This is a genomic window from Mesorhizobium sp. WSM3862 (genome assembly GCF_002294985.1).
In the GTDB taxonomy this organism is placed as follows: Bacteria; Pseudomonadota; Alphaproteobacteria; order Rhizobiales; family Rhizobiaceae; genus Mesorhizobium.
In genome coordinates this window covers 57,672-112,873 of record NZ_NSGE01000014.1, presented here as the reverse complement: position 1 = coordinate 112,873, position 55,202 = coordinate 57,672, and the positions used below count along the sequence as shown (strand labels likewise).

The window sequence follows — 55,202 nt, the reverse complement described above, 5'->3', positions numbered from 1 at the left end:
ATCATCACCGCATCGACGAAGCCGCGCAGCAGCATCAGCGCCGCCAGAACGATATACATGACGCCGATGCGCTTGTGGTCGACCGAGGTTATCCATTCGTCCCAGAGATAGGGCCAGTATCCTTTCACCGTGACCCAGATCAGCACCGCGGCGGCCGCCAGGAAGACGACAAGCGCGGCGCCCAGCGGGATGGGCTGCTCGAAGGGAATGGCAGACCAGTCGAGCTTGCCGAGCATCGTCATCCTCCCGCTTTCGGCTGCGGCTGTTGGGCAGGCGCCGGCGTCCCGGCCTTGGGCTGGGCCTTGGGGCTTACCTGCGGCTCGCCGGCGGCGGTTTCGGCGGGACCCGGACCGGGCGGCAACGTCTGGCGCACGATCGCGTCGAACAGGCCGTCCTGCACGACGCCGAACGAGGCCGGCGGCACGTTGATGCTCTGCCGGGCAAGCTCGCCATAGGCGCGCGCGTTGAGCACGCCGCCGGCGCCATGCAGCGAAGAGGCCCAGCGCGCAAACTCGTCGGGCGGGACGGCGCGCACGCGGAAATTCATGTCGGAAAAGCCATCGCCGCTGAAATGCGCCGACAGGCCGAGATAGTCGCCCTCGCGGTCGGCCTGCAGGTTGAGCTCGGTCTGCATGCCGTTCATGACATAGATCATGCTGCCGAGCTGCGGCACGAAGAAGGTGTTCATCACGCTGGCCGAGGTCAGCTTGAAACGTACGGGAACGCCGGCAGGGATGACCAGCTGGTTGACCGTTCCGACGCCCTGGTCGGGGTAGAGGAACAGCCATTTCCAGTCGAGCGCCACCACCTGGATGTCGAGCGGCGGCTGGCTGGAGGCGATCGGCCGGCGCGGGTCGAGATGGTAGGATCCGTAATAGATCAGACCGCCGAGGAAGAGGATGGTGAGCGTCGGGATCGACCAGACGATCAGCTCGATACGCCCCGAATAGGTGAATTCCGGCTCGTAGCGGGCGTTGCGGTTGGAGGCACGGAACATCCAGGCAAACAAAAGCAGTGCCACCAGCGTCGGAATGACGATGACCAGCATGACCGCCAGCGAGTTGAGCAGGATCGTGCGGTTGCCCGCCCCGATCGGGCCCTGCGGGTCGAGCACCCCGCCCGCGCAGCCGGAGAGCGTTGCGATCAGGCCCATCCAGAGCGGCGAGCGGCCTCGCCTTGGTCTAGGGAAGGAAAGCACTGGAACGGATCATGCTTGGCGCGAACGGATCGGCGGGACGTCTTGACTGTGGGCGGCGCGTCGTCGACGCCGCTGGGCCGCGGCGCGGCCGGAACCAGACTTCGCGGCCAGTCCGGCTGGGCCGTGATCCTTCAAAAGCTCGCGCCTGCGAGGGTCGCGTTCTGCGGCAGCTTTCATCTGAAGTCTCCCCGTGTGCAGAGGCACTTCCGCCATATACCGTACGACTGCTGAACACGGCTGCCAACCCAAGCAGTTGCCGCTTGTTCCGCAAAAGGCGGTGTTTTGCCCGATGGCTGGGCGGGCCGCGGAAGACATAGGGCGCGGCTCCTGCCTGACCAGACGCCGTCTGGGCATGCTCGCGCTCGCCGATCGCCCGCCAGGATGGTGACAAGGCGCGCGGCGCGTGCATTGTACTGCGCAGGGAATTGCAGCCGCCTGCGGAGGAAGCCTTGTCCGAGATTGCAACCATCCTTTCCATCCTTGGCGTTTTCCTGCTGGGGGCGATGAGCCCGGGGCCGAGCTTCGTCGTCGTCTCGCGCATCGCGGTGGCTGGCGAGCGCACGGATGGCCTGGCGGCGGCGATCGGCATGGGCATCGGCGGCTTCATCTTCGCCATCATCGCGGTCGCGGGCCTGACCGCGCTGCTCGTCCAGGTCGCCTGGCTGGACATTTTCCTGCGCGTCGCCGGCGGCGCCTATCTGCTGTGGATCGGCATAAAGATCTGGCGCGGCGCTCATCAGCCGATCGAGATCGCGAACGATGCCTCGGCGCGCGCGGGCTCGTTCTGGCGGGCGCTGCGGCGCGCGCTTCTGGTCCAGCTCGCCAATCCGAAGACGGCGATCTTCTACGCCTCGATGTTCGCGGCCATGCTGCCGGCCTCGCCGCCGCTCTGGATGCTCTTGGTCCTGCCGCCGCTGCTTTTCCTCAACGAATTCGTCTGGTACGCGGTCGTCGCCTTCGCCTTTTCCTCCAGCCGGCCGCGCGCCGCCTATCTCGGCACCAAGCACTGGATCGACCGCGCCGCCGGCGCCGTGGTCGGCGCGCTCGGGATCAAGCTGATGTGGGAAGGCATGGCCGCCGCGCGGCGGGGTTTTGCCGGGTGAGGTGAGGTCGAGGCCCGAGCGGGCAGGCAACATCTCTCGCCGGGATCGTGAAACCTTCTGATTTTTGAGCCGTTGTCGGCTGATGTCCGAAGCAAAGCTCAAGCCAAGATCGGCCGACGGCGCCCAGCCGCGCGGTGCCGGGAAGTCGCGCCCCGCAAAGACGGGCGCAGCGAAGGCACCCCCGGGCAAGACGCGGCCGGAAAAGTCGCCGCCGGAAAGCTTGCACCCGGAAAGACCCCGCGAAGAGAGTTCGCACCCGAAGCAATCGCCCGAGCACGAGGAGCCGGCCGAAGCCACGCCAGAGGCCGTCGGCGAACCGGCGCCGCCGCCGCCGGAATCCGTCGAGCCCGGTCCGAAGCTGACGCCCGAGGAGGCCGAGCAGGCGCGTAGGAAGTACCTTTTTAGGCGGTTCTGGATCAGCGGGCGCGGCTACTGGGGCCGGAATGGCGACAAGCTCGCCTGGCCGTTTACGATTGGGCTGCTGGTGCTGATCTGCGTCAATGTCGGCTTCCAGTATGGCATCAATGTCTGGAACCGCGCCTTCTTCGACGCCATCGAGCAGCGCAATGTCCACACCGTCTATATGCTGAGCGCCGTCTTCGTGCCGCTGGTTGCCGGAAGCGCCAGCCTCGTCGTCGTTCAGGTCTATCTGCGTATGACGATCCAGCGCCGCTGGCGCTCCTGGCTCACCACATCTGTCATCGCGCGCTGGCTGGCCAGCGGCCGCTACTATCAGCTCAACCTCGTCGCCGGCGACCACTCGAACCCCGAAGCCCGTCTCACCGAAGATCTGCGCATCGCCACCGAGTCCCCCGTCGATTTCATCTCCGGCGTCCTCAACGCCTTTCTGGCGGCCTCGACCTTTATCGTCGTGCTGTGGACCATCGGCGGCGCGCTCACCTTGCCGCTCGGCCGCGAGAGCATCACCATCCCCGGCTTCCTCGTCGTCACCGCGGTCATCTATGCCGCCATCACCTCGACCTCGATGGTGGTCATCGGCCGCCATTTCGTGCAGCTTTCGGAGCGGAAGAACCAGGCGGAAGCCGAATTCCGCTATACGCTGACGCGCGTCCGCGAAAACGGCGAAAGCATCGCGCTGCTCGGCGGCGAGGCGGAGGAGCGCAGCGGAATCGACCGGAATTTCGGCCATGTGCTGAGGCAATGGGCGCTGCTGACCGGACAGCACATGCGCACCGCGATTGTCTCGCAAGGGTCGATGCTGTTCGCGCCGGTGGTGCCGGTGCTGCTCTGCGCGCCGAAATTCCTCGAAGGCTCGATGTCGCTCGGCCAGGTCATGCAGGCGGCCTCCGCCTTTGCCATCGTGCAAGGCGCGTTCGGCTGGCTGGTCGACAATTATCCGCGCCTGGCCGATTGGAACGCCTCGGCGCGCCGCGTCGCTTCGCTGATGATGTCGCTCGACGGGCTGGAGCGCGCCGAAGAGAGCGAGGCCTTCGGGCGCATCCGGCGCGGCGAGACGCAAAACGGCGCGATGCTCAGCCTGGACGATCTCTCCGTCACCCTCAACGACGGCACCGGCGTGGTCAAGGAGACGAAGGTCGAGATCAACCCGGGCGAGCGGGTGCTGGTCGCCGGCGAATCCGGCACCGGCAAGTCGACGCTGGTGCGGGCCGTCGCGGGCCTGTGGCCCTGGGGCGGCGGCAGCGTCAATTTCCATGCCGGCAAGCGGCTGTTCATGTTGCCGCAACGCCCCTACATCCCGACCGGCACGCTGCGGCGCGCGGTCGCCTATCCGGCCGCCGCCGACAAATGGACGGTGGACGAGATCGACGCCGCCCTCGACAAGGTCGGCCTCGGCTACCTGCGGGACAGGATCGAGGAAGAGGCGCCGTGGGACCAGACGCTCTCCGGCGGCGAAAAGCAGCGCCTCGCCTTCGCGCGCCTGCTGCTGCACGAGCCAGACATCGTCGTGCTGGACGAGGCGACCTCGGCGCTCGACGAGAAGAGCCAGGACAAGATGATGCAGACGGTGATCCAGGCTTTGCCGAACGTCACCGTCATCAGCGTCGCCCACCGCGCCGAGCTGGAAGCCTTCCACAGCCGCAAGATCACGCTGGAGCGGCGCGAGGGCGGCGCGAAGCTGGTCAGCGATGTGGAGCTGGCGCCGCGCAGGGGCAAGCGCAACGTGTTCGCGCGGGCGCTGTGGGGGAGCGGGGCGAGAGGCGGCCAGGCGCGCTGAGGGCGGCATTAAGGGCAGGGCGGCAAGAGCGTCCGTTGTGGCGACCGACCGCTAGGTAGCGCTTCGGCCAGGCGGCAACCTTGACGCCACCAGAGGCCCAGGTCTGTAATCGCCGCAGGCCAGGGAGAGGCGACCCCCATGGAAAAGATCATCCTCGACTGCGATCCGGGGCACGACGATGCCATCGCCATCCTGCTTGCGGCCGGCAACCCGAACATCGACCTTCTCGGCATCACCACGGTTTCGGGCAACCACAATGTCGAGAACACCACGCGCAATGCGCTCTCCGTATGCACGGCCTACGGCATAAAGGTGCCGGTGGCGAAAGGCTCTCCCGGCCCGCTGATCATCGACCAGGTGCTGGCCGTCGAGATCCACGGCGAGACCGGGCTCGATGGCCCGGAGCTGCCGCCCGCCTCGTTCGAGCTCGACAAGCGCCATGCCGTCGACTTCATCATCGAGACGGTGATGGCGCATGAGCCGAAAACCGTCACGCTGGTGCCGGTCGGGCCCTACACCAACATCGCTCTAGCCGTGCGCAAGGAGCCACGCATCGTCGAGCGGGTGAAGCGGGTCGTCGCGATGGGCGGAAGTTTCACGCGCGGCAACATCACGCCGGCGGCCGAGTTCAACGTCTATGCCGACCCGGAGGCCGCAGACGTGGTGTTCCGCGCCGCTTGGGACGTCGCCATGGTGGGGCTTGACCTCACGCACCAGGCCTTGGCCACCCCCGACCTGCAGGACAGGGTGCGCGCCGTCGGCGGGCCGCTCGCCAAATTCATCCTCGACATCTGGGAATTCATTGCGACCACGCATGGCGGCCTGCTGCAGATAGCCTATCCCGCCGTCCATGACGCCTGCTGCGTGGCGGCGATGATCGACGCAGGCGTCTTCACCACCGAGAAGGCCGATATCCGCGTCGAGCTTGCCGGACGGTGGACCAAGGGCATGACGGTCTGCAATTTCGAGAAGCTGGGCGGCATGCGCCATTTCGGCGGCACGGCGAGCGAGCAGGTCGATTTCCGCCATACCGTGGCGATGAAGCTCGACCATGCGAAATTCTGCGACCTGATCGTCGATGCGCTCGAGCGCCTCACCAGTCAAAAGGCGTGAGGCGCTCCAGGGCAAGGCCTAGCCGGCCCTCACAGCAGGAACGATTTGCCTGTCGCGCAATGTGGCGCTGATGGCGGCGATGCCGGTCTCGATCTCGCGCTTGTTGGCCAGGATCGCATCGCCGGCCGCACCCTCGACCATCGATCGCAACAGGTCGGCCTGGCCGACCAGCACCGCGTCCTTGTCGGCCAGCGCGACGAGCGTTGCGGCTTCGAGCCGGTAGCGCGGGCGCCTTGCCGCCCTGGGCGACTCTCAAGCCTCCAGGCCGGCGCACGCCAGTGGGGGAGAATTGGCCCGGCGAAGCCGAGACGGCCATTTCGACGAGAGCCCGGCGTCGGCATCAGCAACCGGCGCTGGCACGGTGGTGTCCTTGTTCTGTTGCATTTTAGTTGAAACTAATTTGAAAGTTACCCGTTAGCAGCGCGTAGGCGAGCTCAAACTTGCCCTGCTGTCGACAGCTAAGTTGAAAGGAGAAGTCCTAAGCCTTTTTCAGTGCTTGGCGTTGCCGAGACCGCTTTTCTATCATCCGTCTTTCGAGCGGCCTCCAGCCGCGCCGGTCACCGCCGAGGCCGATGCCTGGCAGGGCGAGAAGTCGCCATCGCTCGGCACGCATTCGCGCGACGAAGGCTTCGCAGACCGCTGTCGAGCGGACGCTCGATGAGGAGCCACACAGGGTTGGCCTTGGAACAAAGGTCTGGCCATGAAAAAATACCTAGCAGCCGCACTGGCGATCGCCATCCCGATCGGGCCTGCCTCGGCGCTTGACGTCGGCGTGGGCGGCAAGGTCGGCGGCATCGGCGTGGGCGCCGGGTTGGGCGCCGGTTCGCAAGGCGTGTCGGCGGGCGTGGGCGCCAGTGCCGACGGTGTCGGCGGCGCAAACGTCGGCGCATCGACCGGCGGCGGATCGCTCGGCGTCAATGCCGGCGGCAATCTGGGCAGCACCAGCACAGGCGTGTCGACAAGCGTGGGCGCCGCCGCCGCGGGCGACGATCCTTCCGCCGTCAGCGGATCGGCTGCCTCTGCGCAGAACCCGGCCCCGGTGCCGACAGCCCCTGCTTTGGCCAAGAGCGCGACGCAGACCATTGTGCTGCCTCCAGTGCTGAGGCCCTCCAGATCCGCCGGCGGCGACCTCCGGCGGGGCACCAAAGGCTATCGCATCGCGCCGCTGTCACCTCCGAAGGCGATACGGGGCACGCCGGCCGCCGTGGTGCGCGCCTGTCGCGCCGCGATCACGGCGGCCGCCAAGCCCCTCGGCGCCGTGCGTGTTTACACGGTCAGCGCCGGCCCCTTGCGTCAACGCCGAAGCGGGCTCAACGCGCCGATCGAGGTGCGCATAGACTATGACAGGCGAGGCGGCATCGAAGTGAGGCAGGCGAAAGTCGGCTGCCGCCTAAATGCGAAGGGCACGGTCACCGCGGTGATTTAGGGCAAAGGCAGAACGGCTGTTGCCATCCTTCCTGCCGGTTGCAACCTCGGCGGTTTGGCAATTCCTCGCCCCCACAAGGTGGCGAAGAGATGGCCCGGCAAAGCCGAGCAAGGGAGCGCCATATCCGACAACCCTGCCGACCGCAGGCGCAGACCGCGGCCGGCTGCAGACAAGGCGCCCGCGCTTCGGCTAGAGTTCCGCCGGGCGCAAAAAATCATCGAAGGGAAGCATCGCGATGAACGAAGTCAGGCCGATCGCCGAGATCGCCAGCTATCACGCCCATATCTACTACGGCGGAGAGGCCGAGCGGCGGCATGCCGAATGGCTGCGCCAGCGCATCGCAGAGCGCTTTCGCGTGCGCCTCGGCAACTGGCGCGACGAGCCGGTCGGCCCGCACCAGCAGGCCATGTACCAGGTCTCCTTCGCCACCGAGATCTTTGCCACGCTGGTTCCCTGGCTGATGCTGAACCATGGCGGCCTAAGCATCCTCATCCATCCCAACACCACCAACCCCAAGCGTGACCACCTTATCGACCCGATCTGGATCGGCCAGGCGCTGCCGGTGAAGGGCGACGTGCTTGACGAAGAGGACGAGGCCGAAGAGGCGCTGGAGGTGAATACCGAGCCGACGCTGGGGGTGTGAGGGGGGCAGCCCTCTCGTCACGATGGCGTGAGGGGCCTCTGGCCGTCGGAGTTGTCGATTGACTGGCCAACCGCGGTGTGGCGAATTCGCGCTGATGGTTCCCTTCGGGGATCAAAAGGGAACGCGGTGCGGAGAAATCCAAAGCCGTGGCTGCCCCCGCAACTGTAAGCGGCATGCCGTTTTCACGATGCCACTGGCTGCATGGGCCGGGAAGGCGAAAGCGGCGGCAATCCGCGAGCCAGGAGACCTGCCATCATGGACGTCAAAGCAGAACATCGGACGGGGTGATCCGGTGTGCGCGCCTGGCCGGACGGCGGGGCGAGTTCCCTGCGATGACAGGCAACGTCAAAGGCAGAACCATGCTGATCCAACTATCGAAAATGCTGAACAAAAGCGCGCCCGACCTGAAGGCCAGACTGATAACAATCTACGGCGCGCTCGCCATTCTCAACGTCGGGGCGTGGCTGTGGGCTTTCGTCGCCTTCCACGACAAGCCGACATTGCTTGGCGTCGCTCTCGTCATTTATGGCCTCGGCTTGCGCCATGCCGTCGATGCCGACCACATAGCGGCCATCGACAATGTCACGCGCAAGCTGATGCAGAACGGCAAACGGCCGGTCTCCGTCGGTTTCTTTTTCGCACTCGGCCATTCGACGATCGTCGTCATCGTCGCTGCGGCTATCGCGGCGGCAACGTCCCTGCTCGGCCGTTTCCAAAGCCTTCAGGAGATTGGCGGCACGATCAGTACCGGCGTTTCCGCACTCTTCCTGCTCGCCATCGCGGCGATGAACATCGTCATCTTCTTCTCGATCTACAGAAGCTATCGGCGGGTGCGGGCCGGTGGGGCGTTTGTCGAGGAGGATCTGGACCTGCTGCTCAACAATCGCGGCTTCCTGGCCCGCGTCTTCCGCCCGATGTTCCGGCTGGTGTCGCGCAGCTGGCACATGTTCCCACTTGGTTTCCTCTTCGGCCTTGGTTTCGACACCGCGACCGAAGTCGCCATGTTCGGCGTGTCCGCGGCACAAGCGGCCAAGGGCGTGCCGTTCGAAGCCATTCTGGTCTTCCCGGTGCTTTTCGCGGCCGGCATGTCACTGGTCGACACGACCGATGGTGTGATGATGCTCGGCGCCTATGAGTGGGCCTTCGTCAAGCCGATCCGCAAACTGTACTACAACATGACGATCACCCTGGTGTCGGTCCTTGTCGCAGTGCTGATCGGCGGCATCGAGGCGCTCGGCCTAATCGGTGACAAGCTCGGTCTGTCGGGCGGCTTCTGGAACGGCGTCGGCACGCTCAACGACAATTTCAACAATCTGGGCTTCGCCATTATCGGCATCTTCATCGCCGCCTGGGCGATCTCCTATGTCGTCTACAAGGCCAAGGGGCTGGATGATGTGGAGAGCGGATCCGCAGCAAAGAGTTCATAAGCCGCCGGCGGCGGCTGGCTGCAGCAGGCCAGCCGCATCTCTCTGCCATCAGACCCCGGCGGCTGCCAGCCTGCCTCCTTGAAGCGCCTCGGCATCGGGAAGCCGACGGCGGCAAAGGCGACGATCGCCGCCCCGTCAGCGGTGCCCGGCTTGACATTTTTGTTCCTATTTTGTTCACTGTTGGCAGACAGCAACAGGAGATCGCCGGCCCGTGCGCACGCGCTTCAAAGGCATGCTGAGGACCCGTAGCCCAAGCCTTTGGAAGTTTGATGGAATTCTGCGCTTGGATAAGCCAGGGGGTAAGGCCTGGGATAAGCCCCATAATCCATAAGCCAGAATCCAGAGTCCAAATATCCAGCGTCCAGAACAGAAAAGCTGGCGCTTTTCTGTTCTAAAAAAGCGGGGAAGGGGAAAGCAAAAATGGGAGCAGCGCAGGCCAGCGACGTGCGGCGATACGGCAGGCTCGGCGGCGCAGCGGGTCCCGAGGCGTTGCGGCCGGCCGTCCGGAGGATGCAGCCGCCCTCACGTCAGCCCGGCGATCTGCTCATCGCCGTCCAGCTCCGCCCCGCGGGCGACAACCACGTTGGCGAGCGGCGCCGAGAGCGTCCAGCGAACGAGGCCGGGCAGCCGTTCCATGGAGGCGCTGCCGGAGAGGCTGGTGGGGACGACGCGTTGGAGAACGACGCTGCCGAAGCCTTTGTGCGGCTTGGCATCGGCGGCCGCGGCAGGTTCGGAAAAATGTTCCTCCCAGACCAGCTCGAAGTCGCTGCCTTCGGGGGCCGGGGCTACCCGCCAGTCCATTCGCACGGTTCCGGCGTCGCCGGCCAGGGCGCCGTATTTCGTCGCGTTGGTGCCCAGCTCATGCAGCGCCATGCCGATGTTCTGCACCGCGTTCAGCCGCAGCGTCACGTCCGGCCCGCATGGCGAGATGCGCTCTTCGTGTCCGAACGGCCGCAAATGTTCGCGCACAAGGTCGGCCATGCCTGCGCCGCGCCAGTCGTTGAGCACCAAGAGGTCGTGCGAGCGCGACAGCGCCATGATGCGTTCGCGGATCTGGTGTTCGAACGCGCGCGGGTCCGTCGCGCGTTTGCTCGTCTCGCGGATCATGGAAAGGATCACGGCGTACTGGTTTTTGACGCGGTGGTTCACCTCGCGCATCAAGAGTTGGATCTGCTGTTCGCTCGCCCGTTTTTCGGTGATGTCGGCGGCCATGCCGAACCATTCCAGGATGCTGCCAATGTCATCGACGATCGGGATTGCCCGTGAGGTGGTCCAGCCGGCGGACCCGTCGGCGCGCCGCACCCTGTGCTCGAGCTCGAACACGCCGCGCTCCATGATGGCGCGCTCGATCGCCGCCTGGATGCTCGCCTGGTCTTCCGGGAACAGGTATTCGTCGCGCCAGCGGATCGCCGGCCCCTGGGCGCTCGACAGGAAGCCGCGGCCGTCCAGCTCATGCATTTCCTGCCAGTCCGGGCTCATCCGGTAAACCACGTCGGAGCTGGCATTGACCAGCGCGCGAAACCGCTGCTCGCTTTCGCGCACCTTTGCTGCCGCCAGCACCCGGGCCGTGGTCTCCGAAACGATGCAGAGCACGGCTTCGACCGTGCCGTCCTGTGCCCGCACCGCGGAATAGGAGATGTCGAAATAGACCGTCTCGCCGACCAGGCCGGATCGTTCGATGTAGAAAGGCCGGTCCCTGGCCGAGAAGGTTTCGCCGGTTTCGAGAACGCCGCGCAGCAGCGGCTCGAGGTCGGTCCAGAGCTCGGACCAGTTTTCCTCGGCGGGACGGCCGAGCGCGCGCGGATGCTTGTCGCCAATAGTCGGCGCGTACGCGTCATTGTAGAGCGCGACAAACTCCGGCCCGCAGAAAAGCACGATCTGGGCTTCGGCGGCGAGCATCAGGTCGACCGTCGTCCTCAGGCTGAGCGTCCATGTCTCGATCGGCCCGAGCGGGCTTTCCGACCAGGGATATTCACGAATGAATCGCGCCATCTCGCCGTTTCCGCGAGGCCACGATTCACGGAAAAGCCCGTCAGCCATAGGCGCATTAACGCGCGACGCCGTTTATGTATCCGTCTCCGTCACGCAAAATTTTAGCCATCGTGAATAGACCCCTGGCTGCCGGTCCGCCTGAGGAATATTTCGGGCGCAGTTTCGTTAGTTCCTCATACGATGCCGTTTGAGGCAAAGTGCATATGTCCCGCAATCACGCATTGAAGCCGCCAGAGCGGCCGGCTCTGGCCCAACGGAGGTACCAGAGATGAAAACGGCTGTTTCGACCTCTCTTTCGAGACGAAGCGTCGTCGCCGTGCTGGCGGCGGCGGCCGCGTCGACCGCCATGTTGCCCGCCGGCGATGCGCTGGCGCAGACCAAGCAGACCGCGCCGGACAAGAGTCTATACGATCGGTTGGGAGGCGTGTTCGCCATCGCAGCCGTGGTCGATCACTTCAGCGACGCCGTCGTGAAAAACCCCATCGTCGGCAAGAAGTCCAAGAACCCGCAACTGCGCAAATGGCACACCAAGAACCTCGAACGGCTGCCAGGCCTCAAGTTCATGCGTACGCTGTGGGTGTGCGATGTTTCCGGCGGCCCCTTCAAGTTCGTGGCCACCGAGCCGGGCGCGACGCCGCTCGGCCTCGAGGAGGCCCACAAGGACCTGAAGATTTCTCCCGCCGAATTCGACGAGGTCGCAGCGGAACTGGGGCGGACGCTCGACCGCTTCAAGGTTCCGAAGGCCGAAAAGACCGAGGTCCTGGAAGCCTTTGCCGCGCACAAGGATGAGGTCACTGCCGGCTCTGTCAAAAAGGGGTGAGGCTCAGCGCGAAGTCCGGCGAACAGGCAAGGGCGGTCCGCCGCTCCGCCTATCCCCCCGCCAGCCGCGGCAGCAAAAAAATCTCCGCCCCCGGCGGCAGTTCCTTCGACCACGTGTCGCGATAGATCGTCCCGTCGATCGCGACCGCGATGCCGCGATCGAGCAGGGGTTCGAAGGCGGGATGCTGTTCCGCAAGCTTGCGGAACAGTTCCCTTATGTCCTTGGCCTCGATGTCGAGCTTGTCCTTGCCTCCGGCGGCGGCGCTGAGCGAGCCCCAGAGCGTGACTTGGACCATTATCGCCTGATCCTCATTGGACCCTGACGTGAGCTGAAAACCGCTTCGCGCTTTTCAGCATGCTAGCCTTCCCGTTCGGCCTCGAGCGCGGCAAGAATCCGCGGCGGCGACATCGGGATGTGGCTCATGCGCACGCCCACCGCGTTCGACACCGCATTGGCGATCGCCGCCAGCGGCGGCACGATCGAGGTCTCGCCGACGCCGCGCACCCCGTAGGGGTGGTTGGGGTTGGGGATTTCCAGGATCTGCGTGTCGATCATCGGCAGGTCGGAGCACACCGGGATGCGGTAGTCGAGGAAGCCTGGGTTCTGCAGCCGCCCGTCCTTGCCGTAGATATACTCCTCGTTGAGCGCCCAGCCGATGCCTTGCGCGGCACCGCCTTGGTACTGGCCCTCGACATAGGTCGGGTGCACCGCTTTGCCTGCATCCTGCACCACCGTGTAGCGGATCACCCTGGTCGAGCCGGTCTCGGGATCGACCTCGACGTCGCAGATATGGGTGGCGAAGGAGACGCCCGCGCCGTCGGCGACGAGCTCGCTATGGCCGGCGATCGGCCCGCCGGTCTTGCCGGACTGTGCGGCGATCTCCTTCAGCGACAGCTTGCCGAGATTGCCGTGCTTCTCGCCCTTGGCGACCGCATGGCCTTTTTCCCAGGCAACGTCGTCGACCGAGATGTCCCACATCTGCGCGGCGCGCTCGCGCAGCACCTTGATGGCGTTGCGGGCGGCCGAGATGGTCGCCATCGAGGAGGAGAAGGTGCCGCGGCTGCCGTCGGTCATGTCGTTGTAACCTAGGCTGGAAGTGTCGGCGACGATCGCCTTGACCTGGCTGTAGTCGATGCCGAGCTCCTCCGCCGCCACCAGCGACAGCGACGCGCGGGAACCGCCCACATCCACCGTGCCGACGGCGAGCGACACCGTGCCGTCCATGCCGATGTTCAAGTCGGTGCAGGTCTGGCCGCCGAAGTTGAACCAGAAGCCGCAGGCCATGCCGCGGCCCTGGTTCTGAGCCAGCGGCGCGCGCATATGCGGGTGCTCCTTGACCGCCTCGAGCGTCGGTCCGATGCCGATCGGGCCGTAGACCGGGCCGTAGGAGGCGCGGGTGCCTTCCTGCGCCGCGTTCTTGATGCGGAACTCGACCGGATCGATGCCGATCTCCTTGGCGAGCTCGTCGACAGCGCTTTCCACCGCGAACGCCGCCATCGGCGCCGAGGGCGCGCGATAGGCCGCGGTCTTCGGCCGGTTGACCAGCACCTCATAGCCGACGGTCTTGACGTTCTCCAGCTTGTAGCAGGCGAATGCCGTCATGGCGCCGATCTCCGCCCACATGCCGGCATAGGGGCCGCAGGTGTAGCGCAGCGTCGCTTCGGCGGCGGTGATCGTGCCGTCCTTCCTCGCGCCGATCTTGACGTCGATCGAGGTGGCGCTGGTTGGCCCCGAGGCGCGGAACACCTCGTCCCGGGTCATCACCAGCTTCACCGGGCGGCCTGCCTTGCGCGACAGGGCCAGCGCCACCGGCTCGGCCCAGACATGGGTCTTGCCGCCGAAGCCGCCGCCGATCTCGGAAGAGGTGACGCGCAGCTTCGAAACTTCGAGGCCAAGCAGCTGGGCGCAATGCTGCCGGTAGACGAAATGGCCTTGCGTGCAGACCCAGAGATCGGCCGTGCCGTCGGGATTGACGCTCGCCACGCAGGCATGCGGCTCGATATAGCCCTGATGCGTCTGCTCGGTCTTGAAGGAGCGCTCGACGACGAAATCGGCCTGGGCAAAACCCTGGTGGACGTCGCCATGGCCGTATTGCGTGCGCTTGGAGACGTTGGACGGCTTGACCGGCTTTTCCTCCAGCCCCTCGGTGAAGATGGCGTCGTTGATGAGCGGGGCGTGGTGCTGCATCGCCTCGTCGACGTCGGTCACATGCGGCAGCACCTCATAGTCGACCTCGATCAGCTTCAGCGCCTGCCTGGCGGTGCGGGCGTCGATCGCCGCCACCGCGGCCACGGCATGGCCGTCATAGAGCGCCTTCTTGCGCGCCATGCAATTGTCGAGGGTGTCGAACATGCCGGCATCGCCATCGGTCAGGTCCGGCAGGTCTTTCGCCGTGATCACCGCCTTCACGCCGGCGAGCTTTTCGGCTTTCGAGGTGTCGATCTTCTTGATGATCGCGTGGGCGTGCGGGCTGCGAAGCACACGGCCGACCAGCTGCCCGGCCATGTTGAAGTCGGCGCCGTAGCGGGCGCGTCCCGTCACCTTGTCGACGCCGTCGGGGCGGAGGGGGCGCGTGCCGACAGATGAGAAGCTGCGTCCCGAGTAGCGCGGATCGAAATTCATCTCAGGCTCCCTTCATCACGTTTGCCGCGTCCTGGACGGCGCGCACGATCTTGTCATAGCCGGTGCAGCGGCAGAGATTGCCGGCGAGCCCGAAGCGGATTTCCTCCTCGGTCGGGGAGGGGTTCTTCTCGAGCAGATCCTTCGCCGCAATCAAAAAACCTGGCGTGCAGATGCCGCATTGCAAGGCGGCGTGCTCGAGGAATTTCTGCTGCAGCGGATGCAGCTGGTCGCCATGCGCCATGCCTTCGATGGTCTCGATCTGGCGGCCTTCCGCCTCGGCGCCGAGCACCAGGCAGGAGCACACCAGCCGGTTGTCGACGATGACGCTGCAGGCGCCGCAGTCGCCGGTCCCGCAGCCTTCCTTGGCGCCGGTCAGTCCCAGCCGGTCGCGCAGCACGTCGAGCAGCGTCTCGTCCGGCTGGCAAAGATATTCGACGTGATCGCCGTTGATTGTCGTTGAAACCGCTACACCGGCCATCATTTGCCTCCTGCACGCTCATAAGCGGTGGTGGCGACACGCTTCGCCAGCACACCCGCAACTTTCCGTCTGAATTCGATGGTGCCGCGCTTGTCGTCGATCGGGCGGCAGGCGCCCGCGCAGATCTTGGCGAGCCGCTCCAGCGTCGCCTCATCCAGCTTCGAGCCGACGAGCACCTCGGCCGCCTCCTCGACCAGCAGCACCGTGGGCGCCGCGGCGCCCAGCGCCACGCGGGCCGACTTGATCGCGCCCGCCTCGCCGAGCGTCAGGTTCACGCCAGCGCTGACCACGGCGATGTCCATCTCGGTGCGCGGAATGAAGCGCTGATAGGCGTCGCCCGCATTTGGCGCGCGCTTGTCGAGCAGGATCGCCTCGATGATCTCCCCCTTGGCCAGCGAGGTACGGCCCGGTCCGGTCGGCACGGCTTCCACGGGAATCGTGCGCCTGCCGTTCGGCCCGGCAACAACAGCCTTGGCGCCGGCAGCCACCAACGCCGGCACGCTGTCGGCGGCGGGCGAGGCGTTGCAGAGATTGCCGACGATTGTGCAGCGTCCCTGCACCTGCTTCGAGCCGATCAGCTTGGCCGCCTCGACGACGCCTGGCCAGGCCTTCTTCAGCGCCGCGTTCTCGCCGAGCACCGCGCAGGGCACCGCGGCGCCGATGCTGAAGCCGTCTGCCGTTTCCTTGATTTCGCTAAGGCCCGCTATCGCCTTGATGTCGACGATCAGCTCGGGCTCGATGAAGCCGCCCTTCATCCTCACCAGAAGGTCGCTGCCTCCGGCAAGGATCGCGGCCGGGCCGGCCGCGCTGGCCAACAGGCCGGCGGCCTCTTCTATTGATTGCGGACGTATGTAGCGCATCGTCTCCCCTTGGTGGTCATGATCAGATCGACCGTTATAAAGACTCTCCTTATAATGACCATCCGCTTCCTGCATTGCACCACCTAAGTCAGGCGCATTGCCCTAATTCCTACCCCTAAATTTTCTAAGCCTAGCCGCTAGAACTACTCGTTTGCGCCCGGCCGGCCAAGCCTCCACCATGCCCTGACGAGCCGGACATCGCATCCGGCAACAGGGAGGCTTCGATGACCGCTCTTGCCCGCAGGCCCTGGGTTCCCGCCCATTGCGAGGATTTTATCCAGGCGCTGGCGACCGCCACAAGCGGGCAGGGGAACGACGCCGTGCTCGCCGCGATAGAGGACGGCATCGCGCTCAACCGGCAAATCCACGAGGCCGACTGCATCAACCTCAATCCGGCGACCAATGTGATGAACCCGAAGGCGGAGGCCGCGCTTGCCGCCCGGCTCGGCTCGCGTCCGTCGCTCGGCTATCCCGGCGACAAATACGAGATGGGGCTGGAGGGCGTCGAACGCATCGAGGTCATCGCCGCCGAGCTTGCGGCGCAAGTCTTCGGCGCGAAATATGCCGAAATCCGCGTCCCTTCCGGCGCCATCGCCAACCTCTACGCTTTCATGGTCGCGGCGCGGCCAGGCGACGCCATCATCGCTCCGCCGCCCGCCATCGGCGGCCATGTCACGCATCATGTGGCGGGCTGCGCCGGTCTGTACGGGCTGGAGATCCATGCCGCGCCCGTCGATGCCGGCGGCTACACGGTCGATGTCGAGAGGCTCCGCGCGCTTGCCCTTAAGATCGGGCCGAAGATGATCACTATCGGCAGCAGCCTCAATCTGCTGCCGCATCCCATCCAGGAAATCAGGGCGATCGCCGACGAGGTCGGTGCGCTGGTGCTGTTCGATGCCGCGCATCTTTGCGGCATGATTGCCGGACAGGCCTGGCAGCAGCCGCTGGAGGAGGGCGCCCACCTGATGACGATGAGCACCTATAAGAGCCTCGGCGGGCCGCCTTCGGGGCTGATCGTCACCAACGACGCCGAGATCGCCGAAAAGCTCGACCGCATCGCCTTTCCCGGCATGACCGCCAATTTCGATGCCGCCAAGGCCGCCGCCCTGGCCATCACCATGCTCGACTGGAAGGCGCATGGCCGCGCCTATGCCGCCGCCATGGCCGGCACCGCCAAGGCGCTGGCGAGCGCGCTGGCTGAGCGCGGCCTGCCGGTGTTCTCGACCGCGAAGGGGCACACCGCCTCGCACCAGTTCGCCATCGAAGCGGTGGAGTTCGGCGGCGGCCAGGCGGCGGCGAAGCGGCTGAGGCGTGCAAACATCCTCACCTGCGGCATCGGCCTGCCGGTCACGGCGGTCGATGGCGACATGAACGGCCTGCGCTTCGGCACGCCGGAGATCGTGCGCTGGGGCATGACGGAGAAGGACATGCCCGAGCTTGCCGCCCTCATCGCCAGGGGACTGCGTGGCAACGATGCCGTGGAGGATGTCGCGGCGGATGTGAGTGCATTCCGGCGCCGGTTCACGAAGCTGCATTTCGTCAGCTGAGCGCCTGAACCCGCGGGCAGGGAGCCCGCTTCGTCAAAAGCAAGGGCCGCGGGCGAGAAGCCCGCCTTCTTCAACAAAGGGGAATGACCATGCGCATGATTCTGCGATTGATGACTGCTGCCCTGATGGCCGCCGCCGCCGGCGTCGCCAAGGCGGATATCGTGCTCGGCGTCGCCGGCCCGATGTCGGGGCCGAACGCCGCCTATGGCGAGCAGTACCGCGTCGGCGTCGAGACGGCGATCCAGCGCATAAACGCCAATGGCGGCGTGCTCGGTCAGAAGCTCAGCGTCTCGGTCGGCGACGATGTCTCCGACCCCAAGCAGGGCGTGTCGGTCGCCAACAAGTTCGTCGCCGACGGCGTGCACTATGTCGTCGGCCACTACAATTCCGGTGTCACCATTCCGGCCTCGGAGATTTATGCAGAAAACGGCGTGCTCTTCGTCACGCCCACGGCCACCAACCCGATGGTGACTGAGCGAGGCCTATGGGACGCGTTCCGGGCCTGCGGCCGCGACGACCAGCAGGGCATCATCGCCGCGAAATTCGTGCTCGAGCGTTTTGCCGGCAAGAAGGTCGCGATCGTCGACGACAAGTCGACGGCCGGCATGGGCCTCGCCGACGAGATGGCCAAGGCCTACAATTCCGGCGGCGGCAAGGAGGTGCTGCGCGAGGAGATCAACCCGGGCGAGAAGGACTACAGCGCGCTTGTCGCCAAGATCAAGGAGTCGGGCGCCGACCTTGTCTATTACGGCGGCCAGCACACAGAGGCCGGCCTGATCGTGCGCCAGATGCACGACCAGGGCGTCAAGACGGTCCTGATGGGCGGCGACGGCATATCCAACAGCGAGTTCGGCGCCATCGGCGGCGATGGCGCGGCCGGCACGCTGATGACGTCCTTCCCCGATCCGGCGAGCTTTCCCGAAGCAAAAGACGCGGTCGCCGACCTGAAGGCGAAGAACGTGCCCACTGAAGCCGTCACGCTCTATGCCTATGCCGCCACCCAGATCCTCGCCGAGGCGATCGCCAAGGCCAAGGTCGACGACCCGAAGGCGGCGTCCGACTATCTCCATTCGGGAGCGGCCATCCCGACCGTGCTTGGCACCATCTCCTATGACGACAAAGGGGATATCAAGCAGCCGGGCTTCGTCGTATTTGAGTGGCGGAAGGTCGACGGCAAGCTCGTTCCGGTGGCCCTCAAATAGACTTGAGGTCCTGGAGGCGAGCGCAGGCGGTCGCCGTTCTTTCGCTCGAAGCATTGCCGCGCCGTCATGGCAGGCGGCGCGGCATTGGGAAAGCTGCAGATGGCCGTCAATCCGCCGCGACCGCGCATGCCGCCGCTCAACGCCCTCAGGGCCTTCGAGGCGGCGGCACGCCATGAAAGCTTTGCCAAGGCGGCGGACGAACTCGGCGTGACCCCCGCCGCCGTCTCGCATCAGGTGAAGGCGCTGGAGGCTTGGCTAGGCTCTCCGCTTTTCGTGCGTCACGCGCAAGGCCTGCATCTCACCGATGCTGGGCGTTCGGCGCTACCCTCGTTTTCCACCGCTTTCGACGCCTTGGGGCTCGCCGTTCAGGAATTGCGTATCTCGGCGCCCCGGCCGCAGGTCAGCGTCGCGGCATTGCCTTCGATCGCGCAGCTCTGGCTGGCGCCGCGGCTGCCGGCCCTACGCGCGGCGCATCCGGCGCTGCGCCCCTCCATCCATGCGCTGGAAGAGCCGCCGGACTTCCGGCGCGAGCCTTTCGACCTCGCTATTTTCCTCACCAGATCGGGCGCCGGCCGATCCTTCAAGCTCTGCGACGACGTCATCTTTCCTGTCTGCGCGCCGGCGCTGGCCAGACAATTGAAGACGCCGGCCGAACTTTCCTCGCAGTTGCTGCTCTGGGACACCACCTGGACGGAGGATTGGAGTCTTTGGTTCGAAGTCGCCGGCGTGAAAGGCCCGTCGATCGAAACAGGTTCCGAATTCTCGCTCTACAGCATGGCTGTGCAGGCCGCCGTCGACGGTGCCGGCGTTTTGATGGGCCATGAGGCGCTGGTGTCGCGCGCTCTTGCCGCCGGCTCGCTGGTGGCGCCGTTTCCCGAATTGCGCGTGCCGACCGGCCGCGCTCTCTCGATTCTCGCACCGGACCGTCCGCCCGCGCCCGCCGCCACCATGATCGACTGGCTGCTGGCAGAGGAGGGGGCAGCGCGCGGCTGAGGCTGCCGGAATTGCCCGTCGCGGTCCACGGGGTCAGGACGCCAGGCGAGGTCTACGCCGCTGCCATCCGCGCCCGCACCAGCGTCGCGGCGGCGTGGCCGGCGGCCGTGATGTAGTCGGGATTGTGGTGGATCAGCATGCTGGAAAAGGCGCCGTCCATCAGAAGCACGATCTCGCGCGCCAGCATCTTCGGCTCGCGCACGCCATGGCTAGAAAGCTCGCCCGCCAGCCATTTCTCGAAATTGCTCTTATGGCGCGAGCCCGCCTTCACCGCCGGATGGCCGGGCATCGCGGCGAGTTCGGCGGCCGTGCGCAGGAAGCCGCAGCCCTTCCATTTGACGTGCCGCGCCACGCGCGCCAGATGGGTGAAGATCGCCGCGACCTTCTTGTCCGCGCCGCCTTGCGCCGCCTCGAACCAGCCGGCCATCTGCTTGAGGTTCGGCTGGTCGCGGCTGTCGAGATAGGCCGTGATCAGCTCGTCCTTGCTCTTGAAGTGGTAGTAGAGCGTGCGCTTGGTCAGCCCCGCCTTTTCCGCCACGGCATCGACGCTGACGCGGCCGATGCCTTCGGCATAGAAGAGTTTTGCCGCCGCATCGACGAGGCGTTTCCTGGTTGGATTGGGCTTCTCGGTCATCCGTCAAGTATACCGACTAGTGAATATACAAACAAGCCGGAAGCTGATCCCTTGCAGCCGTTCCACAGAGCAATTCCAGGAAAATGCGCAGCGGTTTCCGTTCGGAATTGCGGAGAAAACGAACGGCTAAGGAGAAAACTATGACCGAGCCCGTGCTTTGCGACATCCGCGACCGCGTCGCGGTGCTGACGCTCAACCGCCCCGAAAAGCTCAATGCCCTGAATTACGGCCTTATCGACCGCCTGCTGGCGATCCTCGACAGGATAGAGACCGACGATGCCGTGCGTGCCGTGATCCTCACCGGGGCAGGGGAGCGCGCCTTCTCGGCCGGCGGCGACATCCACGAATTCGCGTTGAGCGTGGCCGAAGGCACGGATGTCGCGCTGCGCGATTTCGTCATGCGCGGCCAGCGACTGACGGCGCGGCTGGAAGCGTTCCGCAAGCCGGTCATCGCCGCCGTCAACGGCCTTGCCTTCGGCGGTGGCTGCGAGATCACCGAGGCGGTGCCGCTGGCGGTCGCCAGCGACCGCGCCCTGTTCGCCAAGCCGGAAATAAAACTCGCCATGCCGCCGACCTTCGGCGGCACGCAGCGCCTGCCGAGGCTTGCCGGGCGCAAACGCGCGCTCGAACTGCTGCTTACCGGCGAGCCTTTCTCGCCCGCGCGGGCGCTGGAACTCGGGCTGGTCAACAAAGTCGTGCCGCATGAGGAGCTGATGCCGGCCGCGCTCGATCTTGCGAACCGCATCATCCGCCATTCGCAGGCGGCGGTGGCTGGCATTCTCACCGCGGTGGCGCGCGGCATCAACCTTAGCATCGCCGAGGGCCTGCTGGTCGAGGCCGAGCAGTTCGCCCGCATGGCCCCGACCGCCGACCTCGGCGAAGGGCTCAGCGCCTGGATCGAGCGGCGCCAGCCCATCTATGACGGCTCATGGACGCACGTCACCCGGCTCAGCGAGGCACGGCGCGGCTCGCTTCGGCGCGATCCCGCGGCGGACTAGGGCGCCACGTTGAGGTGACCTTTCATGTTGGGGTGGAAGCGGCAGAAATAGTCGACCGCTCCCGCTTGCTTGAGCGTGATCCTGCCTTTCGATTTCGGCGGGATCATCACCTCCCAGCCGCCCTTCACTGTCGCGGTGTGGGCGATGACGTCCTTGTTCACCCACTCGATCGTGTCGCCGACCTTGGCCTCGACGCTCGCCGGCGAGTAGACCAGCCTGTCGATGGTCACCTCGATGGTGGCGGCGAGCGCCGGCGGCGCGACAAGCGCCAGCGTCAGCGAGCCGAGCACCGATAACGCGCCCGCCCTCATTTCAACGTGCCGGCGACATGCTCGGCATGCTGCTCATGTCCCTGGAAGATTTTCAGCCCGGTCTCCAGCAGGCTCTTCAACTCGGCATTGTTGGCCGAAGGAATGAGCAGGGTTTCGAGCGCGCCGTTGACCTGCTTGTGATACGCGACCTCGTTCTCGATATAGGCCTTGTCGAAGGCAGTGCCCTCGAGCTTCGCCAGCTTGGCGCGCTCTTCCTTCGCCGCCTTGGTCAGCGCCTGGCTGGTGGCATTGTCTTCCGGCTTCACCTTCAGCTTCTTCACCAGGTCGAGAGCCTGCTTGTTCACCGCCTCGTGGTCGCGCTCCATATCCTTGGCAAAGTCGACGACCTCCTTGGTTTTCGACTTCTGGATCGCCAGCTTCGCCGCCTCGATGTCGAGCACGCCGGCTGTATAGGCGATATGGCGATCTGCGGGTCGGTCGGCTTCTCGGCGGCCTCAGCCAGCGGCGCTGCGCTGAGGAGGAGGAAGGCTGCGAGCGCTGCGGTCGGTCGGATAAACATGGCATCTCCTTCGCCCGGCACAGAGGCACCGGGCTCCATTCTGGGTTGACGGCCATTGGATGGGGGAGAAGGCGAAACGTTCCCGGGAAAAGTCGCGGGACACACATGTTGGACATTGCATGTTGGAGATTGGCCGAAAAGCTCATCCGCGATGCCTCTCCTCAACGCGGGCTTCGCGAAATCTGAACGCGCCTCAGCCCTCGAAGCCGAGCCTCTTCATCACCGCCCGCGTCAGCCGTTCGCAGCGCCGGCCGGCGAAAGGAAACGCGTCGAGCAGCACCGGGCCGATCTCGTCGTCCAGCGCCTTGCGCACCAAGGCACGCGCCCGATGCAGCCTTGTCTTCACCGTTTCCGGCCTGATGCCGAGCAGGTCGGCGGTTTCCTCGATACTCAATCCCTCGATGACGCGGGCGACGAAGACCGTGCGATAGACATCGGGAAGGCTGTCGGTCGCCCGCTCGACAAGCCCGAGGATCTGCCGCTGCGCCATTGTCCGCTCCGGATCGTCGCCAGGGTTCAAGTCATTTGAATTCAACGGAAACCGGATGATCTGCGCCTCAGGGTTTTCAGGCATCGACACGATGCGTTTTCTCTTGCGCAGCCGGCCGAGCGCCTCGTTGATGACGATGCGCGACAGCCAGGTCGAGAGCGAGGCATCGCCGCGGAAGCTGTCGAGGCTGGCGAAGGCGCGCATATAGGCTTCCTGCACGATGTCCTCGGCCTCGGCGTCGTTGCGCACCACGCCGCGCGCGATGCGGTAGAGCCGCTGGTTGTGCGTCTTGATGATCAAGCGGAAGGCGCCCGGGTCCCGTGCCAGGGCCCGGTGCACCAACGCCATCTCGCCGGCCTCCGCCGCCGAAACCGCGGCGGCCTGACTTGCTGACTTCATCATCGCGCCCCGATCTCCCAACAGGCGTTGCATCCGGGCAATTGGACGCGCCTGCCGGCAAAAGGTTCCCGGATTTTCCCGATCCAGTCGCGCGCTATGCTACAGCTTTCAGCGGCGGCCTGTCTGCAGCCTGCGCGCGGGCGGCGGCGGCAAGCAGATCGGTCTGGGTGATGAGTCCGAGAATATGCCGTCCGGCGTCGACGATCACCACCGCATGGCTGCGCCCGTCGGTCAGCAGCGGCAGCAGGCTCATAGCCGGCGTCTCGGGCGAGGCCGTGCCGGCCTTCGACATCACGCCCTTCACGGTGTCGGTCGCTTGCGTCAGTTCGCGCAGGCCGACGGCGCCGACCAGCCTCGCCTCGGCGTCGACCACCGGCAGGGTGCGGATATTGTGGTCGAGAAGCTGCTTGCGCGCCTCGTCGGCGGTGGCGTTCTCCGACATCGAGATCACGTCGCGGGACATGATGTCCCGGCAGAGCAGCGTCCGATGCGCGCGCACCATCGCCTGCAGCTCGACCTGGCGCAGCAGCCTTTCGATGTCGTCACGGTCGATGTCGAAGGTCTCGTCGAGTGCCGCCAGGGCGGCATCGACATCCTCGGGCCGGAAGCCGACGCGCTCCGCCGGCGGCCGGTCGGCTGTGCCGTGGCTGTTGGCGGCAGGCTGAGGCACATGCGGATAGTTGCGCCGCGACAGCTTGTGGAACAGGAAACCGAGCGTCACCAATATGATCGAGTTAAGCGCTACCGGCACGAAGGGAAACAGGAAGCCGGCGCTGATCACGGCCGGCCCGCCAAGCACGCCGGTGAGGGCTGCCGCACCGCCCGGCGGATGCAGCGAGCGCGTGAAAGACATGGCGGCGATCGCCAGCGCCACCGCCAGCCCGGAGGCGATCACCGGGTTGTGCACGAAATGCGCCACCGTCACGCCGACCAGCGCGGAGATCGTGTTGCCGCCGATGATCGACCAGGGCTGCGCCAACGGGCTCGACGGAACGGCAAAGAGCAGCACGGCGGACGCGCCCATCGGCGCCACCAGCATCGCCACATGCGGTCCGTTGCCCATGGCGAGCCCGCTGATCACGCCGGTCAGCGCGATGCCGATGGTCGCGCCGATGCAGGCAAGCAGCCGCTCGCGCAGCGTCGCGCCGGCAAGGATCGGAACGAAGAGGCGGAACGCCATGGCAGCCCCAGGTCGAATGGCTTGAACTGTCGAATGGTGGAATTTGCGCTGCCCGAAATGCCGCCGGAGCCACGGATTTGGAAGCCAAACCAATCCGTATATTCGCGGCTGGAGAGAATATTATTGCAGCGCGGATCGCCTGCGACATGCTGCCAGCGGCCTCGGCTTTCTCAATCGCGCCAAGGTCTTACGGCCGTCCGCGGATTCAGTTTGGCAACGGCTCTAGCCCGTCGCTCAGGCCTCGGCCGCGGCGGCGAGGCCGCGCTGAAGGTCGGCCTTGAGGTCCTCGACGTCTTCCAGCCCGATCTGCAGGCGGATCAGCGGCCCGGCATAGGAGCCCTTGGCGATGGTGCGGTCCCCCAGAAAGACCGGCACGGCAAGGCTCTCATAGCCGCCCCAGGAGTAGCCGAGGCCGAAGATGGTCAGCGCGTCGAGGAAGGCGTGCTGCGCCTTCTGTCCGCCGCCATTCAGAACGATCGAAAAGACGCCGCTCGAGCCGCAGAAATCGCGCTTCCAGAGCGCATGGTCGGGATGGCTCGGCAGCGCCGGATGCAGCACCTGCGCCACGCCCGGTTGCTCATCCAGCCAGCGCGCGATTTCGAGCGCGCTCTTCTGGTGCTGCTCCAGCCTCACCCCCATGGTGCGCAGGCCGCGCAGCGTCTGATAGATGTCGTCCGGGCCCGAACAGCAGCCCAGCGTGCAGAACCCTTCATAGAGCTGCTTCCAGCAAGCCTCATTGGCCGAGACCAGGCCGAGCAGCACGTCCGAATGGCCGGCCGGGTATTTGGTCGCCGCATGGATCGAGATGTCGACGCCGTGGTCGAGCGGCTTGAAGTAGAGCGGCGTCGCCCAGGTGTTGTCCATCATGACGATGGCATTTGCTGCATGCGCCGCCTTGGCGATCGCCGGAATGTCCTGCACCTCATAGGTGTTCGATCCCGGCGACTCGGTGAACACCACCTTGGTGTTGGGCTTGATCAGCGAAGCAATCCCGGCGCCGATGCGCGGATCGTAATATTCGACTTCGATACCGAGCCGCTTCAGCATGGTATCGGCGAAATTCCGCGTCGGGTGATAGACCGAATCGACGATCAAAACATGGTCGCCGGCCGAGACGAAGGTGAGCAGGGGAATCGTCACCGCAGCCAGTCCCGACGGCACGGCGATCGTGCCGGCCGAGCCTTCCAGCGCATCGACGGCGAGCGTGAGCGCATCCATCGTCGGTGTGCCGCGCGTGCCGTAGGTGTATTTCTGGCTTCGCGAGGCCATCGAGGCGGCGTCGGGGTAAAGCACCGTCGAGGCATGCACGACCGGCGGATTGACGAAGCCGAAATAGTCGCGCGGGTTGTTGCCGGAATGGGCAAGCCGCGTGTTGATGCCGATGTTGCTGCCGTCTGTCGCCATAGTTCGTCGCTCGTCGCCCATAGTTCGTCGCTCGTCGCAGTGTGTCAGGAGCTCAGCCATAGAGCGGTGGAACTGGTCGCGCAACCGCTGCGAACCCGCCAAGCGATGGTGTTTGGATGGGCCAAATGAGAGGTCGCCGGCTCACCTTTCGTGCCCCTTGCAGGCCTCCGGCGACGATGCGCCGGAGGCAGCCCGGCGCGCCTTTCTTCGCTACGAATCACGCCAGTCCTTCCATTGGCGCCAACAAGTAGTAAGAGGCGGGAGTTCAGGTAACGGCCAAAATTTCGATGGCGCCGGACTTGCCGGTCCCGGCTGCAGCTCTTGACCAATTTGCGAGCGCTTTTGGCTGCAATTCGGTGATTTGCAGCAATCGGTTTTCAAACGTGTCGCAATTCGGTCATTTCCCTTGACCTCACAGGAATAATCGCCTTCGATGCGTTTCGTGAATGGGAGGCAGTGCATCGGCGAAACGATGCGGGTCCGGGAGCGGGCCTACGTGGGAGCTGCATTCGCAAACGAAAAAAGATCAAGCGTCGCCTGCAATTAGGGGCGCCTGTAACAGAAAAGGGTCTGTGGGTCATGAAACACATTGCATTGGGCATGCTTGGCGCCGCCGCGCTCGGGCTCATGGCGTCCGCCGCTTCGGCCGGCACGCTCGACACCGTCAAGCAGAAGGGCTTCATCCAGTGCGGCGTCTCGACCGGCCTCGCCGGCTTCTCGGCGCCGGACGACAAGGGCGACTGGAAGGGCATCGATGCGGATTTCTGCCGCGCCGTCGCGGCCGCCGTCTTCGGTGACGGCTCCAAGGTCAAGTTCACGCCGCTCAGCGCCAAGGAGCGTTTCACCGCCCTGCAGTCGGGCGAGATTGATATCCTCTCGCGCAACACCACCTGGACGAGCAACCGCGACAGCGCGCTCGGCCTCGATTTTGTCGGCGTCACCTATTATGACGGCCAGGGCTTCATGATCAACGCCAAGAAGCTGCCGGGCGTGAACTCCGCGCTGCAGCTTTCGGGCGCCGCGGTCTGCGTGCAGAGCGGCACCACCACGGAGCTCAACCTCGCCGACTACTTCAAGAAGAACAAGATGGAGTACAACCCCGTCGTGTTCGAGAAGCTGGAAGAGGTCAACGCCGCCTATGATTCCGGTCGCTGCGACGCCTACACCACCGACCAGTCCGGCCTCTACGGCATCCGCCTGACGCTCTCCTCGCCCGCCGACCACGTCGTGCTGCCCGAGATCATCTCCAAGGAACCGCTCGGCCCGGCCGTGCGCCAGGGCGACGATCAATGGGCCCATATCGCGCGGTGGACGTATTTTGCGCTGCTCAATGCCGAAGAAGCCGGCATCACGCAGGCCAATGTCGAGGAGATGAAGTCGTCGACCGATCCGAACATACAGCGCCTCCTTGGCACTGAGCCCGATGGCAAATACGGCGCCGATCTCGGCCTCTCCAACGACTGGGTTGTCAACATCATCAAGGCGGTCGGCAACTACGGTGAAATGTTTGAGCGCAATGTCGGCTCGGGTAGCCCGCTCAAGATCGCGCGCGGCATCAACGCTCTGTGGACGAAGGGCGGCCTGCAATATGGTCCGCCGGTTCGCTGATTGAAATGTGATCCGGGAGGCAGGTCGTCTGCCTCCCGGTTTCTCTTTTCAGGGGATCGTCTATGGCTTCGCAGGAAATCCTTCGGCAGGAGCCGGGTCGCGGCTCCTTCATCAATGACCCGAAAATACGCGCCTTGTTCTTTCAGACGCTGGTCGTAATTCTTCTGTTCGTTTCGATCTGGTGGATCGTCAACAACGTCATCGAGAACCTCCAGCGCCTTCACATCGCCTCAGGCTTCCAGTTCCTCAGGAACAGGGCCGGTTTCGATATCTCCGACACGCCGATTGCCTACACGTCGGACGCAACCTATGGCCGTGCGCTTATCGTCGGCCTGCTCAACACAATCATCGTTGCCGCCGCCGGCATTGTCCTCGCCACCATAGTCGGCTTCATCATTGGCATCGGCCGGCTATCGCAAAATTGGCTGATCCGTAAGATCTGCACGGTCTATGTCGAGATCTTCCGCAATATCCCGCCGCTGCTGGTCATCTTCTTCTGGTATTCGGGCGTGCTCGCGGTGCTGCCGCCGCCGCGCGAGAGCTATCACCTGCCGTTCGGCTCCTTCCTCAACCAGCGCGGCTTCTATTTTCCGCGCGGCATCTGGGGCGATGGCTCCTGGCTGGTTCTGGTCGCTTTCGTCGTGGCGCTCGCCATGGCATGGTTTGTCGCGCACCGGGCGCGCCAGCGGCAGATGGCCACCGGCCAGCAATTCCCGGTGTTCTGGACCTCGGTCGCCCTGATCGTCGGACTGCCCGTGCTCGCCTTCCTGCTCGCCGGCATGCCGCTTACCTTCGACTTCCCGAAGCAGTCGACCTTCAATTTGACGGGCGGATTTCAGATCAAGCCTGAGTTCCTGTCGCTCCTGCTGGCGCTTTCCTTCTACACGGCCGCCTTCATCGCCGAGATCGTGCGCGCCGGCATCAAGGGCGTGAGCAAAGGCCAGAGCGAAGCGGCGGCTGCACTCGGCCTGCGTTCCGGCCCGATCCTGCGCCTGGTGGTGATCCCGCAGGCGATGCGCATCGTCATCCCACCGCTCACCAGCCAGTATCTGAACCTCACCAAGAACTCTTCGCTGGCGATCGCCATCGGCTACCCCGATCTCACCGCCACCGCCGGCACGGTGCTCAACCAGACCGGCCAAGCGGTCGAGGGCGTGTTTCTCATGATGATCGCCTATCTGGTGCTGAGCCTCGTCACCTCTGCGGTGATGAACGTGGTGAACGCCAGAATGGCGCTGGTGGAGAGGTAGAGCCATGCAGGAGCACGACATGTCCTGGGTGCGCACCGAGATGACGCTGGCGCAGCCGGCGCCTCCTGGCGAGCGCGGCGCCTATGCCTGGGTGCGCAAGAACCTGACCGCCTCGGTTGGCGACACTATCCTGACCATCCTCGGCATCGCCATAGTCGCCTGGATCCTGCCGCAGGTCATCAACTGGGCCTTCATAAACGCAGTGTGGACCGGGCCGGACCGCACGGTCTGCGCCACCGTCTCGCAAGGCGGTATCCAGCCCGACGGCTGGACCGGCGCCTGCTGGGCTTTCGTCAACGCCAAGTTCGGCCAGTTCATGTTCGGCACCTATCACATCGAGGAACGCTGGCGGCCTATCCTGGTCGCCATCCTGTTCGTGGTGTTGCTGGTGCCTATGCTGATCCCGCGCGTGCCGCGCAAGGGGCTGAACGCCATCCTGCTCTTCCTCGTGCTGCCGGTCGTCGCCCACTTCCTTTTGGTCGGCGGCGTGTTCGGCCTGCCGCATGTCGAGACCTCGCGCTGGGGTGGGCTGCTGGTGACGCTCAGCCTCTCCTTCGTTGGTATGGCCGTGTCGCTGCCCCTGGGCATCGCTCTGGCGCTCGGCCGTCGTTCCCAGATGCCGATCGTCAAATGGCTTTGCGTCGTCTTCATCGAGACGGTGCGCGGCATTCCGCTGATCACCGTGCTGTTCTTCGCCAGCGTCATGCTGCCGCTTTTCCTTCCCGAGGGCGTTACCTTCGACAAGTACCTCAGGGCGCTGATCGGCGTGTCGCTGTTTGCCGCCGCCTATATGGCGGAAGTGGTGCGCGGCGGCCTCCAGGCGATCCCGAAGGGCCAGTATGAGGGCGCCGATTCGCTCGGCCTCGGCTATTGGCAGAAGATGGGCTTGATCGTGCTGCCGCAGGCGCTGAAGCTGGTCATTCCCGGCATCGTCAACACCTTCATCGGCATGTTCAAGGATACCAGCCTGGTGCTCATCATCTCGATGTTCGACCTGCTCGGCGTGGTCAAGCAGAATTTCTCCGATCCCAACTGGGCGACGCCGCAGACCCCGAAGTCCGGCCTGATCTTCGCCGCCTTCGTGTTCTGGCTGTTCTGCTTCGGCATGTCGCGCTATTCAATGTACACCGAGCGCCGGCTGGACACCGGCTACAAACGATAAAAAGGGGAATTGGCCATGGCCACCGAAAACGCCGTCAGCGCGGAAGACCTCAAGGTCGATGCCAAGAAGATGCACATCTCGACGACAGATGTCGCCATCGACATCGTCGGCATGCACAAATGGTATGGCGAGTTCCATGTGCTGAAGGACATCAACCTCAAGGTGATGCGCGGCGAGCGCATCGTCATCTGCGGTCCGTCCGGCTCCGGCAAGTCGACCATGATCCGCTGCATCAACCGCCTGGAAGAGCACCAGAAGGGCAAGATCATCGTCGACGGCAAGGAACTCACCAACGATCTGAAGAAGATCGACGAGGTGCGCCGCGAGGTCGGCATGGTGTTCCAGCACTTCAACCTGTTCCCGCATCTGACAATCCTGGAGAACTGCACGCTGGCGCCAATCTGGGTGCGCAAGACGCCAAAGAAGCAGGCCGAGGAAATCGCCATGCATTTCCTGAAGCGCGTCAAGATCCCGGAGCAGGCCAACAAATATCCTGGACAGCTCTCCGGCGGCCAGCAGCAGCGCGTGGCGATCGCCCGCTCGCTCTGTATGAACCCGCGCATCATGCTGTTCGACGAGCCGACCTCGGCGCTCGACCCTGAAATGATCAAGGAAGTGCTGGAGACGATGGTTGGCCTTGCCGAAGAAGGCATGACGATGCTTTGCGTCACCCACGAGATGGGCTTTGCGCGCAAGGTCGCCAACCGGGTGATCTTCATGGACCAGGGCCAGATCGTCGAGCAGAACACGCCGGCCGAGTTCTTCGATAATCCGCGCCATGAGCGCACGAAACTGTTCCTGTCGCAGATCCTGCACTGAGCTTCTGACGCCAATTCGAGAAGCCCGGCCGCCGACGGCCGGGCTTTTGAGCGACCGGTTGGTGAAGCGCGCTGCCGGTCTCGCCTTCCATAGTTGTCGAGGCGCGGTAGCATTGGCGGTCGTGCAGGACACCGCTGCAGCGAACGCCTCACCGCCTGTTCCGCTCCTCCCAGCCATAGAGCCAGTCCAAATCTCCCGCGAGCTTCTCCGCCGGCCGCGTCGCCAACACCAGGTTGCGCGCGATCGCAACCGGGCCCCATGCGTGCCAGGCCAGGCGGTTGAGCGCGCCGCGTCTGATCACCTTCTCGATGCGCGGGCGCCTGCGATTTTCCCATGTGGTGAGGTTCTGCCGCAGATCGCCGGCAAAGTCCGCGACCAGATCGGCGAGCGTCGCGGCATCCTCGATCGCCATCGCCGCGCCCTGCGCCGCGAACGGGGTCATGGCGTGCGCCGCGTCTCCGATCAGGGCTACGCCCTGCGGCATCGTCCAGCGCGCCTGCTCGACGGTGTGGATCGGAAACGCCGTCCAAGGCCCGGCAAGCGCGACAAGCCTTGCCAGCGCGGGCGACGTGCCGCGCATGGCGCTGGCGAGAATGGCGGGATCGGCATGGCCGGACCAGCCTTCGGCGATGCGCTCGCCCTTGGTGAAGGCGGCCAGATTGAAGGCGCTGCCTTTGCTCACTGGATAGGCGACCATATGGAAGCCGGGATGCAGGAAGGCGGTGATGCAGTCGCCGGGGGCGATTGCTGCAAAAGCCTGGCCGGCGGCGCTTGTCGCTGCAACCGTTGCGCGCCAGGCCAGCTCGCCCGAGAAGCGGTTCTTCCCGAAGGCCGGCTCTCGACCCGCAAGCAGCCTGCGAACCGACGACCAGACGCCGTCGGCGCCGATCAGCAGGCCGCCGGCGGCTTCGATGCTGCCGCCATCCGTTTCGGCGGCGACGGCGATGTCTTGCGGCTGAACAGCGACGTCCGTTACCCGCGCGCCGGTGACGAGTTGGATTTCAGGATGCTCCGCCATCCGCGCCGTCAGCGCCGCCTGCAGGTCGGCGCGGTGCGCCACCAGATAGGGCGCGCCCCAACGCTCTTCGCCGGCCTGGCCGAGCGGCACGCGCGCCAGTTCGCGCAAGGTGGCAGCGTCCTTCAGCACCACCGCTTCCGGGCGGATCGCGTTCAGCCGCAACCGGTCGAGCGCACCGAGCCGGCTGAGGATACGGGTTGCGTTGGGAGAAAGCTGGATGCCGGCGCCCACCGCTTCGAGCTGGCCGGCCTGTTCCAGCACCGTGACGGCATGGCCGTGTTCGGCAAAGGCAAGAGCTGCCGTCAGTCCGGCGATACCGGCCCCGGCGATGACGACCTGCCGGAACCGCGCCTCATCCATGGTCTAGCGGTCACCCATGATCTGAGATCAGGCGGCCTGGTCGATATAGAGGCAGCCGGCAGGCTCGGTTTCCGTCGCCTTCAGCTTCGGCGAATAGCGATAGAGCGTCGAGCAGTACGGGCAGACCTTCTCATTGTCGTCGCCCATGTCGAGGAATACATGCGGATGGTCGAAAGGCGGATTGGCGCCGGTGCACATGAATTCCTTGACGCCGATATCGATCGCCGGATGGCCCGCATCGTTCTGGAAATGGGGAATGGTACCGCCTGCCATCGTCGTCTCCTTCAGTTCGGCCCGTTTGCATCTGGATCATAACCGGCCGGTTTGCAAGATCGATGAAATGAAACTGTCGCAAAAGCCTGGCAGAGGATAAGTTGAGCCGGTTAAGCGCATGAGGCCGGAAACGAAGCGATTCCGTGACATCATGCGTCATAAAAGCGTGTTAGAGCGTGCATAGCGCGTCCGGCGGCGTATGGCGCTCATAGAACGACCTTGTGGCCAAGAGCAGGAACCATGAACGAACTGAAGCCGGTGCAGAGCGAGTTCATCACCGTCGAGGCGGCGAGCCCGGACGGCGGCAATCCAGACCGTTTCGTCAACCGCGAGTTTTCCTGGCTGCAGTTCAACCGCCGGGTGCTCGAGGAATCGCTGAACGAGCATCACCCGCTGCTCGAGCGCGTTCGCTTCCTGTCGATCTCGGCCGCAAATCTCGACGAGTTCTTCATGGTGCGCGTCGCCGGCCTCGCCGGTCAGGTGCGCGAGGGCATCGCGTTGAAGAGCCCGGACGGCCGCACGCCCGAGCAGCAGTTGGAGCAATTGCTGCGCGAGGTCGAGCGCCTGCAGGAAGACCAGCAGAAGAGCCTGTCGGCCCTGATGGAGCTGCTCAACAAGGAAGGCATCGAAAGCATCCCCCGCGACGGCCTGACCAAGGACGAGAAGGCCTGGCTGGAGGAGCATTTCCAGGGTCAGGTTTTCCCGGTGCTCACGCCGCTGTCGATCGACCCGGCGCACCCATTTCCGTTCATCCCCAATCTCGGTTTCTCGATGGCGCTGCAGCTGCGCCACCGCAAGAACGGCGAGGAGATGAGCGCGCTCTTGCGCTTGCCGGTGGCGCTGCGGCGGTTCATCCGTCTGCCCGACCGCAAGCATCATGTCCGCTTCATCCCGCTGGAAGAAGCGGTCGGCCTCTATATCGGCAAGCTTTTCCCTGGATATGAGGTCAAGGGCTCGGGCACGTTCCGCATCATCCGCGACAGCGATATCGAGGTGGAGGAGGAGTCGGAAGACCTCGTTCGCCTGTTCGAGACGGCGCTGAAGCGCCGCCGCCGCGGCTCCGTCATCCGCATCGAATTCGACACGCTGATGCCGGCCGAGTTGCGCGACTTCGTCGCCGGCGAGCTCGGAGTATCGTCGAGCCGCATCAGCGTGCTCACCGGGCCGCTGGCGCTCAACCAGATCTCCGAGATCGTCGCCATCCCGCGCGACGACCTCAAATTCACGCCCTACAACCCGCGCTTTCCCGAGCGCATCCGCGAGCATGGCGGCGACTGCCTGGCCGCCATCCGCGAGAAGGACATCATTGTCCACCACCCCTACGAATCCTTCGACGTCGTGGTGCAGTTCCTGCGTCAGGCGGCGGCCGATCCGGAAGTCGTCGCGATCAAGCAGACCCTCTACCGCACATCGAACGACAGCCCGATCGTGCGGGCATTGATCGACGCGGCGGAGGCCGGCAAGTCGGTGACGGCACTGGTCGAGCTCAAGGCGCGCTTCGATGAAGAGGCCAATATCCGCTGGGCGCGCGACCTCGAGCGCGCCGGCGTCCAGGTCGTGTTCGGCTTCCTGGAGTTGAAGACCCACGCCAAGATGTCGCTGGTGGTCCGCCGCGAGGACGGCCGGCTGCGCAATTACGTGCATCTCGGCACCGGCAACTACCATCCGGTCACCGCCCGCATCTACACCGACCTGTCCTTCTTCACCACCGACCCGACGATCGCACGCGATGTCGCGCAGATCTTCAACTTCATCACCGGCTACGCCGAGCCTGCCGAGGAGATGCGTCTTGCAGTGTCGCCGTTCACGCTGCGCGACCGCATCCTGAGGCACATCGCCGAGGAGATCGCCCATGCGCTCGAGGGCAGGCCGGCCCGTATCTGGATGAAGATGAACGCGCTCGTCGATCCGACCGTCATCGACGCTCTCTATGACGCCAGCCGCGCCGGCGTCGAGATAGATCTCGTCGTGCGCGGCATCTGCTGCCTGAGGCCGCAGGTGCCGGGTCTTTCCGAGAACATCCGGGTGAAGTCGATTGTCGGCCGCTTCCTTGAGCACAGCCGCATCTACTGCTTCGGCAACGGCCACGGTCTGCCGTCCGACGAAGCGGTCGTCTACATCTCCTCGGCCGATATCATGCCGCGCAATCTCGACCGCCGCGTCGAGACCCTGGTGCCGATCACCAATCCGACTGTGCATGAACAGGTGCTTGGCCAGATCATGCTCGGCAACATCATGGACAATCAGCAAAGTTTCGACGTATTGGCTGATGGCACCTCCCGGCGCGCTGCGCTCGAGGAGGGCGAGGAACCGTTCAACGCGCAGGAATATTTCATGACCAATCCGAGTCTTTCCGGACGGGGTGACGCGCTGAAATCGCATGCGCCCAGGCGCATTGCACAGTTTAAGCGCCGCAAGAAGAACGCCGCCGCGTGATTTCAGTCTCCCAGGGCCGGCTCCAGGACCGGCGGCCGCTGTCGATCATCGACATCGGATCGAACTCGATCCGCCTCGTCGTCTATGAAGGGCTGGCGCGCTCGCCGACGATGCTGTTCAACGAAAAGATGCTGGCCGGCCTCGGCCGCGGCATCGTTTCGACGGGCAAGCTCGATCCCGAGGCGGTGACGCGCTCGATGGAGGAGTTCCGCCGTTTTCGCGCGCTTTCGGATCAGGCCGGCGCCGAGCACATCTATGTGCTGGCGACCGCGGCCGCGCGCGAGGCGGTCAACGGCCCGGACTTCATCCACCGCGCCGAGGATGTGCTGAAGACCGAGATCCGCGTGCTTTCCGGCCGCCAGGAAGCGCATTATTCGGCGCTCGGCATCATTTCCGGTTTCTATCCGGCCAACGGCATCGCCGGCGACCTTGGCGGCGGCAGCCTGGAACTCGTCGACATCAATGGCGAGGCGATCGGCGACGGTATCACGCTGCCGCTCGGCGGCCTGCGCCTGCAGGACATGGCGAAGAACTCTCTCGTCCAGGCGCAGAAGATCGCGCGCCAGGAACTGGCGCGGGCGAAGCTTTTGAAGGGTGGGCAGGGCAGGGTGTTCTACGCCGTCGGCGGAACCTGGCGAAACCTCGCCCGGCTGCATATGGAGATGACCAACTACCCGCTCGGCGTCATGCATCATTACGAGATCGCCGCCGACAGCGCCCTGAACTTCCTTAGGCAGGTGGCCAAGGGCGAGGTCGAAAAGGTCAAGGGCATCGAAGGCGTCTCCAAGAACCGCCGCTCGCTGCTGCCTTACGGTGCGGTCGTGCTGCAGGAAATCATGGCGGCAATGCAGCCCTCGAAGATCGTCGTCTCGGCGCAGGGCGTGCGCGAAGGCTTCCTCTATTCGCTGCTCGACGCCGCCGAGCAGAAGGCCGATCCGCTGATCTCCGCGGCGGAGGAACTGGCGCTGCTGCGCTCGCGCTCGGTCCATCACGCGCATGACCTCGTCGACTGGACGGACAAGGCTTTCAAGGCCTTCGGCATCGACGAGACGGTGGATGAGGCGCGCTACCGCCACGCCGCCTGCCTGCTTGCCGATATCGGCTGGCGGGCGCATCCCGAATATCGCGGCCGGCAGTCGCTCAACATCATCGCGCATGCGTCCTTTATCGGCGTCGACCATCCTGGCCGCGCCTATCTGGCCCTGACCAACGCCTATCGCCATGACGGCATCTTCAACGATGCGATCGCGCCCGAGATCAAGACCCTGGCGCCGCCGCGCATGCTCGAGCGCGCCCGCGCGCTGGCGGCGATGATGCGCGTCGTCTATCTGCTGACGGCGGCGATGCCCGGGGTCATGCCGCGGCTGAAATGGGAAAGCCGCGGCAACGGTGCGCTTGCGCTGGTGCTGCCGGCGTCGCTTGCCGACCTCTATGGCGAACGACCTGCCGGGCGACTGGCGCAGCTGGCGCGCATCACCAACCGCCGCCTGGTGCTGGCGGTCGAGGGCGGGCCAAGCGTGTCGGTCAAGTAGGGCGCCTCGGTGAGGTCAGCGCGACCCAAGGCTGGATTTTGGGACGGTGGGGCAAACGCGGAGCGAAGATCCCATGACCATCGCAGAACCATCGTCATTCCCGTCCGCCGCTGCAGCCGAAGCGCTCGGCTTCGATCCGGCTATCAGACACAAGCTGCTCGCCGGCATCGAGTCCGGTTTGCTGCGCGACCTGCACATCGTCCTTGCCGCCCGCTCCGAGAAAATCTTTCTGGAGCATTATGCGCAGGGCGACGACCAGGAATGGGGGCGCCCACTCGGGCATGTCGCCTTCGACGCCGGCACGCTGCATGACCTGCGTTCGGTGACCAAGAGCATCGTCAGCCTGCTTTACGGAATAGCGGTCGACAAGGGACTGGTGCCGCCGCCGGAGGCGCCGCTTATCGCGCAGTTTCCGGAATATCCCGATCTGGCCGCGGACGAGGCCCGGGCGAAGATCACGATCGGCCATGCGCTGACCATGACGCTCGGCATGGAATGGGACGAGAACCGTCCCTATAGCGATCCGCAGAACAGCGAGATCGCGATGGAGAACGCGCCCGACCGCTACCGCTTCATCCTCGAACGTCCCATGGTCGCGGAGCCTGGGAGCCGCTGGATTTATTCCGGCGGCAGCGTCGCCCTCGTTGGTACCATCATCGAACGCGGCAGCGGAAAGTCGCTGCCGGAGTTTGCCCGCGAAGCGCTTCTCGCGCCGCTCGGCATCGACCGCTTTCACTGGTCTGCCGGTGCCGACGGCGTTGCCTCGGCCGCCTCCGGTCTCAGGCTGACCGCTCCCGACCTGTTGAAGATCGGCCAGCTGCTGCTGCGCAAGGGCATGTGGAATGGGCGACGAATCGTGTCGGAAGGCTGGATCGAGGCGTCGTTCACGGCCGCCACCTCGACACCGGACGGCCTCGGCTACGGCCGGCTGTGGTTCATAGGCGATGCGCCGGCGCCGGCGTTCGGCGCGCCGAAGCCGTGGCATGGCGGCTTCGGCAATGGCGGCCAGCGGCTGTGGCTGATGCCGGAGGCCGATATCGTGGCCGTCATCTATTCGGGCAAATACAATGCATGGGATCACTGGGTGCCGCCGACGCGCGTCTGGCGCGAGATCATTCTGGCCAATTTCCTGCGCGCCTGAAGTGCCGAGGCTAAAATCTTCAGGTCACTTCGGCGCCGATACCGAAGCTTCGGCCGTCGGCCGACCATGCGCCGGCGCCGGCCATGGCGAGCGCCAGGAAGCCCCCGGCAATGGCAATGTCCTTCATCAGCATCTGCCGGTGCATGAAAGCTAGGGTCGCATCCTCGCCGCCCTGGCCGAAATGGCCGATGAAGCCGGCGACGATAGTGAAGGCGGCAAGCAGCAGCGCCGCGATCCGCGTCTGAAAACCGACAAGAATCAAAAGTCCGGCGATCAGCTCGAACAGGCCGGTGCCCCAGGCGGCCAAGGTTGGTAGCGGCAGGCCGAGGCCGGTGAAATAATTGATCGTGCCGGATATATTGGTCAGCACCTGGAAGCCCGAGGGCACGAACAGCGCGGCAAGCAGGAGCCGCGAGGCGAGAAGCAACGCGTTGCGGTTCATGGCCCACCTCCCTTGCCGGTACCCGGGAATGCACCGGCTCTCGGTGCAGTGTACGCCTGCACTCGAGAAAACGAAAAAGCGGCGCGGAAAATTCCGCGCCGCCAAAGTTTCAGCTTGGGAGGGGAAGGAGATCAGCCGCGCTTGGCGTCGATCGAATAGGCGCCGGCGCCGGAGGAGGCGAGCAGGATGAAGCCGCCGGTGATGGCGAGGTTCTTGAGAAACTGGATCATCTGCATCTGGTCGGCCCAGCCGGTGTGAGCAACCAGGCCGGTAGCGATCGTGAAGATGGCGAGCAACCAGGCGGCGATCCGCGTCTGGAACCCGACAAGAATGGCAAGGCCGCCGAGCAGCTCGATGAGGCCGACCACGACGGCCGTCACGGTCGGAAGCGGCAGGCCGAGGGCGCCGAAATAGCCGGCGGTGCCGGAAATGGCGGTAAGCTTGCCGAAGCCGGAAAGCAGGAAGATTACGGCGAGCAGGATACGGCCGAGCAGGATGGTGGTGGCACTGTTGGACGCGATGCTGGTACCGGCGGCGGAAGTGTTGATGGACATTGGCGAGTCTCCGAATCGTGTTGAATGCCCAGTCAGATAGACGACGAAGACTGTTCACCAAAGCCGCCGATGCGGCGACACATTGTTCACAGGCAGTATGTTTCGGTGACCGGCGGACGCGCGCGAAAATCGTGTCGGCGGATTGGGATTAACGAGTAAATTGTGCCCCCGCAAAATAGCCAAACTATCGGTTGGGGGTTGCAGTCGCAGACCTCGGGGACTAGCCGAAACGCCCGATCGGGTCGTCTTCGCCCTGGAACGACGACCCCTTTGGCCTGTCCGCGCCGCGAGAACTACCCCGGATGCGTCATGTCCTCGGGCCGCACCAGCCGGTCGTAGTCGGCCTCGCTGACCAGCCCGGTGGCCAAGGCTTCCTCGCGCAGCGTGGTGCCGTTCTTGTGCGCGGTCTTGGCGATCTTGGCGGCGTTGTCGTAGCCGATGGTGGGGGCGAGCGCCGTCACCAGCATCAGCGAGCGCTCCAGCGCCGCCTTGATGTTGTCTTCCCGCGCCTCGATGCCGACGACGCAATTGTCGGTGAAGGATACGGAAGCGTCGGCAAGCAGCTGCACCGACTGCAGGAAATTATAGGCCATCAGCGGGTTGTAGACGTTGAGCTCGAAATGGCCCTGGCTGCCGGCGAAGGTTAGCGCGGCATTGTTGCCGAACACCTGCACGCAGACCTGCGTCAGCGCCTCGCACTGCGTCGGGTTGACCTTGCCCGGCATGATCGACGAGCCCGGCTCGTTCTCCGGCAGCGACAGCTCGCCGAGGCCCGAGCGCGGGCCTGAACCGAGCAGGCGGATGTCGTTGGCGATCTTGAACAGCGCCGCCGCCGCCGCGTTGATCGCGCCGTGCGAGAACACCATGGAATCGTGTGCTGCGAGCGCCTCGAACTTGTTCGGCGCCGTCACGAAGGCGATGCCGGTGATGGCAGCGATCCGGTCCGCCACCTTTTCCGCAAAGCCAACCGGCGCGTTGAGCCCGGTGCCGACCGCGGTGCCGCCCTGCGCCAGTTCCTGCAGGCCGGGCAGCGTCTGCTCGATGCGCTTGATCGACGACGCCACCTGCGCGGCGTAGCCGGAGAATTCCTGGCCGAGCGTAAGGGGTGTGGCGTCCTGCGTGTGGGTGCGGCCGATCTTGATGATGTGGTTGAAGGCGCGGGCCTTGGCGTCGAGCGCTTTGTGCAAATGGTGTAGCGCCGGGATCAGGTGATGCGCGACCCGCTCGGCGCAGGCGACATGCATGGCCGTCGGATAGGTGTCGTTCGACGACTGGCTCATATTGACGTGGTCATTCGGGTGCACGGGCTTCTTCGAGCCCATCACGCCGCCGAGCATCTCGATGGCCCGGTTGGAGATCACTTCATTGGCATTCATGTTGGACTGCGTGCCCGAACCGGTCTGCCAGACCACGAGCGGGAAATGGTCGTCGAGCTTGCCGTCGATCACTTCCTGCGCGGCGTCCACGATTGCCTTGCCGATGGCTGGATCCAGCCGTTTCATCTCCATGTTCACTTCGGCCGCGGCGCGCTTGACGATGCCCAGCGCGCGCACGATCGAGGCCGGCTGCTTTTCCCAACCGATCTTGAAATTGCCGAGCGAACGCTGCGCCTGCGCGCCCCAGTAGCGGTCGGCCGCGACCTCGATGGGACCGAATGTATCGGTTTCGGTTCTGGTCTTCTCAGCGCTCACGGGAAATCTCCGGTCTGTCGATTTGCGCAAGGGCGTATCGCGTTGCACAAAAGCCTTCAAGCGGAGATTGCGGGCGAGGAAGATGCAAATCGGTTGAAGGGGAGCTGCCGATCTCCCCCTCCTTGTGGGCGAGATCAGCCCTCCATCGGCGGTCCAACAATGTCGATGCCGTTCTCGGCGCAGAGTCTCGTCAGCGTCGCCATCATCTCAGGCGTCGGCGCCCCCGGCTGCGGCAGGTCCGGCCGTTCGGCGGGGCGGCTCGCCAGGCGCACCATCGTCTCGAAATCCGAGCCGCGCGTGACGGTGAGCGCATGCGCGCCTTGCGGAGATTCGACCCTGTATGTATGCGGCAGGCCTTTCGGCGCGATGACGGTTTCGCCCGCGCCCACGACCCGCTCATGGCCGTTGATCTGGAAACGCATTTGTCCTTCGAGGATGTGAAATACCTCGTCTTCGTTGCGGTGCATATGCAGCGGCGGGGAATCGCCATAGGGCAGGCGATGCTCGATGGCGCAGATGCCGTCCTCTCCGTCGGCCGAAGAGACCTGGATGGCGACGAGCGTGTTGTTGAACCAAAGGAGTTCCTTGCCTGCGATGGTCCGGTTGATCATTGTCATGGTGTCTCTGCTTTGTGTTGGGCCGGCGAAGCGGCGTCGACGGCGAACTAACCAGCGACGCGTCGGCGATGGAAATCGAATGATCATATGGGCTGAATTGATGCGATCAATTTGAACGCGCTCGATCTCAACCTGGTGAGGGTGCTCGACGCGCTTTTGCGCGAGAAAAGCGTGACGCGCGCCGGCGAGCAGATCGGCCTCAGCCAGCCTGCGGTGAGTGCCGCGCTCAACCGCCTGCGGCATACGCTCAACGACCAGCTCTTCGTGCGGCGCGGCAACGACATGGTGCCGACGCCACGCGCCGAAAGCCTGGCCGGGCCTGTGCGTGCCGCGCTGCGCGAGATCGAGCGTGCTTTCCAGCCGGCGAAGGACTTCGATCCGGCCAGGCTGGAGCGGACCTTCACCTTCATGGGCGCGGATTTCTTTTCCATGCTCCTGATGCCGCCCTTTGCCGCGCGCATCGCGGCGGTGGCGCCATCAGTGTCGTTCCGCTTCCTGGACAGCGCCATCGGCGACGTCTCGAAACTGTTGCAGGAAGACCAAATCGACGTGGCGCTGGAGCGTCCCTTGGAAGTCGCCGAATGGGTTTCCAGCCTGCCGCTGTTCGGCTCGCCCTTCGCCGTCATCGCGGCGAAGGGCAATGCAGCGCTCAATCGGGCCGGCATTGCCGAAGGCGAGCAGGTGCCGCTCGATCTCTTCTGCGAACTGCCGCACGCGCTGCGCTCCATCGACGGCTCGATGTCGGGCTTCACCGATGACGCGCTGGGCAGGATGGGCCGAACGCGCCGGGTCACGCTTGCCTTGCCGCATTTCCAGGCCGTCGCGCTGGCCGTGGCGAGCGGACCCTATCTGGCGGCCGTTCCAATGCAGTTCGCGGCGGTGGCGGCGAAATCCTTGCCGCTCGGCATCTACCGGGCGCCGATCTCGATTCCCTCGCCGGCGGTCAGGATGTACTGGCACGCCCGCCATGACGACGAGGCGCCGCATCGCTGGATCCGCGAGCAGATCCTGGTGGAGGTCGAGGCGCTCGGTTTCCGCAACCTGGAGGATGAGATCGGGGAGTAGATCTCACTCTGTTATCCGGCCGCCAGGCCGATGGCCCCGGGCTGGCGCAGCGCGAGCCGCCCCGCGACATAGTCCTTGACCTGGCGGACCGCCTGCGCGCGCGACACGCTGCCCGGCTGCAGGCCAAGCCTGAGCCACAGCCCGTCGATCAGAGCGGTGACGCCGAGTACGATCTCCGCGGCCAACTCCGGCGATGCGAGGCCGCGCAGGCCGGACAACAGGTTCGAGCGCATGCGCGCGTGGATCACTCGCTGGATGCGCGCCAGCTTCTCGTCGCGCGGCACCTCGGCGCACAGCGACAGCCAGGCGTGGCAGAGCGGCGGCAGGAAGAGGTGCTCCTCGAAATTGCCCTCGATCACCGCGTCCAGCCGCTCCATCGGCGTCCGCGCGCCCCTGAGCCGCGCCACCACCGCGTTGCACAGCACGGCATTGGCTTCGCGCATCGCGTGCTCGAACAATTCCTGCTTGTTGCGGAAATAGTGCAGCACGATGCCCTTCGAGGCGCCGGCCTGGGCCGCGACCTTTTCCAAGGTGGCGCCGGCAATGCCCTCGCGCTCGAGCACCGCAAAGGCCGCTTGCCGCAACTCCTTGCGGCGTATGTCGCTGAGACGTGTGAGCTTCACCGGATCGATCCATGTTTGCGAATCCACGTTGACATTTTCGCCCGCTCAGATCAATCATTGACCACTGGGACAATAACATGACCAAATGGTCAACAGAGGAGAACCGGAATGGTGCGCTTGCTTGCGAATGGCGTCTGTCTCGCTGCCTTGATGGTGGCCGCTCAAACCGTTCAGGCGGCCGAGGCGGAGGAATGCAGGGTGGTGCGAATGGCCGAGCCCGGCTGGAACGATCTCGCCTTCACGACGGGCGTGGCCAAGGTCCTGCTCCAGGCGCTCGGCTATGAGCCGCAGAGCGACGTGCTTGGCATCAACGTCATCTACGAAGGCATGAAGAACAAAGACCTCGACCTGTTCCTCGGCTACTGGGATCCGGCGATGGTCACTTATTACGAGCCTTACAGGAAGGACGGCTCGATCGAGAATGTGCGGGTCAATCTGGTCGGCGCCAAATACACCTTCGCCGTGCCGACCTATGTCTGGGAAGCCGGCGTCAAGGATCTCTCCGACCTGCACAAATTCGCCGACAAGTTCGGGAAGAAGATGTACGGCATCGAGCCCGGCTCGAACCAGCTGATGATGGATGCCATCGCCGATCCTCAGTTCCAGCTCGACGGCTGGCAGGTGGTCGAATCGAGCGAAGCCGGCATGCTCTCGGAGGTCGGCTACGAGATCAAGGAGAAGCAGTTCATCGTCTTCCAGGGCTGGGCGCCCCATCCGATGAACACGATGTACGACTTCAAGTATCTGACCGGCGGCGACAAGTTCTTCGGCCCGAATTTCGGCGCCGCGACGGTGACGACCCAGGTGCGCAAGGGATTCCTGCAGGAGTGCCCGAACGTGGCGCAGTTCCTGAAGAACCTTGCCTTCGACATCGATCTGGAAAATGTCGGCATGGGCTACCTCATCAATGACGGCATGAAGCCGGAGGAAGCGGCGCTTAAGTCGATCACGCTCAACAAGGATCGTGTCGACGCTTGGCTTGCCGGCGTCACCACCTTCGACGGCAAGCCCGGCCTCGCCGCGGTCAAGGAAAAGCTTGGACTGTGAGGCCCGCGGCATTGGATCTGTCGGGACAGGGGGGCGAGCAGGACGCCTGGGCCGGCCGCAAGCGATTCGTCGATGTCGGTGGCCTCGACCTCGCCTATGTCGAGGTCGCCGGCTCGGAACCGCCGCTCGTCCTGGTGCACGGCTTCACCGACACCAGCCGCAGTTTCTCGTTGCTGGCGCCGCATCTTTCCGCGCGGCGGCTGATCATGCCGGACCTGCGCGGCCATGGCGCCTCACAGGCGGGCAGGGGCTTTGGCATCGCCGATTTCGCCGACGATGTCGCCGGGCTGATCCGCAACCTGCGGCTCGCCCGGCCGGTCGTTCTCGGCCATTCGCTGGGTGGCATGGTCGCCATGCAGGTGGCCGCGCGGCATCCCGAACTGGTCGGCGGGCTGGTCGTCCTGGCCGGGGCGCTGAAGACAGATTTCGCGCCGGACCATCCATTGGTTGCCGGCGTGGCGGAACTGCGCGACCCGATCTCGCCGACCGATCCGTTCTACGATTGGTGGCACGCCTGCGGGTCCGGCGTGCCGCGGGCCCTTCTTGCCGGCCTGGCGGCGGACGCGTCGGCGATGCCGGCGGCGCGCTGGCGCGCCATTCTCGAAGAAATCCGCCGCACGGATCTGACCGCGGCGGCGCCGGCCGTGCGGGTTCGGACGTTGATCATTGCCGGCGGGCGCGATCCGCTCTTCGGCCAAGCGCACCAGGAGGCTTTGGCCGAGGCGCTTCCCGGATCACGTCTCGTCTGGGCGCAGGACTGCGGCCACAATCCGCATTGGGAAGACCCGGCCTTCGTCGCCAAGGCAATAGCCGACATGCTGCCAGCCGAGTGACTATCGCAACAGCGATCGGGCCGTCGGCGTGAGGCGCAACGTCTCTGCCGGCTTCATCGAAGCAGCCTGCATGGTTTGGCGAACCGCCTGCCATGCCGGGGAAGCGCCGAGGGCGTTCCGATACTTCGCATAGGCGTCGCCATCGTCGAAACCAACGACGACGATGACGACATTTTCGCCGGCTCGCACCGGCAGCCGCGGAAAGGTGTTTTCGGCATGCTCGCTGTCGAAGGCGCCGAGCAGCCGGCCACCGCTCGCCGTCAGCTGCGGAACCATTTCCGCTTGGACGCGCTCGGCGAAGTCAGCTTCCATGCCCCGGCGCAAATGATGAATCGAAATCTCAACAATGCCGTCTAAGTGAGGCTCTCGGCTTCCGTTTTCGGCTTGGCTGGCTGTACGCCGTTTCGGCCCCGACAGGTCGAAGCCCGCATCCGGCCACGCGGGCTTGAGCAACAGCACGTCGTCGGAATCGATCATCGTCGCATTGGCGGCGTCGCGATGCTCGGCCCACACCGGGCCGTCATAGAAGGCGGTGAGCGCTTTTCTCCTGGCCTCCATGTCGGCGAAGCCGCGCAGCCAGACGAACATGTCGGGGCGGTCGAGGTCGCGGAATTGGCCGATGATGGTCATGCCCGCGGCTTCCTGGCTCTCGATGAACTCCCGGTCGAACAGCGCGATAAGCGTTTCGCGCTGGCCGGGTTTCAATGTGTATTGCCTGAGCTCCATGATCGGCGACGCAAGGCGGGAAGGTCTGTTCATGGCTGGACTCTCAAAACAGGGTGTTCATCCTGTTTATAAACAGACCGGTTGTCCTGTTTTGTCAATCTGATACTTTCCAGGGGAAAGGTGGAGGTGGCGATGCGCAAGAAGCGGATTAACGATCCGCAGGGCATGCGGCGGCGCGTGCTCGACGTGGCGGAAGATTGCTTCCAGGCGCGCGGCTATCACGCCTCGAGCCTCGGCGACCTGATGGCGGCGGCCGGCGTCACCGGCGGCGCGCTGCACCATCATTTCCCGACCAAGAAGGCGCTGGCGCTGGCGGTGATCGAGGAGCGGGTGGCGGCCGCGGTTGAGGAGACCTGGATCGAGCCGGTGCGGGCGGCGCCTTCGGCGCGCAACGGCGTGCGCGCCGTGTTTGAGGCGGTAGCGGCCGCGCTCGAGCAGCAGGGCTATGTGCGCGGCTGCCCGCTCAACAATCTGGCGCATGAGCTGTCGCTCGCCGATCCCGATTTCCGTATTGCGTTGGCCGATATCTTCGCCGGCTGGCGGCGGGCGATCTCCGACAAGGTGCGCGCCGATCAGGAGGCCGGCCTGGAAGGTGGGACCGATCCCGACCGCTTTGCCGCGCTGACGGTGGCGGCTTACTCCGGCGCCATGTCGATGGCCAAGGCCGAGCAGGATGCCGGTGTGTTGCGGCAGTGCCTGGAGGGTTTGGAGCGGGTCGAGCCCCCGCCATCACAGAACGGTTCGCCCGCCAGACGACGCCGCAGGGTGGTGCGGCAGCAGGCAATCCGCTGATGCCGGTATGAGGATCATCTTAAGTCCCTGATTGAAAGGCAGCCTTCACTCCCTCAGCGGCTTGATCGTCTCGAACCCCACTTCGCTCTGCGCGCTCGTCCCCTCGTCGTAGCGCCGCGCCAGCACCGCTTGCAGGTCGGGCGAATAGAGCGCGGTGAAGCTGTCGATCACCGTGCCGGAATCGCCGGTCAGCGTCTCTTTCACCGTCAGCACCGTGTATTTGCAGTCGCCCAGCTTGTAGGTGTCCTTGCCCTTGACGCTCAAAGCCAGTGTTTCGGTGCCCTTCGGCGCCTTCTTCGCCGAAAGCCGCACGAACTCGGTCTTGCTCTTGGCACCGGCCTTCAGCGGGAAGAGCTTTTTGAGGTCGCCGAGCGGGATCATTGACAGCCGGCCCGTGTCGCTATCGCGGAAAATCTCGATCAGCCCGGCGTAGAGATATTGCGTCTGCGGCGATTGCGACTGGTAGTTGTTGGCGACCGCGACCATGCCGCCCGGCGCCGGCCGGAACTCGCTACGGATGCCGGGCTTCTCCAGCACGAAGCCGGCCTTGGCGGATTTGGCGTCCACACAGTCGGCCGCCTCGGCGGTGCCGGCGAGGGCAAGCATGGCGAGGGCCACACAGGTCGTCACGGGTTTCATGCCTTCTCCCCTGGAAATGTGTTCTGGAAGGAATGACAGACCCTCTCTGCGCTGTCGACCCAAGTGCCCTTCACGAATTCAACCAATGCTTGAAAAGAGCCGCCAATCTGGACGATCCGGCAGTGAAAATGTTCCAATGGCGCGATGATGAATCGCCGATCCTCAGCATTCTTGTCCCGGCGCGATCTCCTGGCCCGGGCGGCCGGCCTTGCCGCGACCTGCGCCCTGCCGGACACCAGCTTCGCCCAGACCGGCCAGCCTATCCAGCCGATTGACGCCACCTTCCTGTTCATCGCCGATATCCATGCCTGCCGCATGGCGACCGGGCTCAGCCCGCATTGCGAGCAGGAGGGCAAGACCGACGCGGCATTGCTGCGCAATGTGGCCGTGCTCAACGCAATCGACGACAAAGAGTGGCCGGCCGAGATCAGCGGCGCTGCCACCGGCCTGCGCTCGGCCGGCACACGCATCGCCACGCCGCTCGGCCTCGTCACCGGCGGTGACATCACCGATGACGGCGGCGGCCAGATCACTGAGCCGAGCGAAGGCACGCAGCTTCTGCAGTTCAGCCAGCGCTACCAGCAAGGCATCGGCCCCGATCGCGTGCATGTTCCGGTCTATGTCGGGCTCGGCAATCACGACCTCGACCAGAATGGGCCGAAGCGCCATGTCGACTGGTACCGTCGCGAGATGCGCGACTATGTCGAGGTCAACCATCGCCCCGGCGTCTTCTTCAAGCCGCCGGTGCCGGCGACCAATTACGATGTCGACACCGACTGCTATTCCTGGGACTGGGGCGGCCTGCACCTCGTCCAGACGCATCGCTTCGCCGGCGACACCGGCCATGACGCGATAGGCAGCCTGCCATGGCTGAAGCAGGATCTGGCGACCTATGCCGGCGACGGCCGTCCGGTGATTCTCTTCCAGCACTATGGTTGGGACACCTTCTCGGTCGAGCGCTGGGATCCAGTGAAGCGCACCTATGGCGACGACGGCGCCGGCCGCCCGCATTGGTGGGGCGACGCCGACCGCCAGGCGCTTGTCGCCACGCTGAAGGGTTATAATGTGATCGCCATTTTCCACGGCCATCAGCACGCAGTGCCGATGATCTACCGGCGCGACGGGCTCGACCTCGTCAAGCCGAAGGCGGCTTTCATGGGCGGCTTCGCGCTGGCGCGGGTGACCGATGACCACCTGGACGTGGTGCTGGGTGAGGCGGCCGGCGACCATGGCGAGGTCGTCTTCACCAACGCCTTCGCCAAAAGCTGGGCCACCTGAACGGAGAAAGCGCGCCAGGTAGAGTTGCGCCAGGCCCGTTGTTCGAGCTGTTCTGCGGTCTTGGCGCGGTCGACGCTCAAACGACGAGCAGGCCGGCGCGCGGGTCGGCCATTGCCCTCGCGGCTATGGGTCAGAGCGCCTTGCGAGCCTTGTCCTTCACGTCGCCATAGGCCTTGCGAACCCTGCCGGCAATTCTTTCGGACATGCCTTCCACCTGCAGGCGCCGGCTGCCGGTGGCCTTGCCGGCCGCCTGCTTCAGCCTGCCTTTTACCTGCTTGGCGATGCCGGCAACTTGATGCCTGTTCACCATATCCGCATCTCCTGGGCCTGGAATAGGAGCGGGATGCGCCAACCGCATCCGGCATGACAACGAACGGGCAATGCTTGAGTTCCGTGCAGCCTGGGCATGACAGGCAGCCCGTGCCGGGCGTTTCAGATCTGACCGCGGGGCCTGCTGGTCACATCGCCTTTTTGAGCATGGCTTTCATGTCGCCACAGGCCTTCTGCACCTGGCCTGCCGACTTGTCCGCCATGCCCCTGATTTCCATCGGCCGGTTGCCGGTGGCCTTGCCTATGGCTTGCCGGATCGAACCTTTGATCTGCTTCGCCAAGCCCACTATTTGGTCCATGTTCACCATCTCCGCATCTCCCGGAGATCCAATTCGCGAGGAGAAACGGGCCGGAGTGCTTCGCGGTTCCGTTGCGCCAAAGCACACCGGTCGAGGATAATTGACCGGCGACCGAATTCGGCATAATATGTAACCAAATGGATACGCATTATGCCGCAGGCTGAGCACGACCGTTCCGTCTTCCGCGCCATCGCCGATCCGACGCGGCGCGCCATCCTCGACCGGCTGCGGCAGGGCCCCGCGCCGGTCAACGAACTGGCGTCCGCCTTCTCGCAGAGTCGGCCGGCGATTTCCAAGCATCTGAGGATACTGCGCGAGCTCAACGTCGTTTCCGAGCAGCGGCACGGCCGCGAGCGCGTCTACCGGCTGGAGCCGGCGGAATTGAAGGATGTCGCCGACTGGATCCTGCCTTACCGCGACTTCTGGCAGCACAGCCTCGGCAATCTCAAATCCTACCTGGAGAATGAATGATGGCCAGCCAAGACAAGCCCCGCGCGATCGCCGACATTTCCGCCGGTACCATTCTTGCCACGGTGACGATCGCCGTGCCGCCGGAGCGCGTCTTCCGCGCCATTACCGCTGAGGACCAGATCCCGCTCTGGTGGGGCGCCGACAACATGTACCGGACGACGAAGCACACGGCCGATGTCCGGCCGGGCGGCGCCTGGCGCTCGGAAGGCAAGGGTGCGGACGGGCAGGACTTCCATGTCGCCGGCGAGTATCTCGAGGTCGAGCCGCCGCATCGTCTGGTGATGACCTGGAAGGCGCCCTGGGACGGCGATAACCTCACCACCGTCACCTATACGCTCGAAGCCGTCGAGAACGGCACCCGGCTGACGCTGCGCCATGACGGCTTCGGATCGCGACGGGACTCCTGCCGCGATCACGGTTCCGGTTGGGAGCGCGTGCTGGGCTGGTTGGACGAATTCCTTGCCAAGGAGACCGATGCCAGGTCGGCTTCGGTCTTCCATTGCCGGCTGATCCCGCCGCGTCCGGATTTCGCCTTCACCCTGACTGAGGAGGAGCGCGCGCTGATGAATGCGCATGCCGACTATCTGCGCGGTCTGCTTCGTGAAGGCAGAATGATGATTGCCGGCCCAGTCGCCGATCCAGCCGGACCGTGGGGGCTTCTGATCCTGCAGGTCGGCACGGAAGCCGACGCCAGGGCGGTTACCGAAGGCGACCCGGTGGCGCGTTCCGGCCGCGGCTTCCGCTATGAAATCCTGCCGATGATGAGCACGATCATGTAAGGCGAATGGAAAACGCCTCTCGCGCTTTTTCAGGGCGCGGGAGGCGTCTTTTGTTATCAGCTTTTCTCGATACTCGTGAACTGCCGACAACAGGGACAAAACCGCCAGCCGGCAAAAGGGTTCCCGGCAAAACAAAATTTTTTGCTCGGCCGGATGCGACGCATTTCCCGGCTCCGTGCTAAAGGCACTTGCCAGCATGAGGATAGCCTTGCCGCACGACCGACCCTGCCCGACCCTGCTTGACGCATCAGCCGCCTTCGACTGTCAGAGCTGCGGCGCCTGCTGCGCCTATTCGGCGGACTGGCCGCGCTTTTCGACCGAAGAGGATGCCGAGCTCGACCGCATCCCCGACGAGCTGGTCGCGACCGACCTGTCAGGCATGCGCTGCGAGGACGGCCGCTGCGCCGCGCTTCGCGGCGAGGTGGGCAAGCAGACGGCCTGCGCGATTTACGAAGCCCGCCCGCATGTCTGCCGCGCCTGCATGCCCGGCGGCGACGACTGCCTGATGGCAAGGGCCGCCCATGGGCTGGCGGTGGAGAGCGTTATCTCCCCCCTCGAGGGGGAGATGGCCGCGAAGCGGTCAGAGGGGGTCGTCTCACATAAATCGCCAACGTGATCGCGTCGGGAAAAGGCCGCGCTCTACACGAGGCGAGCCCCCTCTGTCGCCTTCGGCGACATCTCACCGCAAGGTGACCATAAGGGGGAGATTACTCTCTCCCCCGCTTGCCCACACTCGGACCTCCCGATACCTTCCGCGCCGGGCAGGGCCGTGGAGGAAACTGTGAGCATCGAATTCCTGTTGACGTCGCTGATTATCGTCGCTTCGCCCGGCACCGGCGTTCTCTACACGCTGAGCGCCGGCCTCTCGCGCGGCGCTCGCGCCGCGATCATCGCCGCTTTCGGCTGCACGCTGGGCATCATCCCGCACATGGCGGCGGCCATCACCGGCCTTGCCGCGGTGCTGCACACAAGCGCCGTCGCCTTCGAGACGCTGAAATATCTCGGCGTCGCCTATCTGCTCTACATGGCCTGGAACACGCTGAAGGAGAAGGGCGGTCTTGCTCTCGATAAGAACGTCGCGCCACGCTCTGCCCGAAAGGTGATCACCTCCGGCATCCTGATCAACATCTTGAACCCAAAACTGTCGATCTTCTTCTTCGCCTTCCTGCCGCAATTCGTCAGCACCACCGAGCCGCACGCTTTCGCCAAGATGCTGGAGCTGTCCGGCGTCTTCATGCTGATGACCTTCCTTGTCTTCGTCGTCTACGGCGTGTTCGCGGCTTCGGTGCGCAGCCATGTCGTGTCGCGGCCGATGGTGCTGACCTGGATGCGCCGCACCTTCGCCGGCGCCTTCGTCATGCTGGGGGCCAAGCTGGCGCTGGCGGATCGGTAAGCGAACCGTGATATAGCCCATCGCCTCGACTATCGCCCGTCCGCGACGCGGATCGGGTTGACGCAGGGATGGCCGAGCGCTGGCGCTGCTGATCTCCCTCCTTGAGGGGGAGATGTCGCCGAAGGCGACAGAGGGGGTCGCCGCGCGTTGGAGCGCCAGCGCCTTCGTTGCACGGGAGGCGTCGCCGGCGCCTTACGCGCGGCGACCCCCTCTGCCCTGCCGGGCATCTCCCCCTCAAAAGGGGAGATCGGCTGTTGCGCAGGCCTTCGCCAATCGCAACAGTATAGAAGCCCGCCTTTGGACCGGCTGCCCGCATGCCAAAACAAAAAGGGCGACATGTCTGCCGCCCTTTCCATATTCGCTATGGGACCGGACTTCTTAGAAGTCCATGCCGCCCATGCCGCCCATGCCGCCGCCAGGCATGCCGCCCGGCATACCGCCGGCGGCTTCCTTCTTCGGAGCCTCGGCGATCATGGCTTCGGTGGTGACCAGCAGGCCGGCGACCGAGGCCGCGTCCTGGAGAGCGGTGCGGACGACCTTGACCGGGTCGACGATGCCCATGGCGATCATGTCGCCATACTCGCCGGTCTGGGCGTTGAAGCCGAAGGTCGCGCCCTTGTTCTCGAGGATCTTGCCGGCAACGATCGAGGCTTCCGCACCAGCATTGGCCGCGATCTGGCGAGCCGGAGACTGCAGCGCGCGGCGCACGATGTTGATGCCGGCAGCCTGGTCGGAGTTGACGCCGGTTGCCTTGAGGTTGGCCGAAGCGCGCAGCAGCGCGACGCCGCCGCCGGCGACGATGCCTTCTTCAACGGCCGCGCGGGTCGCGTTCAGAGCGTCGTCAACGCGGTCCTTCTTTTCCTTGACCTCGACTTCCGTCGCGCCGCCGACGCGGATCACCGCGACGCCGCCCGCGAGCTTGGCCAGACGCTCCTGCAGCTTCTCCTTGTCGTAGTCCGAGGTGGTCTCCTCGATCTGCTGCTTGATCTGGGCGACGCGGCCCTGGATCTCGGCCTTCTTGCCGGCGCCGTCGACGATGGTGGTGTTCTCCTTGGAGATCGACACCTTCTTGGCGCGGCCGAGCATGTTGAGGCCGACATTCTCGAGCTTGATGCCGAGGTCTTCCGAGATGACCTGACCACCGGTCAGGATGGCGATGTCTTCCAGCATGGCCTTGCGGCGGTCGCCGAAGCCCGGAGCCTTGACGGCGGCGATCTTCAGGCCGCCGCGCAGCTTGTTGACGACCAGCGTGGCCAGAGCCTCGCCTTCGACGTCTTCCGAGATGATGAGCAGCGGCTTCGAGGTCTGAACGACGGCTTCCAGGACCGGCAGCATGGCCTGCAGGTTGGAGAGCTTCTTCTCGTGCAGCAGGATGTAGGCGTCTTCCAGATCGGCGACCATCTTGTCGGCGTTGGTGACGAAGTAGGGCGAGAGATAGCCGCGGTCGAACTGCATGCCTTCGACGACTTCCAGCTCGGTCTCGGCGGTCTTGGCTTCCTCGACGGTGATGACGCCTTCGTTGCCGACCTTCTGCATCGCTTCCGCGATCATCTTGCCGACCGACTCGTCGCCATTGGCCGAGATCGTGCCGACCTGGGCGACTTCCTCGGAGGTCTTGATCTTCTTGGCGGCCTTGCCGAGAGCGGCGACGACTTCGGTGACGGCGAGGTCGATGCCGCGCTTCAGATCCATCGGGTTCATGCCGGCGGCAACGGCCTTGTTGCCTTCCTGGACGATGGCCTGGGCGAGAACGGTCGCGGTGGTCGTGCCGTCGCCGGCGATGTCGTTGGTCTTCGAAGCGACCTCACGCACCATCTGCGCGCCCATGTTCTCGAACTTGTCCTCGAGCTCGATCTCCTTGGCGACGGTGACGCCGTCCTTGGTGATGCGCGGGGCGCCGAACGACTTGTCGATGACGACGTTGCGGCCCTTCGGGCCGAGGGTGACCTTCACCGCGTCGGCGAGGATGTTGACGCCGCGCAGCATGCGCTCACGGGCATCGCGGGAGAATTTTACGTCTTTTGCAGCCATAGTAAGCTCCTGACAGGGGCTCGGACAGAGCCCGAAAATTCAGTTGATAGAGAGAGGCCGATGATCAGCCGATGATGCCCATGATGTCGGATTCCTTCATGATCAGAAGGTCTTCGCCATTGAGCTTGACTTCGGTGCCCGACCACTTGCCGAACAGGATGCGGTCGCCGGCCTTGACGTCCAGCGGCACGAGCTTGCCGCTTTCGTCGCGAGCGCCGGAGCCCACGGCGATGATCTCGCCTTCCTGCGGCTTCTCCTTCGCCGTATCCGGGATGATGATCCCGCCGGCGGTCTTGGATTCGGATTCGACCCGGCGAACGACCACGCGGTCATGAAGCGGGCGGAACTTGGACTTTGCCATGTTGTCTTCCTCGAATGAGAACGGTGAGAACTGTTCCTCCATCCGGCGAGGCCGGATATAAGTTAGCACTCACCAAAGGCGAGTGCTAACGTGGCGCTGAGATAGGCTGGTGGCTTGCGAGAGTCAAGGCGCGCGGGGAGGGGCAATGGCGCAATTTTTCTCAGGCGGAGCGCTGGGCGGAAATGGGGTGGCTGCGCGAAGCCTGGGCGAGCAATCCAGCTCGTTTAGTCCAGGCGCTTCGGCGAGCGCAACACCAGCAGCGGGCAGCGTTCGGCCAGACCGTATGTGCCGCTAGAGGTCAGCCGGAGATCGTCGAAGAAGGTCCGGGCTTCCTCGATGAGCGCTGCCGCGGGGGCGAAACCGTAGACGGCGGACGAGTTCCGGTAGACGTCTATGGTTCCGATGACCGGCAGTTCCCATCCGGTTCGGGCCGAAAGCTCCTCGCGGTCGGGAAACACCCTTTCGAACTGTTCGAGGATGGCTTTGACCGGGATCGTGTAATCCGGCGCGTCGCCGATCGCGGTCATGGCCACGCGCCATTTGAGCTCATGGAAAGTCGAGACGCCGCCGCTTAGTGCCAGAGCGCGGACATCCTTCGGGTCGTCCGGCGTTGCGGGAGAGGCGTAAAGCCTGATGCCGGCGCGGCCCTCGGACTTGAGCGCGCGTGCGATCGACGCAAATAGCGTGCGCCTGAGGCCGGCATCGCCGATGACCGAGAGACATCCGTCGCCGATCAGCGCCTCGACGCTTGCATCGGCGAACGGCAGATCGAACCAGTCGCCCTGCACCGCCTTGCGCGTATCGGTGTCGCCCGGCCAGATGCCGGCAATCATGTCCGAAGACTCGTCGACCGCCGTCATCGTGGCGCCGAGCCCGGCGAGCTCGGGTGTCACGCCGAGCATCACGACATCCGACGGAGCAAGGTCGAGCTCGCGGTCGTAGCTTTCGACAACCTCCGCCGGCGGCCGCAGGGGTGAGCCGAGCAACTGCCAATGTTTGCGAATTGCATTCCAATGCTCGGTCATGCAAACCCCAGCCCGGTAGCGCGTTGTATTCGATCGAATAGTGGACGACGCTTGATAGGCCAAGGGGGGAACAATGGCACGCATCGCCGTCATCACGCATGAGTTCGACCGCTTCCAAAGCCGGCGCGGGCTGCTATGGCGCCGGGACAGCCCGTACATGCTCTTCGATCTGCTGGAGGAACTGAAGAGGCGCGGCCATTCGGTGCAGGTCCTCAGCGGCACGTCGGCGAAGCCGGCCGCCGATATCGCGGTGCTGCATGTCGACGCGACGGTTACGTCGCCCGATTATGTCGAGTATGCCCGCGCCTTTCCCTTCTGCCTCAATCTCGGCGCCGCCGACATTTCCAAGCGCCACATCAGCGGCGCCGTCATCGGCAAGGACGACTGCTGGAAGGGGCAGGTTATCGTCAAGAGCAGCCTCAACCATCGGGGAACGCCGGAACAGCAACTGAATCGGCGCGCGCGGCGCGCCGGCAAGCCGATGCCGTTTCCCGGCGTCGAATCTTTCGACCAATACGAGATCCATGCCTCGCTCGCCGACATTCCGGCCGAGCTGTTCGGACGCGAGGACCTCATTGTGGAAAAATTCGTTCCCGAGCCTGAGCCGGATGGCTTTGCCGCCCGTTTCTGGCTGTTCTGCGGCGAGCGCGAGCGCTGCACACGCCACGTCTCGCCGCAGAGCCTGGTCAAGGGCGACGACACGATCCGTCGCGAGGCGGTTCCCGTACCGGACGAGCTTCGCGCGCTAAGGCGCAAGCTCGGCTTCGACTACGGAAAGTTCGATTTCGTCATGCATGAGGGCAGGGCGGTGCTGCTCGATGCCAACAAAACGCCTGGACGCGCCCGCAATCTGTCGAGCTTCATCGCCGCCGGCAATGCCAATCTTGCCGACGGCTTCGAAGGGTTGATCCGCCAACACGCTTAGATATTCATGCCGCCCGAGACCTCGATGCGCTGGGCGTTGACCCAGCGATTGTCCTCCGACAGCAGCGAGGCGATCATCGGCCCGATATCGTCGGCGACGCCGGCGCGGCCGAGCGCCGTCATGCC

General features: G+C 64.9%; 56 protein-coding genes, 1 pseudogene and 1 riboswitch (2 of these 58 cut by a window edge). Of the genes and pseudogenes, 28 read left to right on the top strand and 29 right to left on the bottom strand.

Annotated features, from left to right (window positions below):
* Together cyoB and cyoA are read right to left on the bottom strand one after the other, a co-directional pair.
* Positions 1–236, bottom strand: partial view of a cytochrome o ubiquinol oxidase subunit I gene (cyoB, locus tag CK224_RS28635; protein WP_176478044.1) — the 5' end (the start) only. The gene continues 1,768 nt to the left of window position 1, outside the view; the window shows 236 of its 2,004 coding nt (coding positions 1–236); its start codon is at positions 234–236; the stop codon falls past the left edge of the window.
* Positions 237–238: 2 nt separating this feature from the next.
* Complete coding sequence (gene cyoA, locus CK224_RS28630) at positions 239–1,153, bottom strand: ubiquinol oxidase subunit II (RefSeq protein ID WP_066997088.1); 915 nt, start codon at positions 1,151–1,153, stop codon at positions 239–241.
* Between the two features lie 548 nt (positions 1,154–1,701).
* On the opposite strand from cyoA, the gene CK224_RS28625 reads away from it, so the two are divergent.
* The 3 genes from CK224_RS28625 to CK224_RS28615 all read left to right on the top strand — a co-directional run bounded on the left by CK224_RS28625 (position 1,702) and on the right by CK224_RS28615 (position 5,611).
* Positions 1,702–2,301, top strand: coding sequence for a LysE family transporter (locus CK224_RS28625; RefSeq protein ID WP_176478047.1), 600 nt, complete (start codon positions 1,702–1,704; stop codon positions 2,299–2,301).
* Positions 2,302–2,383: 82 nt separating this feature from the next.
* Positions 2,384–4,498 carry an ABC transporter ATP-binding protein/permease gene (locus CK224_RS28620; protein ID WP_095784111.1) on the top strand — a complete coding sequence of 705 codons (2,115 nt, stop codon included), beginning with the start codon at positions 2,384–2,386 and terminating at the stop codon, positions 4,496–4,498.
* Between the two features lie 138 nt (positions 4,499–4,636).
* Positions 4,637–5,611: a nucleoside hydrolase gene (locus CK224_RS28615; RefSeq protein ID WP_095784110.1), complete on the top strand. Its 975-nt coding sequence runs from the start codon at positions 4,637–4,639 to the stop codon at positions 5,609–5,611.
* A gap of 18 nt (positions 5,612–5,629) precedes the next feature.
* Here CK224_RS28615 and CK224_RS31565 read toward each other — a convergent pair whose 3' ends face one another.
* Positions 5,630–5,785: a hypothetical protein gene (locus CK224_RS31565; RefSeq protein ID WP_176478043.1), complete on the bottom strand. Its 156-nt coding sequence runs from the start codon at positions 5,783–5,785 to the stop codon at positions 5,630–5,632.
* A gap of 526 nt (positions 5,786–6,311) precedes the next feature.
* Between CK224_RS31565 and CK224_RS28610 the strand changes: the two genes are divergently transcribed.
* The 3 genes from CK224_RS28610 (at position 6,312) to CK224_RS28600 (ending at position 9,107) form a co-directional block, all read left to right on the top strand.
* A complete protein-coding gene (locus tag CK224_RS28610) occupies positions 6,312–7,037 on the top strand; it encodes a hypothetical protein (RefSeq protein WP_095784109.1) in 726 nt (241 codons plus the stop codon).
* Between the two features lie 235 nt (positions 7,038–7,272).
* Positions 7,273–7,680 carry a DOPA 4,5-dioxygenase family protein gene (locus CK224_RS28605; RefSeq protein ID WP_095784108.1) on the top strand — a complete coding sequence of 136 codons (408 nt, stop codon included), beginning with the start codon at positions 7,273–7,275 and terminating at the stop codon, positions 7,678–7,680.
* A 78-nt stretch (positions 7,681–7,758) separates the two neighbouring features.
* Positions 7,759–7,950: riboswitch (cobalamin riboswitch) on the top strand.
* Positions 7,951–8,039: 89 nt separating this feature from the next.
* Positions 8,040–9,107 carry a HoxN/HupN/NixA family nickel/cobalt transporter gene (locus tag CK224_RS28600; protein WP_095784134.1) on the top strand — a complete coding sequence of 356 codons (1,068 nt, stop codon included), beginning with the start codon at positions 8,040–8,042 and terminating at the stop codon, positions 9,105–9,107.
* 522 nt (positions 9,108–9,629) lie between these two features.
* On the opposite strand, the gene CK224_RS28595 is transcribed toward CK224_RS28600, so the two are convergent.
* Positions 9,630–11,099, bottom strand: coding sequence for an HWE histidine kinase domain-containing protein (locus tag CK224_RS28595; RefSeq protein WP_210199683.1), 1,470 nt, complete (start codon positions 11,097–11,099; stop codon positions 9,630–9,632).
* Between the two features lie 316 nt (positions 11,100–11,415).
* Between CK224_RS28595 and CK224_RS28590 the strand changes: the two genes are divergently transcribed.
* Positions 11,416–11,919 (top strand): group 1 truncated hemoglobin, encoded by a 504-nt coding sequence (locus tag CK224_RS28590; protein WP_245307528.1) that lies wholly within the window; start codon positions 11,416–11,418, stop codon positions 11,917–11,919.
* Between the two features lie 49 nt (positions 11,920–11,968).
* Here the strand turns inward: CK224_RS28590 and CK224_RS28585 are convergent, their stop codons facing one another.
* The 4 genes from CK224_RS28585 to CK224_RS28570 form a co-directional block, all read right to left on the bottom strand.
* On the bottom strand, positions 11,969–12,214 hold the full coding sequence (locus tag CK224_RS28585) for a MoaD/ThiS family protein (protein WP_066997117.1): 246 nt from the start codon (positions 12,212–12,214) through the stop codon (positions 11,969–11,971).
* A 62-nt stretch (positions 12,215–12,276) separates the two neighbouring features.
* Positions 12,277–14,541, bottom strand: a complete 2,265-nt coding sequence (locus CK224_RS28580; protein WP_066997120.1) for a xanthine dehydrogenase family protein molybdopterin-binding subunit — start codon at positions 14,539–14,541, stop codon at positions 12,277–12,279.
* Position 14,542: 1 nt separating this feature from the next.
* The gene (locus CK224_RS28575) at positions 14,543–15,019 is read right to left on the bottom strand and encodes a (2Fe-2S)-binding protein (RefSeq protein ID WP_066997187.1); all 477 of its coding nucleotides are present in this window, start codon (positions 15,017–15,019) and stop codon (positions 14,543–14,545) included.
* Entirely contained in the window at positions 15,019–15,879 is an 861-nt protein-coding gene (locus CK224_RS28570) for a xanthine dehydrogenase family protein subunit M (RefSeq protein WP_066997123.1), read from the bottom strand. The genes CK224_RS28575 and CK224_RS28570 overlap by 1 nt, the downstream gene beginning before the upstream one ends.
* A gap of 224 nt (positions 15,880–16,103) precedes the next feature.
* On the opposite strand from CK224_RS28570, the gene CK224_RS28565 reads away from it, so the two are divergent.
* The 3 genes from CK224_RS28565 (at position 16,104) to CK224_RS28555 (ending at position 19,621) form a co-directional block, all read left to right on the top strand.
* Positions 16,104–17,426: an aminotransferase class I/II-fold pyridoxal phosphate-dependent enzyme gene (locus CK224_RS28565; protein WP_095784105.1), complete on the top strand. Its 1,323-nt coding sequence runs from the start codon at positions 16,104–16,106 to the stop codon at positions 17,424–17,426.
* 83 nt (positions 17,427–17,509) lie between these two features.
* Positions 17,510–18,628: a branched-chain amino acid ABC transporter substrate-binding protein gene (locus tag CK224_RS28560; RefSeq protein WP_095784104.1), complete on the top strand. Its 1,119-nt coding sequence runs from the start codon at positions 17,510–17,512 to the stop codon at positions 18,626–18,628.
* Positions 18,629–18,727: 99 nt separating this feature from the next.
* A complete protein-coding gene (locus CK224_RS28555) occupies positions 18,728–19,621 on the top strand; it encodes a LysR family transcriptional regulator (protein ID WP_245426294.1) in 894 nt (297 codons plus the stop codon).
* Between the two features lie 52 nt (positions 19,622–19,673).
* Here the strand turns inward: CK224_RS28555 and CK224_RS28550 are convergent, their stop codons facing one another.
* Complete coding sequence (locus tag CK224_RS28550) at positions 19,674–20,255, bottom strand: TetR/AcrR family transcriptional regulator (RefSeq protein ID WP_066997130.1); 582 nt, start codon at positions 20,253–20,255, stop codon at positions 19,674–19,676.
* A gap of 140 nt (positions 20,256–20,395) precedes the next feature.
* Between CK224_RS28550 and CK224_RS28545 the strand changes: the two genes are divergently transcribed.
* Entirely contained in the window at positions 20,396–21,253 is an 858-nt protein-coding gene (locus tag CK224_RS28545) for a crotonase/enoyl-CoA hydratase family protein (RefSeq protein ID WP_095784103.1), read from the top strand.
* On the opposite strand, the gene CK224_RS28540 is transcribed toward CK224_RS28545, so the two are convergent.
* From CK224_RS28540 to CK224_RS28520, 5 genes and pseudogenes are all read right to left on the bottom strand, one after another.
* The gene (locus tag CK224_RS28540; protein ID WP_095784102.1) at positions 21,250–21,564 is read right to left on the bottom strand and encodes a cupredoxin family copper-binding protein; all 315 of its coding nucleotides are present in this window, start codon (positions 21,562–21,564) and stop codon (positions 21,250–21,252) included. The two genes, CK224_RS28545 and CK224_RS28540, sit on opposite strands and share 4 nt — an antisense overlap.
* Positions 21,561–22,084: pseudogene (locus tag CK224_RS28535) on the bottom strand (DUF4142 domain-containing protein). The gene CK224_RS28540 and the pseudogene CK224_RS28535 overlap by 4 nt, the downstream one beginning before the upstream one ends.
* Positions 22,085–22,277: 193 nt before the next feature.
* Positions 22,278–22,973, bottom strand: a complete 696-nt coding sequence (locus CK224_RS28530) for an RNA polymerase sigma factor (protein WP_095784132.1) — start codon at positions 22,971–22,973, stop codon at positions 22,278–22,280.
* A gap of 94 nt (positions 22,974–23,067) precedes the next feature.
* Positions 23,068–24,153: an HPP family protein gene (locus CK224_RS28525; RefSeq protein WP_067324804.1), complete on the bottom strand. Its 1,086-nt coding sequence runs from the start codon at positions 24,151–24,153 to the stop codon at positions 23,068–23,070.
* Between the two features lie 234 nt (positions 24,154–24,387).
* Positions 24,388–25,557: a cystathionine beta-lyase gene (locus tag CK224_RS28520; protein ID WP_095784101.1), complete on the bottom strand. Its 1,170-nt coding sequence runs from the start codon at positions 25,555–25,557 to the stop codon at positions 24,388–24,390.
* A 579-nt stretch (positions 25,558–26,136) separates the two neighbouring features.
* On the opposite strand from CK224_RS28520, the gene CK224_RS28515 reads away from it, so the two are divergent.
* The 4 genes from CK224_RS28515 to CK224_RS28500 all read left to right on the top strand — a co-directional run bounded on the left by CK224_RS28515 (position 26,137) and on the right by CK224_RS28500 (position 30,396).
* Positions 26,137–27,165, top strand: coding sequence for an amino acid ABC transporter substrate-binding protein (locus CK224_RS28515; protein WP_066997146.1), 1,029 nt, complete (start codon positions 26,137–26,139; stop codon positions 27,163–27,165).
* A gap of 62 nt (positions 27,166–27,227) precedes the next feature.
* Complete coding sequence (locus tag CK224_RS28510; RefSeq protein WP_095784100.1) at positions 27,228–28,415, top strand: amino acid ABC transporter permease; 1,188 nt, start codon at positions 27,228–27,230, stop codon at positions 28,413–28,415.
* A 4-nt stretch (positions 28,416–28,419) separates the two neighbouring features.
* Positions 28,420–29,577 carry an amino acid ABC transporter permease gene (locus tag CK224_RS28505; RefSeq protein WP_066997152.1) on the top strand — a complete coding sequence of 386 codons (1,158 nt, stop codon included), beginning with the start codon at positions 28,420–28,422 and terminating at the stop codon, positions 29,575–29,577.
* Between the two features lie 15 nt (positions 29,578–29,592).
* Positions 29,593–30,396 (top strand): amino acid ABC transporter ATP-binding protein, encoded by an 804-nt coding sequence (locus CK224_RS28500; protein WP_066997155.1) that lies wholly within the window; start codon positions 29,593–29,595, stop codon positions 30,394–30,396.
* A gap of 148 nt (positions 30,397–30,544) precedes the next feature.
* On the opposite strand, the gene CK224_RS28495 is transcribed toward CK224_RS28500, so the two are convergent.
* Positions 30,545–31,774: an FAD-dependent monooxygenase gene (locus CK224_RS28495; RefSeq protein WP_095784099.1), complete on the bottom strand. Its 1,230-nt coding sequence runs from the start codon at positions 31,772–31,774 to the stop codon at positions 30,545–30,547.
* Positions 31,775–31,801: 27 nt separating this feature from the next.
* The gene (locus CK224_RS28490) at positions 31,802–32,047 is read right to left on the bottom strand and encodes a zinc-finger domain-containing protein (protein ID WP_066997164.1); all 246 of its coding nucleotides are present in this window, start codon (positions 32,045–32,047) and stop codon (positions 31,802–31,804) included.
* A gap of 240 nt (positions 32,048–32,287) precedes the next feature.
* Here CK224_RS28490 and CK224_RS28485 point away from each other — a divergent pair, with 240 nt between their 5' ends.
* The 3 genes from CK224_RS28485 to CK224_RS28475 all read left to right on the top strand — a co-directional run bounded on the left by CK224_RS28485 (position 32,288) and on the right by CK224_RS28475 (position 37,156).
* The gene (locus tag CK224_RS28485; protein ID WP_095784098.1) at positions 32,288–34,483 is read left to right on the top strand and encodes an RNA degradosome polyphosphate kinase; all 2,196 of its coding nucleotides are present in this window, start codon (positions 32,288–32,290) and stop codon (positions 34,481–34,483) included.
* Positions 34,480–36,015, top strand: coding sequence for an exopolyphosphatase (ppx, locus tag CK224_RS28480; RefSeq protein ID WP_095784097.1), 1,536 nt, complete (start codon positions 34,480–34,482; stop codon positions 36,013–36,015). The genes CK224_RS28485 and ppx overlap by 4 nt, the downstream gene beginning before the upstream one ends.
* Positions 36,016–36,088: 73 nt before the next feature.
* Positions 36,089–37,156, top strand: coding sequence for a serine hydrolase (locus CK224_RS28475; protein ID WP_095784096.1), 1,068 nt, complete (start codon positions 36,089–36,091; stop codon positions 37,154–37,156).
* 19 nt (positions 37,157–37,175) lie between these two features.
* Here the strand turns inward: CK224_RS28475 and CK224_RS28470 are convergent, their stop codons facing one another.
* From CK224_RS28470 to CK224_RS28455, 4 genes are all read right to left on the bottom strand, one after another.
* Complete coding sequence (locus CK224_RS28470) at positions 37,176–37,598, bottom strand: DoxX family protein (RefSeq protein ID WP_095784095.1); 423 nt, start codon at positions 37,596–37,598, stop codon at positions 37,176–37,178.
* 131 nt (positions 37,599–37,729) lie between these two features.
* Positions 37,730–38,152: a DoxX family protein gene (locus CK224_RS28465; protein ID WP_067001137.1), complete on the bottom strand. Its 423-nt coding sequence runs from the start codon at positions 38,150–38,152 to the stop codon at positions 37,730–37,732.
* A 293-nt stretch (positions 38,153–38,445) separates the two neighbouring features.
* Entirely contained in the window at positions 38,446–39,843 is a 1,398-nt protein-coding gene (fumC, locus tag CK224_RS28460) for a class II fumarate hydratase (RefSeq protein WP_095784094.1), read from the bottom strand.
* Positions 39,844–39,977: 134 nt separating this feature from the next.
* Positions 39,978–40,460, bottom strand: a complete 483-nt coding sequence (locus CK224_RS28455; protein WP_095784093.1) for a cupin domain-containing protein — start codon at positions 40,458–40,460, stop codon at positions 39,978–39,980.
* Positions 40,461–40,571: 111 nt separating this feature from the next.
* Here CK224_RS28455 and CK224_RS28450 point away from each other — a divergent pair, with 111 nt between their 5' ends.
* Positions 40,572–41,525, top strand: a complete 954-nt coding sequence (locus CK224_RS28450; RefSeq protein ID WP_245426292.1) for a LysR family transcriptional regulator — start codon at positions 40,572–40,574, stop codon at positions 41,523–41,525.
* A gap of 11 nt (positions 41,526–41,536) precedes the next feature.
* Here the strand turns inward: CK224_RS28450 and betI are convergent, their stop codons facing one another.
* Entirely contained in the window at positions 41,537–42,148 is a 612-nt protein-coding gene (betI, locus tag CK224_RS28445; protein ID WP_095784131.1) for a transcriptional regulator BetI, read from the bottom strand.
* Positions 42,149–42,256: 108 nt separating this feature from the next.
* On the opposite strand from betI, the gene choX reads away from it, so the two are divergent.
* Together choX and CK224_RS28435 are read left to right on the top strand one after the other, a co-directional pair.
* The gene (gene choX, locus CK224_RS28440) at positions 42,257–43,195 is read left to right on the top strand and encodes a choline ABC transporter substrate-binding protein (RefSeq protein ID WP_095784091.1); all 939 of its coding nucleotides are present in this window, start codon (positions 42,257–42,259) and stop codon (positions 43,193–43,195) included.
* Positions 43,192–44,028, top strand: a complete 837-nt coding sequence (locus CK224_RS28435) for an alpha/beta hydrolase (RefSeq protein WP_095784090.1) — start codon at positions 43,192–43,194, stop codon at positions 44,026–44,028. The genes choX and CK224_RS28435 overlap by 4 nt, the downstream gene beginning before the upstream one ends.
* Here CK224_RS28435 and CK224_RS28430 read toward each other — a convergent pair whose 3' ends face one another.
* The gene (locus CK224_RS28430; protein WP_095784089.1) at positions 44,029–44,787 is read right to left on the bottom strand and encodes an NIPSNAP family protein; all 759 of its coding nucleotides are present in this window, start codon (positions 44,785–44,787) and stop codon (positions 44,029–44,031) included.
* Between the two features lie 99 nt (positions 44,788–44,886).
* Here CK224_RS28430 and CK224_RS28425 point away from each other — a divergent pair, with 99 nt between their 5' ends.
* Complete coding sequence (locus tag CK224_RS28425) at positions 44,887–45,546, top strand: TetR/AcrR family transcriptional regulator (RefSeq protein WP_095784088.1); 660 nt, start codon at positions 44,887–44,889, stop codon at positions 45,544–45,546.
* Between the two features lie 45 nt (positions 45,547–45,591).
* Here the strand turns inward: CK224_RS28425 and CK224_RS28420 are convergent, their stop codons facing one another.
* A complete protein-coding gene (locus tag CK224_RS28420; RefSeq protein ID WP_067001119.1) occupies positions 45,592–46,185 on the bottom strand; it encodes a hypothetical protein in 594 nt (197 codons plus the stop codon).
* Between the two features lie 144 nt (positions 46,186–46,329).
* Here CK224_RS28420 and CK224_RS28415 point away from each other — a divergent pair, with 144 nt between their 5' ends.
* Positions 46,330–47,463 carry a metallophosphoesterase gene (locus tag CK224_RS28415; RefSeq protein ID WP_095784087.1) on the top strand — a complete coding sequence of 378 codons (1,134 nt, stop codon included), beginning with the start codon at positions 46,330–46,332 and terminating at the stop codon, positions 47,461–47,463.
* 130 nt (positions 47,464–47,593) lie between these two features.
* Here CK224_RS28415 and CK224_RS28410 read toward each other — a convergent pair whose 3' ends face one another.
* Positions 47,594–47,773 carry a CsbD family protein gene (locus CK224_RS28410; protein WP_095784086.1) on the bottom strand — a complete coding sequence of 60 codons (180 nt, stop codon included), beginning with the start codon at positions 47,771–47,773 and terminating at the stop codon, positions 47,594–47,596.
* A 148-nt stretch (positions 47,774–47,921) separates the two neighbouring features.
* On the bottom strand, positions 47,922–48,101 hold the full coding sequence (locus CK224_RS28405) for a CsbD family protein (protein ID WP_082953881.1): 180 nt from the start codon (positions 48,099–48,101) through the stop codon (positions 47,922–47,924).
* A 141-nt stretch (positions 48,102–48,242) separates the two neighbouring features.
* On the opposite strand from CK224_RS28405, the gene CK224_RS28400 reads away from it, so the two are divergent.
* The 4 genes from CK224_RS28400 to CK224_RS28385 all read left to right on the top strand — a co-directional run bounded on the left by CK224_RS28400 (position 48,243) and on the right by CK224_RS28385 (position 50,735).
* Positions 48,243–48,563 carry a metalloregulator ArsR/SmtB family transcription factor gene (locus tag CK224_RS28400; protein ID WP_095784085.1) on the top strand — a complete coding sequence of 107 codons (321 nt, stop codon included), beginning with the start codon at positions 48,243–48,245 and terminating at the stop codon, positions 48,561–48,563.
* Complete coding sequence (locus CK224_RS28395) at positions 48,560–49,342, top strand: SRPBCC domain-containing protein (protein ID WP_245426290.1); 783 nt, start codon at positions 48,560–48,562, stop codon at positions 49,340–49,342. The genes CK224_RS28400 and CK224_RS28395 overlap by 4 nt, the downstream gene beginning before the upstream one ends.
* A 196-nt stretch (positions 49,343–49,538) precedes the next feature.
* Positions 49,539–49,958 (top strand): YkgJ family cysteine cluster protein, encoded by a 420-nt coding sequence (locus CK224_RS28390; RefSeq protein ID WP_082980649.1) that lies wholly within the window; start codon positions 49,539–49,541, stop codon positions 49,956–49,958.
* 165 nt (positions 49,959–50,123) lie between these two features.
* The gene (locus CK224_RS28385; protein WP_095784083.1) at positions 50,124–50,735 is read left to right on the top strand and encodes a LysE family translocator; all 612 of its coding nucleotides are present in this window, start codon (positions 50,124–50,126) and stop codon (positions 50,733–50,735) included.
* A 378-nt stretch (positions 50,736–51,113) separates the two neighbouring features.
* Here the strand turns inward: CK224_RS28385 and groL are convergent, their stop codons facing one another.
* The 3 genes from groL to CK224_RS28370 form a co-directional block, all read right to left on the bottom strand.
* Entirely contained in the window at positions 51,114–52,766 is a 1,653-nt protein-coding gene (gene groL, locus CK224_RS28380) for a chaperonin GroEL (protein ID WP_067001110.1), read from the bottom strand.
* 64 nt (positions 52,767–52,830) lie between these two features.
* Positions 52,831–53,127 carry a co-chaperone GroES gene (gene groES, locus CK224_RS28375; RefSeq protein ID WP_010915433.1) on the bottom strand — a complete coding sequence of 99 codons (297 nt, stop codon included), beginning with the start codon at positions 53,125–53,127 and terminating at the stop codon, positions 52,831–52,833.
* A 224-nt stretch (positions 53,128–53,351) separates the two neighbouring features.
* Positions 53,352–54,152 (bottom strand): methyltransferase domain-containing protein, encoded by an 801-nt coding sequence (locus CK224_RS28370; protein ID WP_095784082.1) that lies wholly within the window; start codon positions 54,150–54,152, stop codon positions 53,352–53,354.
* A 73-nt stretch (positions 54,153–54,225) separates the two neighbouring features.
* Here CK224_RS28370 and CK224_RS28365 point away from each other — a divergent pair, with 73 nt between their 5' ends.
* Positions 54,226–55,077: a hypothetical protein gene (locus CK224_RS28365; protein ID WP_095784081.1), complete on the top strand. Its 852-nt coding sequence runs from the start codon at positions 54,226–54,228 to the stop codon at positions 55,075–55,077.
* On the opposite strand, the gene CK224_RS28360 is transcribed toward CK224_RS28365, so the two are convergent.
* Positions 55,074–55,202, bottom strand: the 3' portion of a protein-coding gene (locus CK224_RS28360) for an SDR family oxidoreductase (protein WP_095778351.1). The gene runs 633 nt beyond the window's last position; only the last 129 of its 762 coding nucleotides appear in the window; the start codon falls outside the window, past its right edge; the stop codon is at positions 55,074–55,076. The two genes, CK224_RS28365 and CK224_RS28360, sit on opposite strands and share 4 nt — an antisense overlap.

Coding starts and splice junctions, on each gene's coding strand:
- CK224_RS28465 (WP_067001137.1), bottom strand. CDS start 38,152: ATGTCCATCAACACTTCCGCCGCCGGTACCAGCATCGCGTCCAACAGT.
- CK224_RS28500 (WP_066997155.1), top strand. CDS start 29,593: ATGGCCACCGAAAACGCCGTCAGCGCGGAAGACCTCAAGGTCGATGCC.
- CK224_RS28430 (WP_095784089.1), bottom strand. CDS start 44,787: ATGAACAGACCTTCCCGCCTTGCGTCGCCGATCATGGAGCTCAGGCAA.
- CK224_RS28495 (WP_095784099.1), bottom strand. CDS start 31,774: ATGGATGAGGCGCGGTTCCGGCAGGTCGTCATCGCCGGGGCCGGTATC.
- CK224_RS28400 (WP_095784085.1), top strand. CDS start 48,243: ATGCCGCAGGCTGAGCACGACCGTTCCGTCTTCCGCGCCATCGCCGAT.
- groL (WP_067001110.1), bottom strand. CDS start 52,766: ATGGCTGCAAAAGACGTAAAATTCTCCCGCGATGCCCGTGAGCGCATG.
- CK224_RS28420 (WP_067001119.1), bottom strand. CDS start 46,185: ATGAAACCCGTGACGACCTGTGTGGCCCTCGCCATGCTTGCCCTCGCC.
- CK224_RS28570 (WP_066997123.1), bottom strand. CDS start 15,879: ATGCGCTACATACGTCCGCAATCAATAGAAGAGGCCGCCGGCCTGTTG.
- CK224_RS28475 (WP_095784096.1), top strand. CDS start 36,089: ATGACCATCGCAGAACCATCGTCATTCCCGTCCGCCGCTGCAGCCGAA.
- CK224_RS28425 (WP_095784088.1), top strand. CDS start 44,887: ATGCGCAAGAAGCGGATTAACGATCCGCAGGGCATGCGGCGGCGCGTG.
- CK224_RS28415 (WP_095784087.1), top strand. CDS start 46,330: ATGATGAATCGCCGATCCTCAGCATTCTTGTCCCGGCGCGATCTCCTG.
- CK224_RS28560 (WP_095784104.1), top strand. CDS start 17,510: ATGACCATGCGCATGATTCTGCGATTGATGACTGCTGCCCTGATGGCC.
- CK224_RS28525 (WP_067324804.1), bottom strand. CDS start 24,153: ATGGCGTTCCGCCTCTTCGTTCCGATCCTTGCCGGCGCGACGCTGCGC.
- CK224_RS28490 (WP_066997164.1), bottom strand. CDS start 32,047: ATGGCAGGCGGTACCATTCCCCATTTCCAGAACGATGCGGGCCATCCG.
- choX (WP_095784091.1), top strand. CDS start 42,257: ATGGTGCGCTTGCTTGCGAATGGCGTCTGTCTCGCTGCCTTGATGGTG.
- CK224_RS28565 (WP_095784105.1), top strand. CDS start 16,104: ATGACCGCTCTTGCCCGCAGGCCCTGGGTTCCCGCCCATTGCGAGGAT.
- CK224_RS28540 (WP_095784102.1), bottom strand. CDS start 21,564: ATGAGGGCGGGCGCGTTATCGGTGCTCGGCTCGCTGACGCTGGCGCTT.
- groES (WP_010915433.1), bottom strand. CDS start 53,127: ATGGCAAAGTCCAAGTTCCGCCCGCTTCATGACCGCGTGGTCGTTCGC.
- CK224_RS28515 (WP_066997146.1), top strand. CDS start 26,137: ATGAAACACATTGCATTGGGCATGCTTGGCGCCGCCGCGCTCGGGCTC.
- CK224_RS28505 (WP_066997152.1), top strand. CDS start 28,420: ATGCAGGAGCACGACATGTCCTGGGTGCGCACCGAGATGACGCTGGCG.
- CK224_RS28510 (WP_095784100.1), top strand. CDS start 27,228: ATGGCTTCGCAGGAAATCCTTCGGCAGGAGCCGGGTCGCGGCTCCTTC.
- CK224_RS28370 (WP_095784082.1), bottom strand. CDS start 54,152: ATGACCGAGCATTGGAATGCAATTCGCAAACATTGGCAGTTGCTCGGC.
- CK224_RS28610 (WP_095784109.1), top strand. CDS start 6,312: ATGAAAAAATACCTAGCAGCCGCACTGGCGATCGCCATCCCGATCGGG.
- CK224_RS28470 (WP_095784095.1), bottom strand. CDS start 37,598: ATGAACCGCAACGCGTTGCTTCTCGCCTCGCGGCTCCTGCTTGCCGCG.
- CK224_RS28390 (WP_082980649.1), top strand. CDS start 49,539: ATGAGGATAGCCTTGCCGCACGACCGACCCTGCCCGACCCTGCTTGAC.
- CK224_RS28555 (WP_245426294.1), top strand. CDS start 18,728: ATGGCCGTCAATCCGCCGCGACCGCGCATGCCGCCGCTCAACGCCCTC.
- CK224_RS28600 (WP_095784134.1), top strand. CDS start 8,040: ATGCTGATCCAACTATCGAAAATGCTGAACAAAAGCGCGCCCGACCTG.
- CK224_RS28365 (WP_095784081.1), top strand. CDS start 54,226: ATGGCACGCATCGCCGTCATCACGCATGAGTTCGACCGCTTCCAAAGC.
- CK224_RS28620 (WP_095784111.1), top strand. CDS start 2,384: ATGTCCGAAGCAAAGCTCAAGCCAAGATCGGCCGACGGCGCCCAGCCG.
- CK224_RS28550 (WP_066997130.1), bottom strand. CDS start 20,255: ATGACCGAGAAGCCCAATCCAACCAGGAAACGCCTCGTCGATGCGGCG.
- cyoA (WP_066997088.1), bottom strand. CDS start 1,153: ATGGGCCTGATCGCAACGCTCTCCGGCTGCGCGGGCGGGGTGCTCGAC.
- CK224_RS28485 (WP_095784098.1), top strand. CDS start 32,288: ATGAACGAACTGAAGCCGGTGCAGAGCGAGTTCATCACCGTCGAGGCG.
- CK224_RS28520 (WP_095784101.1), bottom strand. CDS start 25,557: ATGGCGACAGACGGCAGCAACATCGGCATCAACACGCGGCTTGCCCAT.
- CK224_RS28595 (WP_210199683.1), bottom strand. CDS start 11,099: ATGGCGCGATTCATTCGTGAATATCCCTGGTCGGAAAGCCCGCTCGGG.
- CK224_RS28625 (WP_176478047.1), top strand. CDS start 1,702: ATGAGCCCGGGGCCGAGCTTCGTCGTCGTCTCGCGCATCGCGGTGGCT.
- CK224_RS28575 (WP_066997187.1), bottom strand. CDS start 15,019: ATGGCCGGTGTAGCGGTTTCAACGACAATCAACGGCGATCACGTCGAA.
- CK224_RS28395 (WP_245426290.1), top strand. CDS start 48,560: ATGATGGCCAGCCAAGACAAGCCCCGCGCGATCGCCGACATTTCCGCC.
- CK224_RS28580 (WP_066997120.1), bottom strand. CDS start 14,541: ATGAATTTCGATCCGCGCTACTCGGGACGCAGCTTCTCATCTGTCGGC.
- CK224_RS28615 (WP_095784110.1), top strand. CDS start 4,637: ATGGAAAAGATCATCCTCGACTGCGATCCGGGGCACGACGATGCCATC.
- CK224_RS28605 (WP_095784108.1), top strand. CDS start 7,273: ATGAACGAAGTCAGGCCGATCGCCGAGATCGCCAGCTATCACGCCCAT.
- CK224_RS28530 (WP_095784132.1), bottom strand. CDS start 22,973: ATGAAGTCAGCAAGTCAGGCCGCCGCGGTTTCGGCGGCGGAGGCCGGC.
- CK224_RS28455 (WP_095784093.1), bottom strand. CDS start 40,460: ATGACAATGATCAACCGGACCATCGCAGGCAAGGAACTCCTTTGGTTC.
- CK224_RS28410 (WP_095784086.1), bottom strand. CDS start 47,773: ATGGTGAACAGGCATCAAGTTGCCGGCATCGCCAAGCAGGTAAAAGGC.
- CK224_RS28585 (WP_066997117.1), bottom strand. CDS start 12,214: ATGGTCCAAGTCACGCTCTGGGGCTCGCTCAGCGCCGCCGCCGGAGGC.
- CK224_RS28405 (WP_082953881.1), bottom strand. CDS start 48,101: ATGGTGAACATGGACCAAATAGTGGGCTTGGCGAAGCAGATCAAAGGT.
- CK224_RS28545 (WP_095784103.1), top strand. CDS start 20,396: ATGACCGAGCCCGTGCTTTGCGACATCCGCGACCGCGTCGCGGTGCTG.